Here is a 42,631-nt window from a genome sequence, read left to right as displayed (position 1 = left end):
TCGTTCGAGTTGCGGACTGCCTGGTTCAGACCGCGGACCTGCGAGGTCATGCGGGTGGCAATCGCATTGCCGGCAGCATCGTCCGATGCCGAGTTGATACGCTTGCCGGTCGAGAGGCGATCGATCGACTTCGACAGCATGCCCTGGGCCGAGGTCGATGCGTTTGCAGCGCGGAGAGCCGCCACGTTGGTTCCGATAACACTCATCTGTTGTTCCTTTTCACTTTGAAAACGGGGCGGCTCGGTCCCACCAAAGCGGCCACAAATGAGTTAACGGTGGGGAGTGACGGGCCTTAAGTGAAAATCTCACCAGTTATTTGACGCCCGTCATTTTCCCGACGTTTCTGTTATCAGTTTAACCTCCTCGATTAGCCACGGATAAGGGTCAGAACGCCCTGCTGGCTCTGGTTGGCCTGGGCAAGCATCGCGGTCGATGCCTGGCTCAGGATCTGTGCCTTGGCGAGGTTGGTCGATTCTTCCGAGAAGTTGGCGTCCTGAATACGCGAGCGGGCTTCCGACAGGTTGGTCGCACGGTTGATCAGGCTGGAGACGGTCGCCTGCAAACGGTTCTGGCTGGCGCCAAGGTTCGCCTGGGCGGTCGAGATATTGTTCAGTGCCGTGTCCAGCAAGCCCAGTGCGGTGCCGGCGCCGGCTACGCTGTCGACGTTGATGGCATTGACCGAAAGGCCGGTGGTGGTCACGTTTGCAAGGCCGACGTTGACGACATCACCTGCAGCAAGGCCGGTCTGGATGGCGACAGGGGCACCTGCGGCAGCAGCATTCAGCAGAGGAACGCCGTTGAAGTTGGTCTTTTCTGCAACATCATCGACCTGCAGGATCAGGGCGGCGACTTCCGCCTGAAGGTTGGTGCGGTCACCGGTGCTCAGCGTGCCCGAAGCCGACTGCACGGCCAGTTCCCGCATACGCTGCAGCATGTTGGTGATCTCGTTCATGCCGCCTTCTGCCGTCTGGGCGAGCGAGATGCCGTCGTTGGCATTGCGGACGGCCTGGTTGAGGCCGCGGATCTGCGAGGTCATGCGGGTAGAGATCGCGTTGCCGGCGGCGTCGTCTGCAGCCGAGTTGATCCGCTTGCCGGTCGACAGACGGTCGATCGATTTGGACAACATGCCCTGAGCGGCGGTGGATGCGTTTGCGGCGCGGATGGCCGAGACATTCGTTCCAATAACAGTCATCAGTCGTTCCTTTGCTTCGTTAATCTGGCGGCGCGCTGTCTTTCCGGCGGCCTCGACATGGTTAACGGCGGGGTCGCCAACCCATTAAGACAAATTCACACACCTTTTCGCGAAATTCACACACCTTTCGAAGAGGTTGTCATTTGTTTGGCGGCGTCAAAATTTTGACGCCCCTCCAGCGGGGTTTTTCGTCAAGAAAATGACGATGCTGTTTGAGGCTCTATATATAGGGGGGTGTGAATGCCGATTTTCCGCCAATCTCCCGAATTGGCACAGCAATTGCTTGGATAGGCTCAGCGGGGCCTCTCTTTAACGGCAGGCGCTGCGATCCATTAAGTCGGGGGACTAAAAATGATCGAATGCACACTCAGCCAGGCAGTCCGTGACAACCTGCCAATGCTAGAAAGCTGGCTCAAGTCGGCCTGGATCAATCCGGTCGCAACCGCATCGAGCGCCGCGACCGTTAAGGTCTTGTTGGCAAATGAAATTGCTTCGGCCAGCCATCGTGACATTCTTGTTGATCTTCATGAAGGTGCGCCTTCACTTGTGCGTGCCGCAAACGGCCTTCCTGCCCGCATCACCTTCGGCTTTGACGACATGCCGCTGGGCCTGGCGCTGATCGCCGAAATGCTGCGCGCAGGCCGCGGTCCTGCGGTCGGCGAGCCCGCCATGACCAAGCTGATGGGCTATGCCGCCCGGATCGCGCGCAGCGAAGCAGCGGTGCTGATCCAGGGTGAAACCGGCACCGGCAAGGAAGGCATGGCGCGTCTGGTGCATGACCAGAGCCCGCGCGCCAAGGGATCGTTCATTGCGGTCAACTGCGCCGCGCTGCCGGAAACCATGGTGGAAGCCATTTTGTTCGGCCACAAGAAGGGCGCGTTTACCGGCGCTTCTGCCGATGGCGAAGGCCTGTTCCGGGCTGCCGATGGCGGAACCCTGTTCCTCGACGAGATCACCGAACTGCCGCTGGCGCTTCAGGCCAAGCTGCTGCGCGCGCTGCAGGAGGGCGAAGTTCTGCCCGTCGGCGAAACCCGGTCGATCAAGGTCGATGTCCGCATCGTCACCGCTGCCAACCGCGATGCAGCCGAGCTGGTCGCTGCCGGCGAGTTCCGCGAAGACCTTTACTGGCGCCTCAACGTGATGCCGATCGCACTCCCCCGCCTTGCCGATCGCCGTCAGGATGTCCGCGCCATCGCCGCAGCCATGCTGCTGCGCATGCAGAACGATGCCAGCGATTTCGCCTGGCTCAGCGCCGAAGCGCTCGAAACGCTGCAGGCGCACAGCTGGCCGGGCAACGCCCGCGAGCTGGGCAACGTGCTGCAGCGCGCGCTGGTGCTGCGCGAAGGCGACCGCATCGAAGCCGAGGATCTGGGGCTTGCACCCGTGCGTCTGTTTGCCGCTGCCACGGCCCAGCCCGTTGCACAGCCTGCCGCCACCCCGATCTTTGCTGCCAGCACGCCGCGCGCCGATCCGGTGCCCGCCACCGGCTCTGCCCGACTGCTGCGCGGCAGCGACCTGCACAGCCTGTCGCGGGCTGTGGAGCATGACGCCATCCAGCGCGCGCTTGACGAGAACGGTGGCAACCGCCGCGAAACCGCCCGCATGCTGGGCATTTCCGAACGCACCCTGCGCTACCGCCTCGCCAATATGCGCGAGCTGGCCGCTGCAGCCTGATCGAAGCCTGAGAAAGCCAGACCATGAGCACCAACATCAGCAGTTCGATAATGGCCGCGCGCAACGCCATCCTCCAGCAGAACAGCGCGCTTCAGCAACTGTCGAAGAAATCGCCCATGCTGGGCACCGAGGCGACCGAGACCAAGCCGGATGGCTTTGCCGGGACGATGAAGACCGCACTGGACCAGGTCAACCAGGTCCAGCACGCCTCGTCCCAGGCGGCAACATCGTATGAAATGGGCCAGACCACCGATATTGCCGCGGTGATGATGGCCAAGCAGAAGGCGTCGATCGGTTTCGAAGCGACCCTTCAGGTCCGTAACAAATTGCTGTCCGCCTATCAGGACATCATGAACATGCCGGTATAATCCATGTCCGATATTACCATTACCCCCAATTCATCCGATGGTGCTGCGGCCGCTCCGGCGATCATTCCCGGCGCTGGCGCAGGTGCGCGCGTGCTCAACGGCACCGCCATTCCAGACCAGGTCCGCAATTTCATCAGCCAGCCCGCCGTTGCCAAGGCGATGCCGCTGATCGGCTTTCTGGGCGTTGTCATGCTGGCGATCTTCGCCTGGGCCGCCCTGCGCGAGCCGCCCCAGCGCGATCTGTTCCGCGGATTGCCCGACAACGACAAGGCCGCCGTGATCGCCGCGCTCGACAGTTCGACGATCCCTTACAGCTTCGAGGAAAGTTCGGGCACCATCATGGTGTCCGAGGACGACTATCACAAAGCCAAGATCGCCCTGGCCGCGCAGGGCCTGCCCAAGAGCGCGCCCAGCGGTGACGAGCTGATCTCCGCGATGCCGATGGGCGCCAGCCGTGCGGTGGAGAATGAAAAGCTGCGCGCCGCGCGCGAGCTTGACCTTGCTCGCAGCATCGAGGCGATGGAGTCGGTCGTAACGGCACGGGTCCATCTCGCGGTCGAGCCGCCCAGCGTGTTCATTCGCGACCGCAACGAACCTGCAGCATCGGTTGTACTGCAACTCGCCAATGCCGGGCGTCTGCCCGAATCCCAGGTGCAGGCGATCGTCCATCTCGTCGCCAGTTCGGTTCCGGGCCTGTCTGCGGACAATGTCTCGGTGGTCGATCAGAACGGTCGGTTGCTGTCGAGCAACGGCAAGAACGGTGGCATGGATCAGGCCGAGCGTCAGATCGAGGTGAAAGAAGCCATCGAGGAGCGCTATCGCCGCCAGCTGACCGCGCTGCTGACGCCGGTGCTGGGCGCAGGCAATTTTGTCGCCGAAGTCTCGACCGAGGTGAACTTTGCCGAACGTCAGGCGACGACCGAAAGCTTCCCGGCGGACGAGGCGCGCGTGCGCAGCGAACAGACCGTGGTCCAGACCGAAAACAATCCTGCTGCCGCAGGCGGCGTACCCGGTGCTATCGCCAACCAGCCTCCTGCCGATCCCACGATCACGCCCGAAGCCGGTGCGCAGCTGGCCGGTGCCGAAGGTGCCGCTCCCGGTACGACCACCACCCGCAACGAACAGGTCAACCGCAACTTCGAACTGGGCCGCCAGGTTGCGGTCACCCGCGATCCTTCCGGCAATGTCACCCGCATCTCGGTCGCGGTGGCGGTGAAGAACCTGCCCGGCGGCAAGGAGCGCAGCGCGCAGGAAATCGCTGCGATCGATGCACTGGTCAAGGGAGCGATCGGCTTCAACACCGCCCGCGGCGACCAGGTGGCGATTTCGTCGCGCAATTTCGAGCCGGTGACCAAGCTGGAGGAACCGTTCTATGAAACGAGCTGGTTCAACATGCTGGTGCGCAATGTGTCTGCGCTGCTGGTGGCCCTGGCGTTGATCTTCGGCATCGGTCGCCCGCTGCTCAAGCGCTACACCAAGCAGAAAGCCGACGACAAGGCCGCAGCGCTGGCCGCCGCCGAGGCAGCCGAAGGCCCCACAGGCATGCTGGCAGAGGCCCTGTCGCGCGACGGTGCCGATCCGCGCGGTGCCGGTCGCATCCCCGAAGACAGCGAGCCGGTGACCCTCGACATGATCAACGCCGCATCGACCTATCAGGAACGTGCGCTGCTCATCCAGAACTTCGTCCGCCAGAACCCGGATCACGCCACTTTGGTCGTTCGTGATTTGCTGAAGGGCAATGCCGACAAGGAAAAAGCCGATGCCTGACGCACTTGATGCCGCTGTCGAAGAAGGCGTTGCCCCCGAAGGCCGCCGTCCGATCCCCGGCCACCAGGCCGCCGCCATCTTGATGCTGCTGTTCTCCGAGGAACAGGCCGCCGAAATCCTCACCCGGCTGGAGCCCGACGAAGTGCGCCAGCTCAGCGAGATGATGTACACCGTTGCCGACATCGGCGCCGAGGACATCAACGAAGTGCTCGACATGTTCATCGACAAGGCGCGCAATCGCACGACCCTGGGCTACAAGGCCGGTGAACAGATCGAAGGCATGCTCAAGCGCGCGCTGGGCGACCGCCGCGCCGAGACGATGCTGACCCGGATCGCGCCCAAGAAGTCTGGCAACGGGCTCGAAGCGCTCAAGTGGATGGACGCGGTCGAGATCGCGCTGCTGGTCGAGAACGAACACCCGCAGATCGCGGCTGTCGTCTTGTCGTTCCTCAAGCCCGAAGTGGCCGCGAACGTTCTGCAGCTGCTTCCCGCCGAAGCGCAGGAAGACGTGGTGTTCCGCCTGGCGACGCTGGGTCCTGTCAGCGCCGAGGCGATCGAGACGATCGAGGCGTTGCTGATGACCCAGGGCGCCAGCCAGCGCGGCGGGGCAGGGGCCTCGTCCGGCGGCACGTCGGATGCAGCCGCGATCATGAACATCATCAACAAGCGCGAGAGCACCCGCATCATCAAGGCGGTGACCAAGCGCGACAAGGACGTTGCCCGCCAGATCGAGGACGAGATGTTCGTCTTTGCCGATCTGCTGCGGCTCGACGCCAAGGATCTGGGCACGCTGGTCCGCGCCATCGAATCCAGCCTGCTGGTCCCCGCGCTCAAGGGTGCGGAAGACAAGCTGCGCGACAAGATGTTCGGCTGCATGTCCAGCCGCGCCGCGCAGTCGATTGCCGATGAACTCGCCGACCGCGGCCCGATGCCGATGTCTGAAGTGATCGAGGCACAAAAGGCGATCGTCCAGGCCGCCAAGCGGATGGCCGATGCCGGCGATATCGTGATCGGCGGCGGTGGTGACGAATATGTCTGATCGCCCGATCACCATCGCGCCCGATGGCGCTGCGCAGTTCATGCCGGTGTGGCAGATGCAGGCCGCTCCCACGGCCTTTCGCCCGTCGCAGATCTTCTCGTCGATGTCAGATTTCGCCAGTGCCGACCAGGCACCCGAACCGATGGACTTCGCCTTTGATGGCGATCTGGATGACGACGTGATTGTCGAAGAGGGTCCCAGCGCTGACGAAATGCTGGTCCAGGCCTATGATCAGGGCGTGGCCGATGGCATCGCCCAGGCACAGGCCGAAATGCAGTCGAACGATGCCGCCACCCAGGCGCTGGCGCAAGCAGTGCTCGCCCTGCGGCCGCAGCTTTCGCAAGGGCTCTGCGCCATGCTGCTGCACGCGATGAAGCAGATGCTCGAGCGTTCGAGCGGCTTTGTCGAACCCGATGCGGAGGTGCTGGAAAAGCATTGCCGCTCGCTCGCCACGTTGGTCACCCGTGACATGCGCAGCAGCGCGCTGCACCTGCATCCCGACGATCTCAAGCTGCTCGGCGATGCCGAATGCGGCCTGGTGCTGACCCCTGATCCCTCGATCCGGCGCGGAACGGTGTCGCTCAACCATGCCGATGGATGGATCGAACAGGGAACCCAGCCGATGCTCGATGCCCTGCAGGGGCTGATCGACGACATGGAGGGCGACCAATGATCGCGGCACAGGAAGAGGCAGTCCGCCAGTTCACTGACAAGATCGCGACGCTGGAAGCCGGCCCGCGCCGAGTTGGACGGCTGGTCGCACACGAAGGCGGCATGCTGGAAGTGACCGGCTTTGATTATCCGATCGGCTATGGCGGCTCGGTTCGTGCCGCCGATGGCCGCCGTATTCGCGCAGAGATCGCAGGATTTCGCGGATCGCGCGCGATGATGGTGCCGCTGGAAAGCGATGCCGCATTGCGCAGCGGTGCGCGGGTCGAACCCGATGCCCAGGCCAATATGGCGGTGGTCGGCGAAGGCCTGCTCGGCCGCGTCATTGGCCCGATGGGCGAACCGCTCGACGGCCTGGGTCCGATCATCGCGCACGATCGCTGGCCTTTGGCCGGCAAGCGCGAGAACGTGCTCAACCGCGGCCGGGTGACCAAGACCATCGATCTGGGCGTGCGCGCGATCAACGCGCTCCTCACCGCCGGGCACGGCCAGCGCATTGCCGTTGCCGCAGGCTCGGGCGTCGGTAAATCGGTGCTGATCGGTCAGATCATCGGCTTTGCCGAGGCAGATATCATCGTCGTCGGGCTGATTGGCGAGCGTGGCCGCGAGGTCAGCGATTTTGTCGAAACGAAGATGCAGGGGCCGATGAAGTCGCGCACCGTGACCGTCGCCGTTCCGGCCGATCACAGCCCGATCCTGCGGCTGCGTGCGGCCTATCGCGCCACCGCGATCGCCGAGTATTTCCGCAAGCAGGGCAAGAAGGTGCTGCTGATCATCGACAGCCTTACCCGTATCGCGCATGCCCAGCGCGAAATCGGCCTGGCATTGGGTGAACCGCCGACGATGAAGGGCTATCCGCCCTCGGCGCTCGCGCTGATTCCCAAGCTGGTCGAACGCGCCGGCAACGACCGCGAGAGCGGCGGATCGATCACGGCATTATATACGGTGCTGGCAGATGGCGACGACCTCGACGATCCGATCGTCGATGGCGCGCGCGCGATCGTCGACGGGCATATCATATTGTCGCGCTCGATGGCCGAACAGGGGATTTTCCCTGCAATCGATATCGGCAAGTCGCTGAGCCGCGTTGCCACCGACATCATTCCCGAAGAACACCGCCGGGCGATGGCGAACTTCCGCCGCATCTGGTCGGCATACGAGGAAAACCGCGACCTGCTGCTGATGGGAGCCTATCGCGAGGGATCGGACGCGAACATCGACGAGGCTGTGGCGCGCAGGCCCGATCTGCTCGACTTCATCCGCCAGGCTCCGCACGACCGGATCGACCTTGAGGAAAGCGTCGCTGAACTGATGCAGGGCTTTGGCGCATGAGCCTGAAGCCCAAATCGTGGAAGCGCGTCCATGCGGTGCGTGATGCGCAGGTGAAGCTGGCGATCGGTGCCGCCGCCGCCGCGATGCGCAACGAGGCAACCTTGGTCAACAATGCCGAGCGGCTGAAGAAGCTGCGCGACAACGCCTTTGACGCGGGCCATTGCCAGAGCGGCGCCGGGCTGCACGCGCAGCTGGAGCTGGCGCAGCGCCTGATCCGCGCCGATGGCGAGATCAACACCGCACTGGTGCGCGCGCGGCAACACCTTGCCCAGGCCGAGCGGCAACGCACTGCCGCCTATATCGACCGCGAAACGACATCGAAGCTGCTCGACCGTTCGATCGCTCAAGCCAATGAAACCGCCGAACGCAAGGCCGCCCGCCTGCCGCTCAGGCGCAAAAACACAAAGGAAACAGGAGAATGAGCCAGGACCTGATGCAGGCGCTCTCGGGATCGTCTTTGCTGTCGCTTTCAATTGGCACGCTTCCTGCTGTGAAGCAGGGCATGAGCCTTGATGCCAATCCTTTTGCCAGCCAGCTGGCGCTGATGACCGGAGCAGATGCTGCCGCGACCGGTGCGTTTGCGCCCGTTGCTGAAGCACCGCTGGCGGGCGAAGGCGCCTTTGCCGTGGCACTGGCCGAGGTTGCAGCGCCGTCGGCTCCTGATGCTGCCCCGGTCACGCCGGTTGTTGCTCCGACAGCGGTTGCCGCTCCGGCTGCCATGGTTGCCCCGGTGCAGCCAGCAGCGCCTGCAGCGCCGATCGTTGCCGCACTGCCCGAAGATGCCAGCGCAACCCAGATCATTGAGGCCGCCTTTGCCGGCGCAGCCCAGCTTGAAGCTCCGGCACAGGTCACCGCACCCGTCGTTGCCAGGGTGACTCCGCTCGCGCCTCGGCAGCCAGCGCCGCAGGATGTCGCCCCGCAGACCACCAAGCCGGTTGTCACACCCACGGCGGTGGCTCAGGTCGCGCCACTTGTCGCACGCCCGGTGGCCATCGCGGACGCAGCCATGCCGGCGGATGCGGAGCTGACGCTTGCGTCTGTGCTCGAAGCTGCTCCTGCAGAAGAAGACGCCACCGCGCCTGCCGATACCGTGCGTCCGCACCGGCGAGCAAAGGTCGATACCCCCATCCTGGCTGCCGATGCTGCATCGCCGGTCGCAATCCCGCTGGCACCGGTGCAGCCGCCGGTGGCTCGCGCAGATATTCCTGAAACCGACATGGGTGCGACCCGCGTTGCCGCCGAAGCCGCGCTTCAGGCACCACGCAAGACCGGACCTGACGACGCAGCAGGCTTGCCGGCCCAGCGCGCAATTGCCCCAGCTCCCGTAGCTGCGGCGACCGCACCGGTTGCGCAGTCCGGCGAGACCCTGCCAGCACCGCCCGCGCTCAAGCCGCGCGCGGCCCGGCTCGCTGACGAGCCCGTTTCGACCGACACGCTTGTGGCACCTGTCGCGCTGCCGGTTGATGCTGCCGCGAATATCCGCGCACCCATGGCGGCCATGCCGGTGACGGCACCGGTGCAGCCAGCCCAGCGATCAGACCTGCCTGTGTCGGTCAGCCCTGCTGAGACACCGGCCGACAGGACCGTGGCAGCACCTGCGACGCCCATCGACGCGATTTCTTTGGAGGCCTCACCCACCGCCTCTGGCACGCCCACTGGCCCGGTACCATCGGCGCCGATCGTATCTGCACCGGTCACGCGAGACACAGCGGTCGTGGCTGGCCAGGCCCAAGCCACACCCGCGCCGGTGACGCCCGCGGCCGACCCGGCGGCGGCTGCACAGACCGTCGCACCGTCCGTTGCCGAACAGGTCGTGCAAACGCTTTCGCAGCCCGCCCAGAGCACGTCTGGCGCACGCCCCGCCGCAACGGCACCGCGTGGCATCGTCAGCCCGGCGGCCCGTCGCGCGATCGATGCGGCAGCCCAGTCGTCGCGCCCCGCCGAAGCGTTGTCAGCCTTGTTCGACCGGGCTGAGATGGACATCGATCCTGCCGCGCCCATCGCTCGCACAGACTTTGGCGCTGCCAGCGGTCTTGAACCCGTGCCGCCGCTGTGGGCCGCCGCTCTCAATGCCGTGAGCGCGCCTTCGCAGGCGATCCCCGGCATCACCGTGCCGCTGACGTCGGAAGCTGCCGCTGCAGCACCGCTGGAATCGCTGGCGTTTGATGCGGGCTTTGTCGCCAATATCGAAACCCAGATCGCGCGTGTGGCCAATGGCGGCCAGATGGTGCGGATGCAGATCATGCCTGAAAACCTGGGCCGCATCGATATCGAGATGCTGGCCGGGCCCGAGCGCGACCAGATCCGCATCGTGACCGAACACGACGCCGTGCGCGATACGCTGGTCAGCTCGCAGCACCGGCTGGAGCAGGACCTGCGCAGCAACGCGCAGCGTCCGGCAGACGTCACCGTGGAACTGCGGCAGCAATCGCCGGGAATGCAGAACGGATCGGCCCAGCAGCAACAGCAGCAGCGTAGCCAGACTGGCGCGGAAACGATGACGGCCCGCGACGGCAGCCAGCGCCAGCAGACAGCGGACACCGGCACCGAGGTCAATCTGCCTCCACGGCGCCCGCGCGGCAATGTTCGATACGCTTAAACATCTGAACCAATGAATTTTCTTGAGGGACTCTAAAGATGGCTGACACCGAAAAGGAACCGAAGAAGAAGGGTGGCTTGGTCAAGAAGCTGCTCATTCCTCTGCTCGCCGTTGTCGTCCTGGGCGGCGGCGGTGCGGCGGCCGGGTTCTTTGCCGCCGGCATGGTTGGCGGCAAGGAGCACGAAGACCCCAATGCACCCAAGGTGGTGCTGAAGGACGGCACGACGGTGTCGGCCAAGGCGGCGGGCCTCAAGCAGGTCGCCTCCGGCAGCCATCTCGATGCCAAGTTCAAGGTAACCTACCTGCCCATCGAAGAGCCGTTTACCGCCAACCTGCGCGGTGACAGCGGCTTTGCCCAGATGTCGCTCGCGGTTTCCACCTATTTTGACGACAAGGTTCCAGCGGCGCTGACCGAGCACACGATCGCCATCCGCTCGGCCATTCTGATGACGCTCAGCGAGTTTGATTCCACGCAGCTCGAATCGCTGGAGGGCAAGGAAGTGCTCAAGGGCGAGATCAAGAAGGTAATCAACGATACGCTTGTCGAAAAGACCGGCTTTGCAGGTGTCGAGGACGTCTACTTCACCAGCTTCGTCGTTCAGTAAAACGTGATCCGGTAGAACAGGGCAAAGAGCGATCATGACCGACACCAGCACCGCAGCTTTTGCGGCGAACGAAGCAGACGGCCTTGCGTCCGCGCAGGCCGAGCGCCGCACGGCCGAGCACAGCTTTGCCAAGGCCGATGCGGACCAGAAGACGGTCGTGCCGGTGTTGCGCCGGGTCGGACGGTCCTTGTGTGCAGGGTTTCGTGCCGCCCTTGAGCCGATCGCCGGGGTGAAGCTGCGTATCGATGCGCATGATCCGGAATTCACGCAGTTCGATGCATGGTGCGACCGCCAGGCCGAACTCGTCAGCATCAGCCAGTTCATGCTCTCGCCCATGCAGGGCCGGGTGCTGTTGCGGATGGAGCCGGTGTTCGTATCGGCCATGCTCGATGCGTTCTTCGGCGGTGCCCCGCGCGAGACCTCGACACCCAAAAAGGAATTTACCCAGACCGACATCCGGCTGATCGGTCGGCTTGCCCGGGCGATCGGCGAGCGCATCAGCATATCTTGGAACGAGGTTGGCAACTTCTCGTGGCAGCCCGCCGGACATTCCACGACGGTCGATGGCGCACGCGTTGCCGCTCCGACCGCGCGCATGGTGGTGCAGCGGTTCCGCATCACCCTGCCCGGCAATGTCCGCTACGAGCTGGAGATCGTCTATCCGCTCGATGGCCTGCAGGCTGCCGAACAGTGCCTGACGCCCGCCGGCTTTTCGGACGAGCGACTGCCCGATCCCGCCTGGCGCGACCAGCTGTCCAAGTCGCTCGCCCATGTCACTTTGCCCGCGCGATCAGTGCTGGCGCGTCCGGTGCTCACCTTGCCGCAGCTGGCCGATCTCAAGCCCGGCGACATCATTCCCATTCCACCGGCGCGCAACCTGCCGCTGATCATCGGCGACCGCATCTTCGCGCGCGGCAGCCTGGGTGAACAGAACGGCCTGGCCGCGTTCCGCATCGAAACCATTGAAAGAGGATAACCCCCATGAGCGACATGAGCGAAGCCCCGATGCTGGGCGCCCCTGCAGAGCTTCTCGACATGGGCGGCAACGGATTGCACGAGGCGGCAAATCATTACCGCTTTCTTGCCGACATCCCGGTTCGGCTTTCGGTCGAGGTGGGCAGTGCATCGCTGCGCCTGGCCGAAATCATGGAGCTTTCCGAAGGCTCGGTGGTCGAGCTCGACCGTCAGGCCAATGAGCTTCTGGACATCAACGTAAATGGCACGCTGGTTGCAAGAGGTGAAGTCGTGACCATCGATGGCCGGTTCGGAATCCGGGTGGCCGAGGTGATCACGAAGAACGTCGGCCAGGCACGGGTCGAACGGCGAGTCTGACCCTGGTCCGCTTACGGTCCATGTCGCCCGCCGGAACACCCGGCGGCAGGCGACATGAACAAGAAGCGGACCGGCATGACCTATTACATCATCAAACTTCTCATCATGCTGCCGGTGATGGCGGGCATGATCTATGGCAGCCTGTGGCTCTACCGGAAATATCAGCCCGGTATGATCGCCCGGCTCGACATGGGTAGCCAGCAGCGCGAGCTGAAGATCACCGAGACGGTCAGCATGGGAGTTTCGGGCAAGCTCGCAGTGGTCGAGTTTGCCGGACAGAAAATTCTGATTTCGGTAACGCGCGCGCGGATCGACACGATCGCGCGGGCGGATGCCGAAAACGGACCGGCCAGCGTCTCATCCCCCCCGACGGCGCTGGCCGGCTCCGAGCGTGACTTGCTCGCCGCCTTCCGGGCGCGCGGCGCATGAGCATCCTGGCCATGGTGTCCGCCTGCGGTGGAAGGTTGAAGTCGCTCGGCCGAGCGATCGCCATGTCCGCAATCCTGTTTGCAACCCCGGTCATTGCGCAGCAGGCCCCGGCCCCCGCTGCGGCGGCGCCAGCTGCTGCCGCTCCTGCCAATGCCGCGCCTGCGGGAGCTGCGCCTGCGGCTGCCACACCCGCCCCTTCGGCCAATGGCGCCGCGCTGGGAACCCCCGCTGCCCCCGGAGCCTCCGAGGCGCTGGGCCAGGCGCTTGACGACATTTCGGGTAACGGCAAGCCGCTGACCTTGTCCTTGCAGATCCTCGTGCTGATGGGTCTGCTCACCATCCTGCCCTCGATGTTGCTGATGATGACCAGCTTCACGCGGATCATCATCGTGCTGTCGATCCTGCGCCAGGCGCTGGGTCTGCAGCAGACGCCGCCCAACCAGGTGCTCATCGGGCTCGCGCTGTTCCTGTCGATGTTCGTGATGGCGCCGACCTTTACCGAGATCAACAGCCGCGCGGTTGCGCCTTATGCTGCCGACACCATCGAGCTGGAATCCGCCATCGAGATTTCCGGTCAAGAATTCCACAAGTTCATGATCAAGCAGACCCGCCAGACGGATCTCAAGCTGTTCATGGACCTGGCGAAGGCCAAGCCGGTCGCGGCGCCGCGCGACATTCCGTTCTCGATCCTGCTGCCCGCGTTCGTCACCAGCGAGCTGAAGACCGCGTTTCAGATCGGCTTCATGATCTTCCTGCCGTTCCTCGTCATCGACCTTGTCGTGGCCTCCACGCTGATGGCGCTGGGCATGATGATGCTGTCACCGACGATCATCTCGATGCCGTTCAAGCTCCTGCTGTTCGTGCTCGTCGATGGCTGGGCGCTGACCATGGGTTCGCTCGCCGGCTCGTTCGTGAACTGACCATGGCATTTTCAAACTCCTCCCCGTCTGTCCCGAGCGAAGTCGAGGGATGTATTCGCCACAGTTTCCACAACGTCCCTCGACACGCTCGGGACAAACGGAAATCTGAATGGATGGCTGGCTGACATGGAACAGAATGACTATTTCATCGGCCTTGCGCAGCAGACGCTGTGGATCACCGCGCTGGCGTCTGCGCCGCTGCTGATCCCCGCGCTGCTGGTCGGCGTGCTGCTGGGCATGGTACAGGCTGCGACCTCGATCAACGAGGCGACCTTGAGCTTCGTGCCCAAGCTGGTCGTGCTGGGTGCCATCCTGGCGCTGTTCGGCGGATCGATCCTGTATCTGATCGCCGATTTCACTGTCGAGATTTTCAGCCGCATTCCGGACCTTCTGCTGTGATCGCACCGGGCTTTGCCAATGTCGAAGCACAATTGTGGATTTGGATCATGGCGATGATCCGGCCTGGCGCGGCGCTGTTTGCCGCGCCGGTTTTCGGGGCGACCAGCGTGCCGCTGCAGGTGCGCATCATCCTTTCTGCGATGATCGGAATCGCGGCCAGCAACTCGGTGCAGATCAGCCTGCCGGACTCCACTTTGGTGAGCTATGCCGGTTTCGTCTTCATCGTCGGCGAGATGATCTGCGGCATCGCGATCGGCTTTGCGCTGCAGATCGGCTATTCTTCCGCGTTCGTCGCCGGCGAAGTGATCAGCAATGCGATGGGCCTGGGCTTTGCATCCATGGCCGATCCGCAAAGCGGCCAGTCCAGTCCCGTCATCGGCAGCTTCCTTTCGATCATCGCGGTGCTGCTGCTGCTCGCGATGGACGGGCACCTGATGCTGATCGCGATCATCGTGCACAGCTATGAATCGCTGCCGCCGGGCGGTGCGATCCTGTCTCCGCGGCTCATCTTCGATCTGGTCGAGTTTGGCGGCACGCTGTTTTCGATGGGGCTGATCATCGCCTTGCCGGTCGGTGCAGCGCTGATCATCGTGCAGCTGGTGATGGCGATGCTCGCCCGCTCCGCTCCGCAGCTCAACCTGTTCTCGGTCGGCATTCCGGTGGCCGTGCTGGCGGGCATCGTGCTGCTCGCCATGGCTGCGCCGGTGCTGGCAGACGGCATCATGCGCGCCATGGAACTGGGGCTCGAGCAATCCGAAGTGATGGCGGGGGAGGGCTGAGCCGATGGCCGATCAGCCCACAGGTGGCGGTGAAAAAACCGAAGCCCCGACCGAAAAGCGCCTTCGCGATTCGGTCGAGAAGGGCGATGTCCTGCAGTCCAAGGAACTGGGTACCGCGATGATCATCATCGGCGGTACGCTCGCGTTCGTGCTGTTCGGCGATATGATGGTGTCCTCGATCGCATCGATGCTGCGCGCAGGGCTGGTGTTCGACATTCACGAGACGACCGATTTCAACGTCGGTCAGCGTGCCATGACGCTGATCACGCCGCTTGCCATGCCGTTTGGTGGTTTGTTCCTGTTCCTGCTGATCGCTGCCATTGCCACGCCCGCATCGCTCGGTTCGCTGGGCTTCCGCTGGAGCGCGGTGGCGCCCAAGGCATCGAAGCTGAACCCGATGTCGGGGCTCAAGCGCATGTTCGGCACGCATGGCCTGATCGAACTGGTCAAATCGATCGCCAAGGTGGTGCTGATGGGCACGGTCGGCGTGGTGATGATCATGGGAATGCTGCCGCAGATGGCGGAGCTGGGCCATGGCGACGTGCGCTCCGGCATCGGTGCCTTTGGCGACATGTTCTCGATGACGCTGATGGTGATGGCGGGCTGTCTGGGCCTGATCGCGTTGATCGACGTTCCCGCGCAGTGGTTCCAGCGCAATCAGAAGCTCAAGATGACCAAGCAGGAGGTCAAGGACGAGCACAAGGAGACCGAAGGTTCGCCCGAGCTCAAGCAGGCCGTCCGCCGCCGCCAGTACGAGGTGCTCAACGGATCGACGCGCAAGGCGGTGGAAGAGGCCACCGTGATGCTCGTCAACCCGACCCACTTCGCCATTGCGCTGCGCTATGACCGCTTGCGCGATCCCGCCCCGGTGGTGCTGGCGCGCGGGCGTGGTGCGATTGCCCAGGCGATGCGCGAACTGGCGATGGAAAAGGGTCTGACGATCCTGCGCTATCCCGAACTGACCCGCGCGATCTATTTCACCTCCAAGCCCGGCGGGCTGATCGACGAGCGGCTGTATATGTCGGTCGCCACGCTGCTCGCCTTCGTCTTCCGCATCAACGAAAAGATGGATGTCGGCTTTGGTCAGCCCGAGCTGGAGGTGCCTGCAGATCTGCGCTTCGACATGGATGGCAAACCCGAGGCGTGATGTCGAAAGACATGGCGCCGAAATCGCTTAACCCCGCGGCACGCACGCCGTTAACCCCTTCAAGAGGATACGGCCATGGTCACCAATAGCGGAATTTCCAATCTCATCACCGGCTTTACCGGGGTCAACAGCGCTTCGCTGGTAAACGATCTCGTCAACGCCTCGCTTGAGCCCAAGCAGTCGGAAGTCCGCCAGAAGCAGAACCTGAACCAGGCGCGCATCTCGGCACTCGCTTCAGCGTCGTCTGCGCTCGAGACCTTCTCCACCGCATTGACCGAAGTTCTGAACGGCCGCCAGTTTTCGGGCTCCCTGCTGTCCAGCCGGGGTGACCTTGCCACCGCCAACTTCATTCCGGGCCAGAAGCCCCAGGGGCTGCCCGCCACGCTGCAGGTGAGCCAGCTCGCATCGGCGCAAAGCATCGTGACCGGATCGTCCTATGCCGCTGGCGCTGCCGTGGGCGAGGGCACCTTGTCGATCGTGACCTCGGCGGGCAGCTTCGATGTGACGATCGATGCAACCAACAATTCGCTGACCGGCCTGCGCGATGCGATCAATGCTGCCGAAAGCGGTGTCACCGCGAGCATCGTCACCGACAACAGCGGATCGCGTCTGGTGATGCGCGGCAAGGAAGGCTCGGCCAACACCTTCACCGTGACCGGTTCGGGCGGCGCAGCGGCGCTGGATGCCTTTGCCTATCCGCCTGCAGGCGGGGCGGGGATGACGTCGGTGACGACAGCTGCCGACAGCATCGTTCAGGTCAACGGCATCACGGTGACCAACAGCAGCAACCAGATCGATACCGCCGTTCCCGGCGTGCGGATCAACCTGCTGGCGGCAGCGCCGGGCACCAATATCGTCGTCAGCGGCGATCAGCCGACATCGACCGTCAAGGACGTGCTGAAAGAGTTCGTGACCGCATACAACGATCTGCGCGGCGCGCTCAACTCGGCGACTGCGCCTGGTGCCGAAGGTGCCAGCGGCGGCCCGCTGGCGGGCGAACGGGCCGCGCGCGACATGATGCGTGCGATGGCATCGCTGACCACCAAGCAGCTGACCGACGACGGCGCCTATCGCGCGCTCGCCGATATCGGCATCAGGACCAATCGCGACGGTACGTTGACGCTCGACAACACCAAGTTCGACCAGGCGCTGGCTGCCGATCCCGAAGGCGTTGCAAGAATGCTGGAACCGGCGGTGCCCACGGCCACCAGCCCGGGCCTCGCCAAGGCGTTCGAAGACATCAAGACCGCGCTCAAATCCCCCGATGGAGCGCTGGTCGGCGCGCAGAACAGGCTCAACAAGCTGGCTTCTGACCTGACCAAGGCGCTGGAAAAGGTTCAGGAAGACAGCGACCGCTATCGCGAACTGCTCGAAAAGACCTTCGGCGACATGGACCGGCAGCTGACCATCCTGCGTTCGACCCAGAGCTATATCGAACAGCAGGTCTCGATCTGGAACGGCTCCGACAATTAAAACAAGTTGAATGACAAGGGAAATCGCATGAGCTTCATCTCCCCCCGGCGCAACATGGTCAGCTACAAGGCCGTCGATACGGTCAGCCGTGTCGAAGGTGCCAGTCCGCACAGCCTGGTGCTGATCCTGTTTGATGAACTGCTGCTACGGCTTGATGCCTCCATCCGCCACGCCCATCGCGGTGAGGCGATTCCGATGATCCAGGCCCGCGCCCGCGCCTCTGCCATTGTCATGGCGCTGGAAGAAAGCCTCGATTATGAAAAGGGCGGCGAACTCGCGCTGGCGCTCGCCCGCATCTACCGCGAAGCCAGCCGCCGCATCAATGATGCCATGAGCCCGGACAAGGTCGAACTGCTGATGTCCGCACGCCAGATGCTGGCCGAAATCGCCGAAGCCTGGCGCACCATCGCGCCCAAGTAATCGGTGCGAGTCTCAGCGCATCGGTGATGCTGTCAACGGGGCGCCGGCCTTGGCCTGCGCATCCCTGGCAGCCAGATTGGCCAGGCCCGGTGCCGCACGCGCCAGCCGCATCTGGCACAGTTTGGCATCAATGCCATTCCACAATTGGTGGAAAACCTTCGCCGCTGCCGATGCGGGGGCAATCCGGCCCACCGGCAGCTTTCGGCTCGTCATATGCTCGATCCCACTCGTCATCGGTATGACCGGCCAGTCGGGGTGATCACGCAAGGCTGCCTTGTGCAGGCTCCGCCGCCGATCCACCATCGAGAAGACCGGAAGGATTGGCGCATGCCTGCCCCGGTTTTGCACGACATAGCTGCGCACCCGTTCCAGCCCGCGAACCGCCAGCGGAGCCGGAATCACCGGTACGATGATGAGGTCGGCAACAAGCAGCAGCCTGCGGGCGGTATCGCCCAGCCCAGGCGGGCAATCGATGATGATCCTGTCGTAGCGTTCCTTGATCTGCAACAGCAGCCGGTTGAGCCGTTGCTGCTGCGCAAGATGAACGAACCAGTTGTCGGTGCGGCGCATGTCCTCTTCCGGCACCAGGACATCCAGGCCAGCCACCTTGCTGGGAACGATATGGGCCGCAATGTCTCCGATGCCGTGCATCAGCCGTGTGGCATCCATGCGCGGCGGCTGGCGGCTGTCGACCAGAATGTCGGTACTGTCGCCCTGGCCGTCGAGATCCCACAGCAAGGTCCGGTTACCCATGGCAGCCGCTTCCCACGCGAGATTGATCGCCAGCGTGGTCTTTCCGACGCCCCCCTTGGGATTGAAAACTGCGATGGCCGCCATCAAGATTCCCCCGATATGGAGCATTCTTGGATAGGCAGAATGGGGACCCGAGGCAAGCGGCGCGGAGCGCTGGCGCCGAGCGTCCCGAGGCAGGACAGCCAACGGAGCAGAGATTAACCGGCGCTTTTTGCGCCGGAGTGGGGGCGTTCTATCGCGCCGGGTACCGCAAGCGGCCCAGGAAGCGCGACAGGCTCAGGCTTTCGCCCTTGCCGGTCCACTTGGCCTTGGCTTTCTCAAACTGCATCACATTGTCGATGCGGCGTTCCAGAAAGGCGTGGGTGTCGGCAAAGTCGGCGCTTTCGTCGTCCAGAAACGCCATCAGCGTCGAGCCATAGACGCCCGAGAGGATCGTGCGCTTGGTATAGTGATTGTAATCCGTCGCGGTATCGCCGGCCAACCGCCACATCAGGTCCGCCGTGCGCCACGAGATGCGCGCGGTGCGGGCGATGTTGGCGGGCAGCGCCATGATCGCCGTTGCGCGGCGCAGCGCCTCGCGCTGGTGCGCCACCGCCTCGAACCGGAAGGCAACGATCGCGCGGATGCGTTCGCGGATCTTCATCGCGGCCACGCGCTCGGGCGGAAAGGCTTCGATCATGCGGGCATCGATATGGCCGATCCAGGCGTCGATCATGTCCATCGGTCCCTGATCGAACGCCAGTTGCGCCAGCCCTGCATCCAGCCCTTGCGCGCTGCCGGCGGCATCGCGCGCCGCCGGTGTCCAGCCATCGAATACGGCTTCATCCGCGATGAACGGGGGCAGGAACAGTCGCGCCTCGTCCAGCGTCGGGTCGGCGGGCAGGATATCGAGCTTGGTCGGACGGTACATCGGCGTGAGCCTCCTTGGATGCTCTTTCAATTAGGAAGCCGCAGGCGAACCTGCAAGCCGCGCCGAGCGGCGCGCTTCGGGCAGTCGCACCAGCACCAGTGCGATGCCGATGGCGATCATGCCGACCCAGTCGGTCAACGACAGCCACTCGTCGAATGCGATCCAGCCGACAACCGATGCGATCACCGGCTGGCTGAGTAGCGCGATGCCCAGCACCACCGGCGAAAAGTGGCTGACCGCATAGACCATCAGCCCTTGACCAATTAGCTGGCACACCAAAGCCAGCAGCAGCACCGGCGTCCAGTCGGTCGGCCAGACCGGTTCTCCCAGCAGCAGCGCAATGGCGAGCATCGGGACGACGCCGAACACCGTCGACCAGACCAGCACCGACCAGCTGCCCAGATCGCCCCGGACATGCCGGATGCTCAGCAGATAGACGACATACAGCACGCCCGCAGCCAGGCAGAACAGGTCGCCGATCAGGTTGCGCACGTCGAGTTCGTACGAAGCCCCCATCAGCAGGCCAGCCCCGACGATCGCCAGCACCACTGCGGCAGCTTCGGCTCTCTGCGGCCAGGCCCGGCTGATGATGAAGCCGTAAATGACCAGGATGATGCTGCCCATGTTGCCGAACAGGACGGAGTTGGCGAGCTTGGTGCGCTCGATGCCGAAGTTCCAGCTGGCCAGGTCCAGCGCAAAGGCAACGCCGCCCAGCGCGAGCATCCACCAGATGCCGGCGCGATAGCCCGCGAGCGGCTCGCGCCGCTGCAGCGCGATGAGGATCAGCACCGGCAGCGCCAGGGTCAGCCGCCAGAAGCCGGCAGACACCGGTCCGGTGTCTGCCATCCGCACGAACAGCGGACCGAATGCCAGCGCCACATTGGCGAGAATCAGCGCGAGCAGCGCCAGCCCGCCACCGCGCTCGGTTGCTTTTGTCATCGCGGGGCCTTAGCCAATCGCTCAAACGCTGTCTCGGCAAAATGCCCGGCAGCTCAAGACGGAGATGCGATGACCATGGCCACCCTGTTCGACCCCATCCAGCTGGGCGCGATTGCCTGCCCCAATCGCATTCTCATGGCGCCGCTCACCCGCTGTCGTTCGACCAGGGCGCACGTTCCAGTGCCGATGATGGGCGAATATTATGCGCAGCGCGCCAGCGCGGGGTTGATCATTTCGGAAGCCACCGGAATCAGCCCCGAAGGGCTCGGCACACCTTACGCGCCGGGCATCTGGAACGACGAGCAGGTCGAAGCCTGGAAGCCGATCACCGAGCAGGTGCACAAGGCGGGCGGACGCATCATCTGCCAACTGTGGCACATGGGCCGGCTGGTGCACTCGGATTTCATCGGCGGAAAGCCGCCGATCTCGGCCTCGGCCACCCGGTTCGATTATCACGCCCACACATACGAGGGCACCAAGGCTTATGATACCGCCCGCGCGCTGCCGGTCGACGAGATTCCGCGCGTGATCGAGGACTATGCCCGCGCCACCGAGAACGCGCGCCGCGCCGGGTTCGACGGCGTGCAGATCCACGCGGCCAATGGCTATCTGATCGACCAGTTCATCCGCTCGTCGTCCAACCTGCGCGACGACGATTATGGCGGCGCAATCGAAAACCGCATCCGCCTGCTGGGCGAGATCACCGAGCGGCTGGTCGATGTGTGGAGCCACGATCATGTCTCGGTGCGCCTGTCGCCCAATGGCGAGACGCAGGGTGTCAACGACGCGACGCCCGACGCCACCTTCACCGCTGCGGCGGCCTTGCTCGACAGCATCGGCATCGCGTTCCTGGAACTGCGCGAGCCGCCTGCCAACGGCACCTTCGGTGCGAGCGATACGCCGCCGGTCAGCCCGCATATCCGCAAGGTGTTCGCCGGACCGCTGGTGCTGAACAGCGATTACGTGCTGGAGAATGCGACCGCCGCGATGGCCGAGGGCTGCGCCGATGCGATCAGCTTTGGCCGGACGTTCCTCGCGAATCCCGATCTGCCCGCGCGGCTGGCAGCCGATGCGCCGCTGACGCCCGACAATCCCAAGCGTTGGTACGGACAGGGGCCGGAAGGCTATACCGATTATCCGACGATGGAGCAGCAGCAGGTCACCGGAGCAGAGGCTGCCACAGCCTCATGATCGCCAGCGGCCAGCCATGGCTGATCAGTCTGGTGCTGCTGGGCACCGCGCTGGCGCTGTTGCTGGCCGAGGCGCTGTTTCCGCGCCGCCGCCGCAGCCTCGCTAGATCGCGCCGCTGGCCTGCGCATATCGGCTTTGTGCTGGTCAACATGCCGGTCGAGCGCGGGGTGCAGGCGTTGGTGTCCATAGCTGTGTTCGGTGCGGCGACAGGCTATGCGCCGCAGCCCGATTTCGGTCTGCTGCCGCTGACGGGGCTTCCCGGCTGGGTACAGGGTGTGCTGGCCATCGCGCTGCTCGACCTTGCCGTCTGGGCGCAGCACTGGGCGACACACAGGCTGCCATGGCTGTGGCGGCTGCACCGGGTCCACCATGCCGACCGCGATCTCGACATGTCGACGGCGCTGCGGTTTCACCCGCTGGAGATCGGCCTGTCGATGCTGTTCAAGATGGGTGTCGCGCTGGCGCTGGGCGCGCCGTTATGGGCGCTGATCGTGTTCGAGCTGTTGCTCGCGGTGCTGCCGATGTTCAACCACGCCAATCTGGCGCTACCCTTGTGGCTCGACAGTGTGCTGCGATGGGTGATCGTGACGCCCGACATGCACCGGGTGCATCACAGCACCCGCCGGGTCGAGCATGACACCAACTACGGCTTCTGCCTGTCGATCTGGGACCGGCTCTTCCGCACCTATTGCCCGCGCCCCAGTGGCGGACACCAGACGATGCAGATCGGGCTGGGCGATTATCCGGGCCCGGAAACGACCCGGCTTGGCTGGGCGATGCGGCTGCCGTTCCGCTGACAGCCTGTCGCTGAATGTTATGTCGATGAAGACCCCGTGATGAACCCCTGTCGCCCGAACCGGGCATGGAGACTCCCCCACCAATGCCCCTGCTGACCAACATTACCGCCGACCGCGCAAGCTTCGTCACCCATCTCGAATGTTCGATGACCGGGGAAGTCTATCCCGCCGATCAGGTGCACGGCCTGTCGCGCGTGGGCCGGCCCTTGCTGGTGCGCTACGATCTGCCTGGCATCGCCGCGCATCTCGACCGGGACGAACTGGCGGCGCGCGCGACCGATCTGTGGCGCTGGCGCGAGCTGCTGCCGGTGCGGCAGGCGCAGCATATCGTCAGCCTGGGCGAGATCGAAACGCCTCTGGTGCCGCTGCCGGTATCGGGGGGGCCGAACGTGCTGGTCAAGGACGAGGGCCGTCTGCCCACCGGATCGTTCAAGGCGCGCGGGCTGGTGATGGCCGTTGCCATGGCCAAGGCGCTCGGGATCACGCGGATTGCGATGCCGACCAACGGCAACGCCGGCGCGGCGCTCGCGGCTTATGCGACCCGCTGCGGCATCGAGACGATCGTGTTCTGCCCCGAGGACACGCCCGACATCAACGTGCAGGAGATTGCACTGCAGGGCGCGCGCGTGTGGCGGGTCAACGGGCTGATCGATGATTGCGGCGCGATCGTTGGCGAGGGCGCCAAACAGGGCCGCTGGTTCGATTTCTCGACGCTGAAGGAGCCCTATCGGATCGAGGGCAAGAAGACGATGGGGCTGGAGCTCGCCGCGCAGTTCGGCTGGACCCTGCCGGATGCGATCTTCTACCCCACCGGCGGCGGCACCGGGCTGATCGGCATGTGGAAGGCGTTCGACGAGCTGGAAGCCCTGGGCTGGATCGGGCCGGAGCGGCCGAAGATGTTCGCGGTGCAGGCGGCGGGCTGTGCGCCGATCGTCAAGGCGTTCGATGACGGCGTCGAGCATGCCGAGCGCTGGGAAAGTGCCCAGACCGTGGCGGCGGGCATCCGCGTGCCGCGCGCGGTGGGCGATTTCCTGATCCTGCGCGCGGTGCGGGAAAGCGGCGGCAAGGCGCTGGCGGTCGAGGATGCCGCGATCGAGGCAGCAGTCGAGCAGGCGGCGCAGCGCGACGGGTTGCTGCTGTGTCCCGAAGGCGGCGCGACGCTGGCGGCTTATCATGACGCCTTGTCCGCCGGGCTGGTGAGCGCAGCGGATCGCGTGGTGCTGTTCAATTGCGCGACCGGATTGAAATACCCTATGGCAGACGCCTCGCGGCGTCTCGACCGGCACGCGCCGATCGACTTCGACGCGCTTTGAACGCGCCGTGTTTCAGGTCCTCGCGTCACCCTGGCAAAAGCCGGGTGACGCAAGGGCTTGAAACCGAATGATCAGAGCGGAAACGCCTGACGGATCGCCAGCAGGCGGCGCAGCGCGCGGCCCAGCGGCAGCTCTTCGGACATGCCCATGCCGCCGTGCAGCTGGACCGCCTGCTTGCCGACCTCGACCCCGTCCTCGCTGACCGCACGATAGGCGGCGCGCGCGGCGCGGGTCATGGCGTCGGCATCGCCTGCCGCATCATGGGTGACGGCTTCATAGACCAGAGACCGGGTCTGATCGAAGGCGACCGACATGTCGACCATCCGGTGCTGCAGCACCTGGAACGTGGCGAGCGGCACGCCGAACTGCTTGCGGTCCATGGTATAGGCCTGCGTGGCGAGGCACAGGCGGCGCATGATGCCGGTGCCTTCGGCGGCCAGCAGCAGCCGCGCCTTGTCGATCACCTTGTGCAGGGCTTCGGCTGCAGCGCCGGTGTCCAGCAGCAGCGCGTCTGCGCCGACTGCAGCATTGTCGAGCGCCACATCGGCAGCCCAATGATCGTCGCGTAGGCGATAGGGGGTCACGGTGACGCCCGCGCCATCGGCGGGGACGAGGAACAGGCCGAGGCCCGCGTCGCCGCTGCCGGGTTCGCCGTCGATCCGCGCCAAGACGATGATCGTTTCCGCCGCCGCTGCGCCATGCGCGAGCGACTTGTGGCCCGAGAGCGTCCAGCCGTCGCCGCTCCGTGTGGCGCGGGCTTCGCAATACCAGATGTCGTGGCGCGCGCGTGGTTCGTGCAGCGCCACGCCGATCGGCGCGCCGCCCGAGACGATGCCCTCGATCAGATCACTGCGCTGCTGCGATTCAGCGCTCGCGGCGATCAGGCCGCCAGCCAGGATGGTGCTCGCCAGCACCGGCTCGACCACCAGGCCTTCGCCCAGAACCTCGAACAGGCTGACGCAATCGCCCAGGCCCGACTGGCCTTCGCCCTGCAGGCCGCCATCGGCCTCGGCAAACGGCAGCATCAGCCAGCCGGCCTCGGCCATCTCGGCCCACAGCGTGGTGTTGAGCGGAGCCTCGCCCATCTGGCCGAGCTTGTCGTCGGCATAATGTTTCTGGGTAAAGCGGCGGGCACTGTCGATCAGCAGCTGCTGATCATCATTGGGTGCAAACATGGGTGTCTTGTCCTGAATATCTGCCTGGCGCGGATGCGGTCATCCGCGCCAGGTCTTGTGCGCACGTCCCTCGACTTCGCTCGGGACAGACGGAAAAGGCGGTGTCTTAGAGCCCGGCGGCCATCATCTTGGCGAGAATGTTCTTCTGCACCTCGTTGGTGCCGCCATAGATCGACTGCGCGCGGCCGAAGAGGAACACCGACATCGCGTGCTCGCCTTCCTGGCCATAGGGGTGCGCCGGGTTTTCCGCCGGACGCGGCAAGGCTGCCGGTCCTGCGATATCCAGCGCCAGTTCCGATACGTCCTGCGACAGCTCGGTTCCCAGCAGCTTCAAGGGGGCTACCAGCCGCATCGCTTCCATCGACTGGCTGGGCGATTCGAGCGCGCGGGCTTCCAGCGCCGCCAGCTTGGCGAGCCGCTGTTCGAGATCATCGAGCCGCTGCGCAATGCGGGGATCGTTGATCGGCGGATCGATGAAATGCTCGGTCGACGCCGCCCATTCGCGCAGGCGCGCGATGTCGCCGCTGGTGCGGGTGACACCGGCAATCCCGGCACGCTCGTTGCCCAGCAGGAACTTGGCATAGGTCCAGCCGTCGTTCTCGTTGCCGACCAGGTTCTTCACCGGCACGCGTACATCGGTGAAGAACACCTCGTTGAGGTGGTGCATGCCATCGATGGTGCGGATCGGGCGGACTTCGATACCCGGCGTGTTCATGTCGATCAGCAGGAACGAGATGCCGTTCTGCTGCTTCACTTCGGTGTTGGTGCGCACCAGGCAGAAGATCCAGTCCGCCCAGTGGCCCTGCGTGGTCCAGGTTTTCTGGCCGTTGACGACATAATCATCGCCATCACGGATCGCGCGGGTCTTCAGGCTGGCCAGGTCCGATCCTGCGCCCGGCTCCGAATAGCCCTGGCACCAGAAGCGCGTGCCATCGAGAATGTGCGGCAGATGCTCTGCCTTCTGCTCTTCGGTGCCGAAGGTGTAGATGACGGGCGCGACCATGGTGATGCCGAACGGGCTGTACGAAGGCGCGCCCGCCTTGGTCGATTCGTCGGCAAAGATGCGCTTCTGGGCAAGCGACCATTCGCAGCCGCCATATTGCTTGGGCCAGCCGGGGGCACCCCATCCGCGCTTGGCGCGCACGCCCTGCCACCAGGCGGTCAGCTCCTTGCTGGAGTTGGCAAAGCCATCGGCGGCGAAACGCTTTTCGGGCGGCAGTTCGGCATCGAGAAACGCGCGTACTTCCGCGCGGAAGCTTTCCAGGTCTTCGTCTTCGGTCATCGTCCTCACCTCTTTTGGCATGTGCTTGTTGGCGTGCAATCTGCACCGGAAGCGCGCAAAAGCAAAGCGCGAATGGCCTGAAAACAGCCGATTTCCGGGCCGTTTGCGCGCGATGCTGCGCGGACGTTACGGCAAGGCCGGTGCAGCGCGGCCTCGTGATTTCCCCCTCAGCGGTCGCGAAACGCCGGCGGGCGCTTTTCCATGAACGCGCGGCGGGCCTCGGCATAATCCTCGGTCATGCTCAGCAGGATCTGCTGGCGGTCCTCGAGCGCCAGCGCGGCCTCGAATCCGGGCGCGTCGATGTTGCGATTCAGCGCATCCTTGCTGAGCCTGAGCCCCATCGGGCTGGCGAGCAGCATGTCGGCGGCAAGCGCCTCTGCCCTGCTGCCGATCGAGTCCATGTCTGCAATCTCGCTGACGAAGCCGGCCGCCAGCGCGCGCTCGGCCCCGACGAACCGGCCCGACAGGATCATCTCGGAGGCGAGCGAACTGCCCACCAGCCGGGGCAGGAAATAGCTCGATCCCATGTCGCACCCGCCCAGGCCGATACGGATATAGGCTGCGTTCATGCGGAAATCAGGCGTGCAATAACGCACATCGCTGGCGAGCAGCAGCGACATGCCGCCGCCGCACGCCGCGCCCTGCGCGCAGGCGATGATCGGCTGCGGACAGCTGCGCATCAGCTGCATCACCGTCGCGATCGCGCGCTGCGTCCGCCAGCCGGCATGCACCGCGCCCTCGTCCGCGCGCGGCGTCCAGCCCTTCAGGTCAAGCCCGGCGCAAAAGGCGCGGCCCTCTGCCCGCAGGATCACCACGCGCACGTCGTGCCGGTCGTGGAGGCTGCGCAAATAGTCCTGCAGGCCCATGATCATCGCCTCGTCCATCGCATTGAGCGCTTCGGGACGGTTCAGCGTGACCGTCTCGACGGCACCGTTCGACGTGATCTGGATGGCTTGGGTCATGTGTCGTTCTCTCCCCGACCGGTTGCGCGGTGGCATCGGGCGCCCCGGTCCGGCATTTCATGGTTAAACCGGTTTTAAGCGCCGGGCCGCTGCGTTAGGGCTTGAGGCCTGCCGAACTTTGCCGACCCGCGTCAACCACAAAGGCCCTCTGCTGCATGCTGTCATCGATCACCCAGCGCCTCAAGGGCCGTTCGCCCGCCGAGATCGTGCGTCTGGTGGGACACAACATCGTCTATCATGCGCGCGAGATGACGCCGCGTGCCCGCGCCCGCAACCGCCAGTTTCGCGCCTTTGACGCGCAATGGGGCACCGATACCTTCGCGGTGCGCGAACTGCACACGCTGGCCGTCGATCCAGGCGTGGCCGCGCATGCCCGGCGCTATCAGGCGAGCAGTGGCAAGAACATGCCCACCTGGTTTGCCGACCTCGACATCGATTTCGCCCGCACCGTGTTCATCGATTATGGCTGCGGCAAGGGCCGGGCCGTGCTGGAGGCTGCGCGTTTTCCCTTTGCCCGTGTCATCGAGGTGGAGTTCGCACCGGAACTGGTGGCGATTGCCGAACGCAACCGCGAGATCATGGCGGCCAAGGGTGGTCTTGCCGCGCCGGTCGAGTTCGTGTGCATGGACGCAGCGCGCTACGAACCGCCCGTCGACGTTGATCTGCTATGCTTCTTCTACGATCCATTTGGCGATGCGATCATGGCCCCGGTGGCGGACCGTCTCGCGGCGCTCGAACAGCCCGTTTCGATCATCTATCTGGAGCCCAACTGCATCGGCCAGTTCCGTCGTTCGGGGCGGTGGACCGAGGGGGTCAGCGTCGACAATCTGGTCCTGCGCAACCCCGCCGCGCTGGCGCGCTGACCGCCGGCTGCCCGATACAGGGTTGATAGGTCGTTCACCGCCTCTTTCGGTGCAAAAAGCCTTTCATTCGCTTGCCTTTTTTGCCGGCAAATGCTTAATCGCGCGCAGGGGCGGGGTCGGCTGGTTTCACAGCAAAACGGTTTATCCTTGCAGGCAATGGCGCTGGACGTTGATCCGGTTTCCAAGTCCTTGTGATCTGTTGCACACGACAGATTGCAAGAGCTGTTAACCGATTGCGGCAGCTCGATTCCTGACGTTCCGAGGCGGGGTCGCACCCTCTCTAATCCCTTCGGGGTTCTGGAACCTGAAAACCGCATGACGATCTCGCGGATACTGAATCTGGAATGCGGCCGGCTGGCTGCGATGGCGCGCGGGTGCGCAATGGCCTTGGCAGGCTGCGGCCTGCTGCTGCCTGCGCTGGCATCGGCACAGGTGCTGCCCGGATCGGTGCGTCCGCCTGCAGGCACTTTCGAGCGCGAGAACCGCGCGCCAGACGTCCCCCTGTCGACGCCGCGCAACCCCTTCACCATCGACCGGCCCCGTACCGACCCCAGCACCGTCGATGATACCGCCAAGGTCCTGGTCACCAAATTCCGCATCCAGGGCTTCAACTATCTCGACGAAGACCGGCTGCAGGCACCGCTGGCGCCGTTTCTGGGCCAGGAGCTGACGCTTGCGGACATCTACCGCGCTGCCGATCTGCTCACCCGCGTCTATGCCGAGGCTGGCTTCGCATTGTCCTTCGCCATCGTCCCTGCCCAGCAGATCAGCGACGGTGTCGTCGTGCTGCAGGTGGTCGAGGGCAGCGTCGATGCGCTGGAGGTGCAGCTCAAGTCTGGCGCCGGGCTTGTCGGCGAGACTCGGCTGACCGACATGATCCGCCGCCGCTTCACGCCGCTGCTCAAGCGCGGCCCGGTGATGGTCGACGAGCTGGAGCGCGCGATCCTGACCGCAGGGGACCTCGGCGGCATGGACGTCTCGGTGGTGGTGCGCCCGTCCGAAACCACCCCGGGTTCGGCCAATCTGCTGGTGGTGGTCGATCTCGATCCGGTGGTGCTGGAAGCCCAGTTCGACAACCGCATCCGCGACAATCTGGGCGATCGCCGGTATCGCGCAGGTGCCACCGCCAACTCGGTGCTGCTGCCCGGCGACCAGCTGGTGCTCGATGCGCGCATGACCTTGCCGACCGAAGGTTTCATCTCGGGCTTTGCCCAGTACAGCGCGCCGATCACCGATGACGGGCTGGTGGGCACGATCTCCTATTCGCGGGCCCGCTCGCGCGCGGTGCGCGGTTTCCTCTCGATCCTGCAGTTCCGCGGCGAGGAAGAGGTGGTTCGTGCAGGGTTGAGCTATCCGCTCCGCCGCACGCGCAACTCCAGCCTGATCGTCGGGCTGGAAGGCACCGCGATCAATTCGGACAGCGGCATCTTCGGTGTGACATTGATTGATGATCGCAGCCGCTTCTACGAGCTGTACGGCAGCTACGACTGGGCGTCTGCCGATGGCAGCACCGGGCTTTTCCGGCTGGGTATGAGCCAGGGGATCGATGGCCTGGGCGCGACCGGGCGGTTCAACCCCTTGCGCAGCCGCAGCCAGGGCGATCCCGAATTCACCGCTGCCAATGCTTCGCTGATCTGGACCGCGCCGCTGGCCGGCACGGCGCGCGTTCGGGTCAATGCTGAGGCGCAGATGGGCCTCAACGGTGGAGCCTCGGCATCGCGCGAGTGCAATTTCGGTGGCGACCGCTTTGGCCGTGCCTATGATTACGGCGCGGCGGGCGGCGACCATTGCGTCAATGTCGCACTGGAAGTGAATGACCGACTGACGCTGGGTCCCGTCACCTTGCAGCCCTTTGTGTTTGTCGATGCGGGCATCCTGCGCCAGAGCGGCCGGCTTGATTTCGCTGAGCTGCGCGTGACCGAACTTTGGTCGGCAGGCGGCGGGTCGCGCGTTGCGCTGCCTTATGGCCTGTACGGTGAAATCTACGCCGCCTGGCCCGGCAAGGCGCGCTTCACGCCCGATGGCAGCAGCGATCCGCGGATCTTCTTCTCGATCGGGGCGACGCGATGAGCATTTACCGGACGATCAACCAGCGCGCCCAGCGGCTCACCAGCTGGCAGGTGGCGCTGCGCACCGGAGCAGCGGGGCTTGCCATCGTGTCTTCGCAGGCAGCGATGGCCAATCCCGGCGGCGGCACGGTGGTGGCCGGCAGCGCGACGATCAACGGCCAGGGCACCGACCGCGTACGCATCGACCAGTCGAGCGACCGGGTGATCATCAATTGGGACAATTTCTCGATCGGCGCAGGCCAGGGTGTCGATTTCCGCCAGCCAAATGCCCGCTCGATCGCGCTCAACCGCGTGACCGGGCCGGAAATCAGCCAGATCATGGGCGAGCTGACCGCCAACGGCCAGGTGTACCTGATCAACGCCAACGGCATCGTCTTCGGCAAGGATGCCAGGGTCGATGTCGCAGGCCTGGTGGCGACCAGTGCGGATATCGCCAACGATGCGTTCATGGGCGGCGGCGCGTTGCGTTTCGGCTCGCCCGGCCGCGCCGGGGCGAAGGTCACCAACCATGGCACGATCACGGTGCGCGATGCCGGAATCGCCGCCTTCGTCGCGCCGCAGGTCGCCAACGATGGCATCATCACCGCGCATATGGGCCGCATCGCGTTCGGCGGGGCGCGGGCGTTCACGCTCGATCTGCACGGCGACAACCTGATCCGCTTCCAGGTCGGCGATGCGGTGACGCAGACCGACGACAAGGGCGCCCTGGTCGCGATCGATGGCGTGGTCGATGCCCGCGGCGGATCGCTGCAGATCACTGCATCGGCGGCGCGCGATCTGGTCAACCAATCGGTGCGCATCGGCACGCCGCAGGCATCGTCGATGCAGGTCGGCGCGGACGGCAAGGTCTCGCTGGTCGCGGCCAAGGTGACGATCGGTGCACCGGGCGAAGTGCAGGTCGGCAGAAATGTCGGGATGGACCTTTCGTCCGCCACCAATGCGGTGGTGTCGGCCACCCGACCGGCCAACGGCAGCGCAACCAGCAATATCGGCTGGGCCAATGTGATCGATGGTGACGTGAGCGCTGTACCCGGGGCGGCGATGGCGGGCAGCGGCACCGGCGGCACGCTCACCATCGACGCTGCACGCACCATCCTGGATGGCACGATCAATCTGGATGGCAGCAAGGTGGGTGGCACCGCGCACATCACCGGCAGCGATTTCCTGTCGTTCGGCTCGATCCTCTCGGCCAGCGGCGCGGAGGCAGGCGGCAGGATCGATCTCGATGCGGGCGGGTTCTCGCTGGCCGGGCGGATCACGGTCAATGCCGGACTCGGCAAGGGTGGCAGCGTCGATATCCACACCACGCGCCGCGCGATCGATACCGGCGATGCGTTCATCGACGCCAGCGGCCTGCATGGCGGCACGATCCGTTATACCTCTGACCAGCAGATCATCTCGTCGGGCAAGTTCCGCGCCTCGGGCAGCCACGGCTTTGGCGGTTCGATCGATGTCAGCGCGCCGCGGCTCGACCTGTTCTCGGCGCAATTTTACGCGCAAGGTGGCATCCGTGGTGGCCGGGTACGGTTGGGCGGCGAATTTCAGGGCGGCAAGGGCCTCGACGTCGACGAGCTGCTGAACGCCCGGACTCTGGTGGCGACCGATGCGGTGACGATCGACGTGTCCGCCATCGGCATGCGCGGCAACGCCGGTGAAATCGTCATCTGGTCGGATGAGAAGACCACGTTCCTGGGCAGCGCGATCGCGCAAGGCGGTCTGGTCGGCGGTCTGGGCGGGCAGATCGAGATTTCGGGCAAGGACACGCTCGTCTATCGTGGCACGGTGGAAACCGCGCGCGATGGCCAGCGCGGCGGCAAGCTGCTGCTCGATCCGAAGAACATCATCATCGCCGATGCCAGCAATTCGCCCAGCCAGTACGGGCTGGTGCTGCAGGCGTTTGCCAGTTCGTTTCCCACCACCGCCCCGGCGCAGCCCGGGCTCGAGGCAGGGGACGGCTTCGGGGCGGCGGTCTCGCTTGACGAGAACCGGCTGGCGGTAGGCGTGCCGGGTGACGATGGCGCCGATGGCACGCGGACCAATACCGGCGCGGTCTATCTGTTCACCTTTGCCGACAACAGCTTTGCAGCGCCCGTGCTCAACGCGATCATCGGGTCCGGCTATACCGGCGGCAAGAATGTCTCCATCGCCGGCCCGGAACTGAACGACCGGTTCGGGCTTTCGGTTTCGCTGTCCGACATTCGCCTGGCGGTGGGGGCACCGTTTGGCAGCGGGGCCGATGACGGTTCTGGCGTGCCCAACTCGGGCGAGGTATATCTCTTCGGGTTCAGCGACTTCGAGTTCAATAACGGCACGTTGCTGGGCATGCTGGGCGCTGGTTATTCGGGCCCGTCGAGCCTGAGCGTGAACCTCGAACCGCTCGATGCCTTTGGCAGCAGCCTGTCGCTCAATGGCCTCCGGCTGGCGGTGGGGGCCCTGGAGGATGACGGAGACAGCAACAGCGCCTCGAACACCGGCGCGGTGTATCTGTTCACCTTTGCCGATCTCACATTCGCTTCGCCCGTGCTCGAAGGCATCATGGGGGCAGGCTATTCGGGCGGCAAGAACGTGTCGGTGGCGCTCGACGATGGCGACCTGTTCGGCACGGCGGTGGCGCTTTCAGGCTTTGGCCTGGCGATCGGTGCACGCGGCGATGACGGTCAGGGCAATTCCGGATCGGACCACGGCGCGGCCTATCTCTACAGCTTTGCATCGGGCGATTTCAGCACCGCGACGCTGCAATCGATCCTGGGTTCGGGCTATACCGGGCCTAACGATGTCGACCTGTTCCAGTTGGGCGCTGACGATCGGTTCGGCTCGGCGCTGGGCCTGATCGGCGGAGAGAGCCTTGCCGTCCTGGCCACGGGCGATGATGGCCTTTCCGAGACCGCGACCGATACAGGCGCTGCCTATCTGTTCAATTTCAGCGATGCCTTTTTCCAGGGGCCGCTGCTGGTCGGCACGATCGGCGCCGATTACGGCAGCCTGGGGGGAAGGAACCAGTCCATCGCCGGGCTGGGGGCAGGCGACACGCTCTCTTCGCTCGCGCTCGGCTTTTCCGGTCTGGTGCTGGGCACCAGCAATGACGACGGGCGCGGGGACATCGCCGCTGATGCCGGTGCCGTCTACCTCTTCACCTTTGGTGACACCGACTTCAACGATGGCCGCCAGGTCGGCACACTGGGGGCAGGCTACAGCAGCTTCAATGGGCTTTCGCTGGTTGGTCAGGGGCTCGATCCGTTCGAGAAATTTGGCACGTCGGTATCGCTCAACGGCAACCGGCTGGCGGTTGGTGCGCCCGGAGACGGCGGCGCAGGCAATGACAAGCCGGGTTCGGGCGCGGTCTACCTGTTCACGTTCGGCGATAGCCGCTTCAGCGCCCCCGTGCTTCAGTCGATCGTCGGATCGGGCTACACCGGCGGCAAGAATCTGTCAGTAGCGCGGCTGGAGGCCAATGACCGGTTCGGGACAAGCGTGTCGCTGGACGGATTGCGTCTGGCGGTCGGTGCGCCCAGTGATGATGGCAGGTTCAACGAGGCTGCCAACGCAGGCGCGGTCTACCTGTTCTTTTTCGCCCGCGAAGACTTTTTTGCGGGCGAGCTGGGCGACTTTGTCAGTTTTGCCTCTTTTGCTCCCGGCGCGATCGCCAGCGAAGGCGCATTGTTCGGAACATCGGTTTCGCTGAGCGGCAATGCCATGGCGGTGGGGGCCATCGGCGACTCTGGCGGCGATCCGATGTTCCCGGTCACCAACGCTGGCGCTGTGCATATCATCGGTTTCGGCGATGGCAGTACCGATCTGCTTGCGACCATCGGCAAGGGCTATGAGGGCGTCAGCAATTTGGACATTGCCGACCTGGATTCGTTCGACGAGTTCGGCAAGGCGGTGTCGCTGAGCGGGCTGCGGCTCGCTGTCGGTGCGCCGGGAGACGATGGTTTCCAGAATGACTTCTTCAATACCGGCGCGGCCTATCTGTTCACCTTCGGGTCCAGCGACTATGACGGCGGCTCGGTCGCGGCCACCATCGGCGCATTCTATGGCGGACTGAACGATTTTACGCCGTCTGGTCTGGGCCTGGGTTCGACCGACCAGGACTTTTTCGGCAGTTCGCTCTCGCTCAAGGGCTCGCAGCTTGCCGTGGGGGCGGCTGGCGACGATGGGCTGGGCGATTCCCTGCTGGATGCAGGCGCAGTCTATCTGTTCACCTTCGATGCTGCTGACTTCAGCGGAACCAGCCAGGTCGGCGTGATCGGTGCGGGTTACTCGCAAAATGACGATTTTGCGGTGAAACTGCTGCCCGGCGAGGCTTTTGGCAGCGCTGTATCGCTGGACAACGACCAGTTGGCCGTCGGGGCGATCAACAATTCCGGCAAGCAACTCTCGGCTCTCGATGCAGGCGCGGTCTATCTTTTCACCTTCGGCGGCGCGAACTTTGCCGAAACGCGGCTGGCTGACACTTTGGGCTATGGCTTTGCGGGCACGGGCAACTTCACTGTTCCGGGACTTGGCGATACATCCGGTCCGTCCGGTCTGCGATTTGGCAGCTCCGTTGCGCTGGACGGGCTGAGGCTGGCGGTCGGGGTGCCGGAAGATCCGGGCGCGGCGATGAGCGGTTTCTCGCTGGGCGCGGTCTATCTGTTCAGCTTTGCCGATCTGGCGTTCGGTGCACCGGTTCTCGAATCGATCATCGGCGCAGGCTATTCGGGCGCCAAGAACGTCTCGATTGCGCTGTCATTCGGCAGCAGCTTCGGCGCGGGGGTCGCGCTCGACGGCAACCGGCTGGCGGTGGGCGTGCCAGGCGACAGCGGCAACGGCGATCCGCCGGGAATCGGCGTGGGGTCGGTGTTCCTGTTCACCTTCGGCGATGCGCGGTTCGGCGGTGGAGCATTGGTCGGCAAGGTCGGTGACGGGTTCACCGGCGCACAGAGCATCAACGTTTCGGGCCTCGAAAATTTCGACAGCTTTGGTGCATCGGTTGCCTTGCGCGGTACCGCCCTGGTTGTCGGGGCGCCGGGCGATGACGGCCAGGGAAGTGCCCCTGCCGATTCAGGCGGCGTCTACCTGTTCACCTTTGCCGATACGGCCTTCAACGGCGGCGTGCGCGAGGGATATATCGCGTCCGGCGCCAATGGCGGGGGCAAGGATGTCAACCTGGCGCAGCTTGGCGCCAGCGACAATTTCGGCAGCGCCGTCGCGCTCAGTTCGTCGCGCACCAGCCTGTTCGTCGGGGCGCCGGGCGATGCCGGAACCTCGGATATCGATCTTGGTGCCGGGGCGGTGTACGAATTTGCGTTCAGCGACGACACCTTCAGTTCGGGAACATCCACCGCGATCTTTGGCCTGGGCTATGATGGCTTCAGCGATATCAATGTATCGGCGCTGGTGGCCGGCGATCGCTTTGGCACGGCACTCGCGCTCGATGGCGCAAGGCTCGCGGTCGGTGCGCCGGGCGATGCCGGTGCTGGCGACAACCTGCCCAATGCCGGGCAGGTCTATCTGTTCACGCAGGTTTCGACGGCCTATTCGCTCACCGGCCTGATCGGCTCGGGCTATGCGGCCAGCAGCGATCTGCCGATCGGCAGCCTGGACAGCGGCGACTTTTTCGGTTCGGCGCTGGCGATGGATCAGGGCCGGCTGGTCGTCGGCGCGCCAGGCGACGATGGTTTTGCCGATACCGATATCGATGTCGGCGCGACCTATCTGTTCACGCTGGGCGAGAACCTTTTCGATGCTCCGGTTTCTGCCGGGGTGATGGGCAGCGGCTATGGCGCGCAGAAAAACACCGCGCTGCCCAGAAGTTTCAACGACTTTCTGGGCGCATCGGTGGCTTTGCGGGGTACGCAGCTGGCGATTGGTGTGCCGGGTGCGCGACAGGCTGGCGGCGGTGAGGTCAGTCTGGGCGCAGTGTTCCTGTTCACCTTTGCCGATGCCGGTTTTTCCACCCCGACGCTGACCGGCGTCATCGGCCAGGGCTATACCGGCGCAGGTAACTTCAATGTCGGCGTGCTCGACAATGGCGATGAATTCGGTGCCGCTGTGTCGCTCAGCGGGCTGCAGCTCGCGGTGGGCGCGCCGGGGGATGATGGCGCAGCAGGCGACCGCAATGACGCGGGCGCCGTGTATCTGTTCACCTTTGCCGATACCAGCTTTGCCAGCCCCGTACTCGCCGCGCGGCTGGGCTGGGGCTATTCAAGCAGCACCGGTGCCAATGATGTCGGGGTTGCCGATCTCGTGGCCGTCGACCGTTTCGGCACCAGCGTGGCGCTGTCAGGCCTGCAGCTTGCCGTCGGCGTGCCAGGCGATGATGGCGCGACAGACAGCGCAGTCGATTCCGGCGCGGTGCAACTGTACACCTTCAGCAATTCACTGTTCAACAATGGCGAACGTGTTGGCACCATCGGTCTTGGTTACGGCACGACGGCGGCCGATTTCGATCTGGCCTTGGACGCAGGTGATGGTTTCGGCTCGGCGGCATCGATCAGCGGGCTGGGCCTTGCAATCGGCGCAAGCGGCGATGACGGCGGAAGCAACACCAACATAGAAGCAGGCGCAGTCTACCTGTTCACCTTCGCAGACACCGGCTTCACGGGTCTCAGTCTCGCGTCGACGATCGGCAGCGAATACGAGGGCGGCAACAACCTGTCCGTCGGCGGTCTGTCGACCTTCGACCAACTGGGCAGTGCGGTCTCGCTGGAAGGCCGTTTGCTGGCCGTGGGTGCCAGGGGCGATGATGGCCTGTTCAACGACAGGCTTCAGGCCGGTGCGGTCTATCTGTTCTCCTTCCTCGACACCGATTTCTCTTCGCCTAACCTCAGCGCGACGGTTGGCGCGGGCTACGCACAGTCCGGCAATCTGTCGGTGATCGGGCTGGCCAGCGCGGACGCATTCGGCTCCAGCGTGGCGATCGATCAGGGCCGTCTGGTGGTGGGCGCTTCCGGGGATGATGGCCGGTCTGGCGGGATCGACAATGCCGGTGCGGTCCATCTGTTCCGCTATGGCGGGGCCTTCAGCGGTCTGTCGCAGATCGGTGTGATCGGCAACGGCTATGCCAGTGGACCGACCCGGTCGCTGGCGGCCCCGGGCATAGGCCCGAGCGAACAGCTGGGTGCATCGATTGCGCTGGACGGCCTTCGCCTCGCCATCGGTGCGCCAGGGGACTCCGGCGCATCGAATGACGCTGTCGCATCTGGCGCGGTCTATCTGCTGACCTTCGCTGATCTCGATTTTGCCGCGCCAACCCTGCAGGCCGTGATCGGCTCGGGCTATTCCGGCGGCAAGAATCTCTCGCTCGCCAGTCTCGACCCCGATGACCGTTTCGGAACATCGGTGTCGCTGAACAGCGTCGGCTTTCTCGCCGTGGGTGCCGATGGCGATGACGGGTTCGGGAATTTGCGGGTCGAAACTGGCGCCGTCTATCTGTTCAGCTTCGCCGATAGCGCGTTTTCCGGTCTCACCCAGATTGGGCTCCTTGGCGCCGGATACACCGGGCCCGGGAACTTCGACACCCCGCTGGACAACTTTGACTATTTCGGAACCTCGGTCGCGTTCTCGGGCATGGATCTGGTAATCGGCGCTCCTGGCGATGATGGTTTCAACAATCCGGGCACTATCGACGATGCTGGCGCGGTTCACCTGTTCCAGTTCGATACCGGAACATTTGCCGTAACCCAGCTGGGGACCATCGGATCGGGCTATACCGGCAGCAGCAGCATCGACCTGGCACCGCTCGATTTCAACGACAGTTTCGGATCTTCGGTGTCGCTCAATGGGGGCCGTCTTGTCGTGGGGGCCCCGCTTGACGAGGGCGCAGGCAACGTTGGCGGCACCAGCAGCGCGATCGGTGCGGTCTACACCTTCACCTTTTCCGGCAGCTTGTTCACCGGTGGCGCACACGCCTCGACGATCGGGCTGGGCTATGACGGGCCCAACGATTTCAATGTCTCGACGCTGGGTACGGCCAATCGGTTTGGCTCGGGCGTGTCCCTTGACGGCAATCGCCTGGCAGTCGGCAACCGGCAGGACGAAGGCGCGCTCAACACGCTGACTGCCGCTGGCGCGGTGCATCTGTTCAGCTTTGCCGACGCCGGATTTGCCACTCCGGTGCAGGAAGCGATCATCGGCGCTGGCTATACCGGCGGCAAGAATATCGATGTCGCGCTCGATGACATCGACCTCTTTGGCTATTCCGTTGCGCTGGATGGCAATCGCCTCGCGGTGGCTGCCTTGCTCGATGACGGGCCGGGCAATGCCATGAGCGATAGCGGCAGCGTGTATCTTTTCACCTTTGCCGATTCCGCGTTCAACGGCGGCAAGCTCAAGGGGTCCATCGGTGCGGGCTATCGGCCCACTGTCGTGCTGGATCTGGCCGCGCCGGTGCCGCTGTCGCTGACGACGGTCGGTATGGGCGACGGGTTTGGCACCTCCCTGGCGCTTGATGGCAATCGGCTGGCGATTGGCGCGCCTGGGGACGACGGCGTGACCGACAGCCTGAATGACGCCGGCGCGGTCTATCTGTTCAGCTTTGCCGATGCCATGTTTAGCGGCGCAACGCTCCAGTCGGTGATCGGCCATGGCTATGTCGGCGGCAAGAACCTGTGGCCCACCGAAATCGAAGCCGACGACAAGTTTGGCTATGCGGTCTCGCTTGATGGCAACCGGCTGGCCGTGGGTGCATTGGGCGATGACGGTGTGTCGAACACCAATGCTGGAGCCGGGGCGGTGTATCTGTTCGGCTTTGCCGACAGCCAGTTTGGCGGAGGTGCGCTGGAAGCGATTATCGGTTCGGGTTATTCTGGCGGCAAAAACGTCTCGATTGGCGCGCTTGATCCCGATGACCTGTTCGGTGTGTCCGTCTCGCTTGACGGCAACCGGCTGGCGGTGGGTGCGCAGGGCGACAGCGGTGTCAGCAACGGCTTGACCGCGTCGGGGGCGGTGTATCTGTTCTCCTTTGCAAATGCGCAGTTTGCAGGCGGGGTCCTGGAAGCCACGATTGGGTCGGGCTATACGGGTGGAAAGAACTTCGACGTCTCGCTCGAAAGCGAGGATTTCTTCGGCACCGCGGTTGCGCTTGATGGCACGCGGCTGGCTGTCGGCGCGGTTGGCGACGATGGCAGCGGGGAAATCCTGTCTTCGGCAGGCGCCGCCTATCTGTTTACCTTCACCGACCTTGAATTCAATGCGGCCCAGCAGCGCGGGATCGTCGGAGCAGGCTATGCCGGTGCCGGTGATGTCGACACTGTCTTCACGCCATTCGGGTTTACCGACACCAGCTTTTTCGGCACATCGCTGTCGCTCGACGGGGTGAGGCTGGCAATCGGCACGCCTGGCATTGCAATCGGCGTAACCAGCCCCTCCAGCTCTGGTGCGGTGTACCTGCTGACCTTCAGCGACACCGATTTCAGCGATGGTACGATCGATGAAATCCTCGCCAATGGGGCTCTCGACTTCGGCGTAAACGTTGACCTCAACGTTGATCTTGACGGCGCTGACTTCTTTGGCACCTCGGTCTCGCTGGATGGCAACCGGCTCGTGGTTGGCGCCTTGGGCGACGACGGCTTTGGTAACGCTGCAGCATCGAACGGTGCTGGCGCGGTCTATCTGTTCACCTTTGAAGATGCCGCCTTCAACGGCGCGCAGCAGCGCGGCAAAATCGGCGCGGGCTATACGCGTGGGCTGAGCACGCCGGTTTTCGGGCTGCGATCGGGCGACGAGTTTGGCGGCGCGGTGGCATTGGATGGCAACCGGCTCGCGGTCGGCGCAAGTGCAGATACCGGGGCCAATAAGGACTCAGGATTCACTACCGGCGCGGTGTATCTGTTCAGCTTTGCCAATGCAGATTTTGCCACCCCGGTGCTCGAAAGTATTCTCGGCCAGGATTATACCGGCGGCAAGAATTTTGATGTTCTGGGCCTCGATCAAGCGGCGAGATTCGGCGCTTCGGTCTCGCTGGACGGCAACCGGCTGGCGGTTGGCGCAAACAATCTCAATGGCGGCACCGTCTTCCTGTTTACCTTCTCGGACGCTGCCTTCAGCACGCCTGCGCTTGCCTCGATCATCGGCGCAGGCGTGAGTGGCCCCAACGACCTGTCGGTGCCAGTCGCTTTTGGTGACTTCTTCGGCACTTCGGTTTCGCTTGATGGCAACCGGCTTGCTGTCGGTTCTACCCTCGACGATGGGGCAGCAGACGCTTTCACAGATCGCGGTGCGGTCTATCTGTTCAGCTTTGCCGACAGCGCATTTTCCAGCCCGGTTTTCGAAGCCACCATCGGTGCGGGCTATAGCGGTGGAAACAATGTCTCGCTTTCCCAGCATGAGGCGGGTGACGAGTTTGGCAGCGCGGTGTCCTTGCAAGGCCTGCGGCTGGCGGTGGGAGCCAGACACGATGATGGATTTGCCAATGTGGATGCCAACACCGGCGCTGTTTACCTGTTCACAATGTCGGACACGGATTTTTCAGGCATCGCGCTCGCTGGCACCATCGGGCGGGATTATTCCGGGCTTGGCGACCTCAATATCAGTCGACTGAATTCAAACGACCGTTTTGGGCAGTCCCTGTCGCTTGATGGCAACAGGCTCGCCATTGGGGCGCCACTCGATTCCGGAGCATCCGACAGCACTGCTTTTGCCGGTGCGGCGTATTTGATTGGCTTCTCGGACGCCGCGTTCGGTGCGCCATCATTGGCTTCCATCATCGGCAGTGGTTACACTGGGCCAAACGACTTCTCCGTGGATGGTCTCGAAGCATTTGATGGATTCGGTTCTGGTGTGTCGCTCGATGGTGGCCGACTCGTCGTGGGTGCATCCGTCGACGGCGGACCTGAAAACCAGGTATCTGGTTCGGGCGCTGTCTATTTCTTCGCGCTGGGTGCCGGTGCGCTCCCCGGCCTCAATTTCAGCGACAACCCTGCCTCCGATGTGACGATCAGCGCCAGCGCGCTGGCCGCGATCCTGTCGGGCGGCACCGGCGTGACGCTTCAGGCGAACAACGACATCACCGTCAACGCCGCGATTCTTGTCAACAACCCATCCGGCGATGGCGGCAACCTGACGTTGCGCGCGGGCCGCTCGATCCTGATCAACGCAGGCATCATCACCGATAACGGCAGTTTCACTGGGTTCGCCAACGATCGCGTTGCCAATGGCGTGGTCGATGCGTTCCGTGATCCCGGCGATGCTGTCATCGCATTCAGCCCGGATGGCTTTATCGACGCTGGCCTGGGCAATGTCCTGCTCAACATCCAGTCGGGCAGCGGCCTTACTTTCTCGCAGAGCGGCGCGATCTCCTTGGGGTCGATCACCGCTTCGCAAATCAGCATCTTCAATGCCGGTTCGTCGGGCAACACGGCGGTCACGGTCAACAGCGGAGCGTCGCTGACTGCTTCCGGTGCCGGCGATGCGATCGTGGTGCTGAGCGATGTGTTCACCAACCTGGCGGGCGCGAGCGCTTTCAGCCTGACCGGTGGCGGGCGTTTCCTGGTGTACGCCACCGATTACGATGCCATCAATCGGGGCGGCCTGGTCGGCAACAATCTGTACAACCGCACCTTTGTCGACGCCCCGCCGGGATCGGTGGCGCAAACCGGCAACCTCTTCATCTTCCAGCGCCAGCCGATTCTCACCTTCACCGCCGATGATGCGACGCGCACCTATGGCGAGGCGACGCCCGACTTCACCTTCCAAATGGCCGGGCTGGTCAATGGCGATAGCGCCGGTTACGCCTATTCGGGCGCACCGCATGTGTTCAGCGAAAACTCCGGCAATGCCGGTCTGGACTTCATCGGCATCATCCGCAATTCGCTGACGTCCGATGTCGGCTATGGCTTCGATTTCGTTCCCGGCACGCTCACCACCCTGAAGGCGCTGCTGACCGCGCAGGCCAACGACCAGACACGTCAATACGGAGCGGGCGACCCTGCGTTCACGGTCACCTATTCGGGCTTCGTCAATGGCGACGATGAAAGCGCGATCCTGTCCGGCCCGAATTTCTCGACCATTGCTGACATTACGTCTGATGTGGGCAGCTATACCATCGACCTGGGCGAGGCCTTTGCCGACAATTATGATTTCAGCTATGTACCCGGCACGCTGACGATCACCAAGGCGCTGCTCACGGTGACCGCAGACAACGCCAGCCGCGAGTACGGATTGGCCAACCCGACCTTCACTGGCAACATCACCGGTTTCCGCAACTCTGACACCGCAAGCGTGGTCTCGGGCCTCGTGTACAACACGGTCGC

The 42,631-nt window shown here is 64.3% G+C and carries 31 protein-coding genes and 1 pseudogene; 24 read left to right on the top strand and 8 right to left on the bottom strand.

Annotated elements, in window-relative coordinates; genetic code table 11:
- Both D618_RS0113930 and D618_RS0113925 read right to left on the bottom strand, forming a co-directional pair.
- Window positions 1-206 (bottom strand): annotated as a pseudogene (locus D618_RS0113930) (flagellin FliC); the annotation flags it as partial.
- Between the two features lie 161 nt (window positions 207-367).
- The gene (locus D618_RS0113925; protein WP_017672142.1) at window positions 368-1,192 is read right to left on the bottom strand and encodes a flagellin; all 825 of its coding nucleotides are present in this window, start codon (window positions 1,190-1,192) and stop codon (window positions 368-370) included.
- Window positions 1,193-1,543: 351 nt separating this feature from the next.
- Between D618_RS0113925 and D618_RS0113920 the strand changes: the two genes are divergently transcribed.
- From D618_RS0113920 to D618_RS0113835, 18 genes are all read left to right on the top strand, one after another.
- On the top strand, window positions 1,544-2,866 hold the full coding sequence (locus D618_RS0113920; protein ID WP_017672141.1) for a sigma-54-dependent Fis family transcriptional regulator: 1,323 nt from the start codon (window positions 1,544-1,546) through the stop codon (window positions 2,864-2,866).
- 23 nt (window positions 2,867-2,889) lie between these two features.
- Entirely contained in the window at window positions 2,890-3,234 is a 345-nt protein-coding gene (fliE, locus tag D618_RS0113915) for a flagellar hook-basal body complex protein FliE (protein WP_017672140.1), read from the top strand.
- Between the two features lie 3 nt (window positions 3,235-3,237).
- Window positions 3,238-5,001 carry a flagellar basal-body MS-ring/collar protein FliF gene (fliF, locus tag D618_RS0113910; protein WP_017672139.1) on the top strand — a complete coding sequence of 588 codons (1,764 nt, stop codon included), beginning with the start codon at window positions 3,238-3,240 and terminating at the stop codon, window positions 4,999-5,001.
- A complete protein-coding gene (gene fliG, locus D618_RS0113905; protein WP_017672138.1) occupies window positions 4,994-6,040 on the top strand; it encodes a flagellar motor switch protein FliG in 1,047 nt (348 codons plus the stop codon). Before fliF ends, fliG begins: the two co-directional genes overlap by 8 nt.
- Window positions 6,033-6,713, top strand: a complete 681-nt coding sequence (locus tag D618_RS19120; RefSeq protein WP_017672137.1) for a hypothetical protein — start codon at window positions 6,033-6,035, stop codon at window positions 6,711-6,713. Before fliG ends, D618_RS19120 begins: the two co-directional genes overlap by 8 nt.
- Complete coding sequence (locus D618_RS0113895; RefSeq protein ID WP_017672136.1) at window positions 6,710-8,041, top strand: FliI/YscN family ATPase; 1,332 nt, start codon at window positions 6,710-6,712, stop codon at window positions 8,039-8,041. The genes D618_RS19120 and D618_RS0113895 overlap by 4 nt, the downstream gene beginning before the upstream one ends.
- Entirely contained in the window at window positions 8,038-8,463 is a 426-nt protein-coding gene (locus D618_RS0113890) for a hypothetical protein (protein WP_017672135.1), read from the top strand. Before D618_RS0113895 ends, D618_RS0113890 begins: the two co-directional genes overlap by 4 nt.
- Window positions 8,460-10,640: a flagellar hook-length control protein FliK gene (locus D618_RS0113885; protein ID WP_026091681.1), complete on the top strand. Its 2,181-nt coding sequence runs from the start codon at window positions 8,460-8,462 to the stop codon at window positions 10,638-10,640. Before D618_RS0113890 ends, D618_RS0113885 begins: the two co-directional genes overlap by 4 nt.
- Window positions 10,641-10,678: 38 nt before the next feature.
- Window positions 10,679-11,245, top strand: a complete 567-nt coding sequence (locus tag D618_RS0113880) for a flagellar basal body-associated FliL family protein (protein WP_017672134.1) — start codon at window positions 10,679-10,681, stop codon at window positions 11,243-11,245.
- A 34-nt stretch (window positions 11,246-11,279) separates the two neighbouring features.
- Window positions 11,280-12,221 (top strand): FliM/FliN family flagellar motor switch protein, encoded by a 942-nt coding sequence (locus D618_RS0113875; protein WP_017672133.1) that lies wholly within the window; start codon window positions 11,280-11,282, stop codon window positions 12,219-12,221.
- A gap of 5 nt (window positions 12,222-12,226) precedes the next feature.
- Window positions 12,227-12,577 (top strand): flagellar motor switch protein FliN, encoded by a 351-nt coding sequence (fliN, locus tag D618_RS0113870; RefSeq protein WP_017672132.1) that lies wholly within the window; start codon window positions 12,227-12,229, stop codon window positions 12,575-12,577.
- A gap of 54 nt (window positions 12,578-12,631) precedes the next feature.
- Window positions 12,632-13,006, top strand: a complete 375-nt coding sequence (locus D618_RS18500) for a flagellar biosynthetic protein FliO (protein WP_017672131.1) — start codon at window positions 12,632-12,634, stop codon at window positions 13,004-13,006.
- The gene (gene fliP / locus D618_RS0113860; protein ID WP_017672130.1) at window positions 13,003-13,926 is read left to right on the top strand and encodes a flagellar type III secretion system pore protein FliP; all 924 of its coding nucleotides are present in this window, start codon (window positions 13,003-13,005) and stop codon (window positions 13,924-13,926) included. The genes D618_RS18500 and fliP overlap by 4 nt, the downstream gene beginning before the upstream one ends.
- A gap of 126 nt (window positions 13,927-14,052) precedes the next feature.
- Window positions 14,053-14,325 (top strand): flagellar biosynthetic protein FliQ, encoded by a 273-nt coding sequence (locus D618_RS0113855; RefSeq protein WP_017672129.1) that lies wholly within the window; start codon window positions 14,053-14,055, stop codon window positions 14,323-14,325.
- Entirely contained in the window at window positions 14,322-15,104 is a 783-nt protein-coding gene (gene fliR, locus D618_RS0113850) for a flagellar biosynthetic protein FliR (protein WP_017672128.1), read from the top strand. The genes D618_RS0113855 and fliR overlap by 4 nt, the downstream gene beginning before the upstream one ends.
- Window positions 15,105-15,108: 4 nt before the next feature.
- Window positions 15,109-16,251, top strand: coding sequence for an EscU/YscU/HrcU family type III secretion system export apparatus switch protein (locus D618_RS0113845; protein ID WP_017672127.1), 1,143 nt, complete (start codon window positions 15,109-15,111; stop codon window positions 16,249-16,251).
- 75 nt (window positions 16,252-16,326) lie between these two features.
- Window positions 16,327-17,724 carry a flagellar filament capping protein FliD gene (gene fliD / locus D618_RS0113840; RefSeq protein ID WP_017672126.1) on the top strand — a complete coding sequence of 466 codons (1,398 nt, stop codon included), beginning with the start codon at window positions 16,327-16,329 and terminating at the stop codon, window positions 17,722-17,724.
- A 27-nt stretch (window positions 17,725-17,751) separates the two neighbouring features.
- Window positions 17,752-18,144, top strand: coding sequence for a flagellar export chaperone FliS (locus D618_RS0113835; protein WP_017672125.1), 393 nt, complete (start codon window positions 17,752-17,754; stop codon window positions 18,142-18,144).
- Between the two features lie 12 nt (window positions 18,145-18,156).
- Here D618_RS0113835 and D618_RS18495 read toward each other — a convergent pair whose 3' ends face one another.
- The 3 genes from D618_RS18495 to D618_RS0113820 form a co-directional block, all read right to left on the bottom strand.
- Window positions 18,157-18,981 carry a ParA family protein gene (locus D618_RS18495; RefSeq protein ID WP_193746726.1) on the bottom strand — a complete coding sequence of 275 codons (825 nt, stop codon included), beginning with the start codon at window positions 18,979-18,981 and terminating at the stop codon, window positions 18,157-18,159.
- Window positions 18,982-19,129: 148 nt separating this feature from the next.
- Window positions 19,130-19,807, bottom strand: coding sequence for a COQ9 family protein (locus tag D618_RS0113825; protein WP_017672123.1), 678 nt, complete (start codon window positions 19,805-19,807; stop codon window positions 19,130-19,132).
- 30 nt (window positions 19,808-19,837) lie between these two features.
- Window positions 19,838-20,746, bottom strand: coding sequence for a DMT family transporter (locus D618_RS0113820; protein WP_017672122.1), 909 nt, complete (start codon window positions 20,744-20,746; stop codon window positions 19,838-19,840).
- Between the two features lie 75 nt (window positions 20,747-20,821).
- On the opposite strand from D618_RS0113820, the gene D618_RS0113815 reads away from it, so the two are divergent.
- From D618_RS0113815 to D618_RS0113805, 3 genes are all read left to right on the top strand, one after another.
- Window positions 20,822-21,937: an alkene reductase gene (locus D618_RS0113815; protein WP_040370815.1), complete on the top strand. Its 1,116-nt coding sequence runs from the start codon at window positions 20,822-20,824 to the stop codon at window positions 21,935-21,937.
- Entirely contained in the window at window positions 21,934-22,734 is an 801-nt protein-coding gene (locus D618_RS0113810; RefSeq protein WP_017672120.1) for a sterol desaturase family protein, read from the top strand. Before D618_RS0113815 ends, D618_RS0113810 begins: the two co-directional genes overlap by 4 nt.
- 83 nt (window positions 22,735-22,817) lie before the next feature.
- Window positions 22,818-24,047, top strand: a complete 1,230-nt coding sequence (locus D618_RS0113805) for a threonine synthase (protein WP_017672119.1) — start codon at window positions 22,818-22,820, stop codon at window positions 24,045-24,047.
- Between the two features lie 71 nt (window positions 24,048-24,118).
- Here the strand turns inward: D618_RS0113805 and D618_RS18490 are convergent, their stop codons facing one another.
- The 3 genes from D618_RS18490 to D618_RS0113790 form a co-directional block, all read right to left on the bottom strand.
- The gene (locus tag D618_RS18490; protein ID WP_017672118.1) at window positions 24,119-25,222 is read right to left on the bottom strand and encodes an acyl-CoA dehydrogenase; all 1,104 of its coding nucleotides are present in this window, start codon (window positions 25,220-25,222) and stop codon (window positions 24,119-24,121) included.
- Between the two features lie 106 nt (window positions 25,223-25,328).
- Complete coding sequence (locus tag D618_RS0113795; RefSeq protein WP_017672117.1) at window positions 25,329-26,504, bottom strand: acyl-CoA dehydrogenase family protein; 1,176 nt, start codon at window positions 26,502-26,504, stop codon at window positions 25,329-25,331.
- A 167-nt stretch (window positions 26,505-26,671) separates the two neighbouring features.
- Window positions 26,672-27,466 carry an enoyl-CoA hydratase/isomerase family protein gene (locus tag D618_RS0113790; protein ID WP_017672116.1) on the bottom strand — a complete coding sequence of 265 codons (795 nt, stop codon included), beginning with the start codon at window positions 27,464-27,466 and terminating at the stop codon, window positions 26,672-26,674.
- 155 nt (window positions 27,467-27,621) lie between these two features.
- Between D618_RS0113790 and D618_RS19115 the strand changes: the two genes are divergently transcribed.
- The 3 genes from D618_RS19115 to D618_RS19750 form a co-directional block, all read left to right on the top strand.
- Entirely contained in the window at window positions 27,622-28,329 is a 708-nt protein-coding gene (locus D618_RS19115) for a methyltransferase domain-containing protein (protein WP_017672115.1), read from the top strand.
- Between the two features lie 315 nt (window positions 28,330-28,644).
- Window positions 28,645-30,399 (top strand): POTRA domain-containing protein, encoded by a 1,755-nt coding sequence (locus D618_RS0113780; RefSeq protein ID WP_017672114.1) that lies wholly within the window; start codon window positions 28,645-28,647, stop codon window positions 30,397-30,399.
- The coding region (locus D618_RS19750; protein WP_017672113.1) for an MBG domain-containing protein at window positions 30,396-42,631 on the top strand (12,236 nt) is incomplete at its 3' end. The genes D618_RS0113780 and D618_RS19750, both read left to right, overlap by 4 nt.

The sequence above is a fragment of the Blastomonas sp. AAP53 genome (genome assembly GCF_000331245.1).
GTDB lineage: Bacteria > Pseudomonadota > Alphaproteobacteria > Sphingomonadales > Sphingomonadaceae > Blastomonas.
The sequence above is the reverse complement of the archived record's forward strand: the minus strand, read 5'-3'. Positions and strand labels throughout refer to the sequence as shown.

What these genes read in the sequence shown, in the direction of transcription:
- D618_RS0113925 (WP_017672142.1), bottom strand. Translation starts at nt 1,192, where the DNA reads ATGACTGTTATTGGAACGAATGTCTCGGCCATCCGCGCCGCAAACGCA.
- D618_RS0113920 (WP_017672141.1), top strand. Translation starts at nt 1,544, where the DNA reads ATGATCGAATGCACACTCAGCCAGGCAGTCCGTGACAACCTGCCAATG.
- fliE (WP_017672140.1), top strand. Translation starts at nt 2,890, where the DNA reads ATGAGCACCAACATCAGCAGTTCGATAATGGCCGCGCGCAACGCCATC.
- fliF (WP_017672139.1), top strand. Translation starts at nt 3,238, where the DNA reads ATGTCCGATATTACCATTACCCCCAATTCATCCGATGGTGCTGCGGCC.
- fliG (WP_017672138.1), top strand. Translation starts at nt 4,994, where the DNA reads ATGCCTGACGCACTTGATGCCGCTGTCGAAGAAGGCGTTGCCCCCGAA.
- D618_RS19120 (WP_017672137.1), top strand. Translation starts at nt 6,033, where the DNA reads ATGTCTGATCGCCCGATCACCATCGCGCCCGATGGCGCTGCGCAGTTC.
- D618_RS0113895 (WP_017672136.1), top strand. Translation starts at nt 6,710, where the DNA reads ATGATCGCGGCACAGGAAGAGGCAGTCCGCCAGTTCACTGACAAGATC.
- D618_RS0113890 (WP_017672135.1), top strand. Translation starts at nt 8,038, where the DNA reads ATGAGCCTGAAGCCCAAATCGTGGAAGCGCGTCCATGCGGTGCGTGAT.
- D618_RS0113885 (WP_026091681.1), top strand. Translation starts at nt 8,460, where the DNA reads ATGAGCCAGGACCTGATGCAGGCGCTCTCGGGATCGTCTTTGCTGTCG.
- D618_RS0113880 (WP_017672134.1), top strand. Translation starts at nt 10,679, where the DNA reads ATGGCTGACACCGAAAAGGAACCGAAGAAGAAGGGTGGCTTGGTCAAG.
- D618_RS0113875 (WP_017672133.1), top strand. Translation starts at nt 11,280, where the DNA reads ATGACCGACACCAGCACCGCAGCTTTTGCGGCGAACGAAGCAGACGGC.
- fliN (WP_017672132.1), top strand. Translation starts at nt 12,227, where the DNA reads ATGAGCGACATGAGCGAAGCCCCGATGCTGGGCGCCCCTGCAGAGCTT.
- D618_RS18500 (WP_017672131.1), top strand. Translation starts at nt 12,632, where the DNA reads ATGAACAAGAAGCGGACCGGCATGACCTATTACATCATCAAACTTCTC.
- fliP (WP_017672130.1), top strand. Translation starts at nt 13,003, where the DNA reads ATGAGCATCCTGGCCATGGTGTCCGCCTGCGGTGGAAGGTTGAAGTCG.
- D618_RS0113855 (WP_017672129.1), top strand. Translation starts at nt 14,053, where the DNA reads ATGGAACAGAATGACTATTTCATCGGCCTTGCGCAGCAGACGCTGTGG.
- D618_RS0113845 (WP_017672127.1), top strand. Translation starts at nt 15,109, where the DNA reads ATGGCCGATCAGCCCACAGGTGGCGGTGAAAAAACCGAAGCCCCGACC.
- fliD (WP_017672126.1), top strand. Translation starts at nt 16,327, where the DNA reads ATGGTCACCAATAGCGGAATTTCCAATCTCATCACCGGCTTTACCGGG.
- D618_RS0113835 (WP_017672125.1), top strand. Translation starts at nt 17,752, where the DNA reads ATGAGCTTCATCTCCCCCCGGCGCAACATGGTCAGCTACAAGGCCGTC.
- D618_RS18495 (WP_193746726.1), bottom strand. Translation starts at nt 18,981, where the DNA reads ATGGCGGCCATCGCAGTTTTCAATCCCAAGGGGGGCGTCGGAAAGACC.
- D618_RS0113825 (WP_017672123.1), bottom strand. Translation starts at nt 19,807, where the DNA reads ATGTACCGTCCGACCAAGCTCGATATCCTGCCCGCCGACCCGACGCTG.
- D618_RS0113820 (WP_017672122.1), bottom strand. Translation starts at nt 20,746, where the DNA reads ATGACAAAAGCAACCGAGCGCGGTGGCGGGCTGGCGCTGCTCGCGCTG.
- D618_RS0113815 (WP_040370815.1), top strand. Translation starts at nt 20,822, where the DNA reads ATGGCCACCCTGTTCGACCCCATCCAGCTGGGCGCGATTGCCTGCCCC.
- D618_RS0113810 (WP_017672120.1), top strand. Translation starts at nt 21,934, where the DNA reads ATGATCGCCAGCGGCCAGCCATGGCTGATCAGTCTGGTGCTGCTGGGC.
- D618_RS0113805 (WP_017672119.1), top strand. Translation starts at nt 22,818, where the DNA reads ATGCCCCTGCTGACCAACATTACCGCCGACCGCGCAAGCTTCGTCACC.
- D618_RS18490 (WP_017672118.1), bottom strand. Translation starts at nt 25,222, where the DNA reads ATGTTTGCACCCAATGATGATCAGCAGCTGCTGATCGACAGTGCCCGC.
- D618_RS0113795 (WP_017672117.1), bottom strand. Translation starts at nt 26,504, where the DNA reads ATGACCGAAGACGAAGACCTGGAAAGCTTCCGCGCGGAAGTACGCGCG.
- D618_RS0113790 (WP_017672116.1), bottom strand. Translation starts at nt 27,466, where the DNA reads ATGACCCAAGCCATCCAGATCACGTCGAACGGTGCCGTCGAGACGGTC.
- D618_RS19115 (WP_017672115.1), top strand. Translation starts at nt 27,622, where the DNA reads ATGCTGTCATCGATCACCCAGCGCCTCAAGGGCCGTTCGCCCGCCGAG.
- D618_RS0113780 (WP_017672114.1), top strand. Translation starts at nt 28,645, where the DNA reads ATGACGATCTCGCGGATACTGAATCTGGAATGCGGCCGGCTGGCTGCG.